Genomic DNA, 56142 nt, shown 5'->3' with positions numbered 1-56142 from the left:
AGGCGCAGGAGCCCGCGCCGCGCCGCCGTACCCGCAAGGCCACGGCCGCCGCGGAGACCGCGGTGGCCACCGCCGAGGCGACCGACACCGCCGAGGCCAGGCCGCGTCGCACCCGCAAGGCCGCCGCGACCGCCGAAACCGCGGTCGACGCCGCCGAAGCGACCGAGGCCAAGCCGCGCCGTCGGACCCGCAAGGCCGCCGAGACGGCCGAGACGGCCGAGATCCCGGCGCAGGTCACCGAGGAGTCGGCGGTCGCGCCGCGTCGTACGCGGAAGGCGACTGCCGCGGTCGACACGGCGGAGGGTACGGAGAGCAAGCCGCGCCGCACCCGCAAGGCGGCAGCCGCCCCGGAAACCACCGAGGCCGCCGAAACCGCCACCACCGAGGCCAAGCAAGCCGCGCCGCACCCGCAAGGCGGCAGCCGCCCCGGAAACCACCGAGGCCGCCGAAACCGCCACCACCGAGGCCAAGCCCCGCCGCACCCGCAAGACCGCGGCCACCGCCGAAACCGCGGTCGACACGGCCGAAGCCGCCGAGGCCAAGCCGCGCCGCACTCGGAAGGCCGCCGAGCCCGCCGCGGTCGACACCGCGGAGGGCACGGAGACCAAGCCGCGCCGCACCCGCAAGGCGGCAGCCGCCCCGGAAACCACCGAGGCCGCCGAAACCGCCACCACCGAGGCCAAGCCCCGCCGCACCCGCAAGACCGCGGCCACCGCCGAAACCGCGGTCGACACGGCCGAAACCGCCGAGGCCAAGCCGCGCCGCACTCGGAAGGCCGCCGAGCCCGCCGCGACCGTGGCAGGCATCCCGGCGCAGGCCGCCGGGGAGGCTGAGGCCAAGCCGGCGGCCCGCCGGACCCGCAAGGCCACGGCGACCGCCGAGGCGGCGGGTGTGGACGTGGCCGAGGCCAAGCCGAGGGTGCGTCGCACGCGCAAGGCCGCGGCCACCCCGGAGGCCGCGGAGAGCTGACCGCTCACGAGCACGACGGCCCGGCCCCACGTCAGGTGGGACCGGGCCGTCGGCCGTTTCTCCGCCCCGCCGTCGGCTCCCCGCACCCGCGGCCTTCCGGCCTCGGACTCACACGGACCCGCCTGTCCGTCCCCGCGGGCCAGCCTGTCCGTCCCCGCGGGCCAGCCTGTCCGTCCCCGCGGACGGCGCCCCGGCCTCGCGGAACCGGCCCCTCCGTCTCGGCGGACCGCCCCGCCGCCTCCCGGCTCGCGCGCCCGGTAGCCTCAGCGCATGAGCAGGCCACCGACCTTCGCCCCGCCCCCCGGCGCCCGCGCGTACTCGCTGCGTACCGCCCGCGGGGAGTTCGCCGTCGTGGACGCGCCCGCGGCGGACGGTGTCCCGCACAGGGGCACCGCGCTGCTGCTGCCCGGCTTCACCGGCAGCAAGGAGGACTTCAACCCGCTGCACGTGCCCCTGGCGGCCCGCGGCTACCGGACCGTCGCCGTGGACGGGCGGGGCCAGTTCGAGTCCGCCGGCCCCGAGCTGGACGAATCCGCCTACGCACAGGAGGAGCTGGCGCGGGACGTGCTCGCGCAGGCGGCAGCCGTCGGCAGCCCGCTGCACCTCGTCGGGCACTCCCTGGGCGGGCAGATCGCCCGGGCGGCGGTGCTGCTGGACCGCTCCCCGTTCCTCTCGCTCACCCTCATGTCCTCCGGTCCGGCCCACATCTCACCCTCCCAGCAGCAGCGCGTGAAGCTGCTCCGGGACGCCCTCTCGGTGATGACCATGGCCGAGGTGTGGGAGGCGATGCAGGCCATGGAGCCGCCCGAGGAGACCGACACCGGCGAACCGGACTCCGGGCCGGACGACCAGGAGGACCTGCGCCGCCGCTGGCTGGGCACCAGGCCCGCGCAGTTGCTGTGCACCGGACGCCAGCTGTGCGTCGAGCCGGACCGCGTGGCGGAACTGGCCGCCGTGCCGTTGCCGTTCCACGTGGTGTCGGGCGCCCGCGACGACACCTGGCCGGTGCCGCTGCTCGACGAGATGGCGCTGCGACTGCGGGCCCGCCGGACCGTGATCCAGGGCGCCGAGCACTCCCCCAACACCGACAGGCCTCTGGAGACGGCCCGCGCCTTCGCGGACTTCTGGGACGATCCGACGACGGGCGGCCCACAGGGCGTCCGGGGCGACGGGACCACGGAAGGCTCCTAGTACGGCGTCCGCCAGAGTCTCCTGACACGGCGCCCGAACGGGGTGCACCGGGCGCACCGGGTGCGCCGGGTTCTCCCAGTGCTCCTAGTACAGCGCCCGCAGGTGCTCCCAGAAGCCGTCGCGCAGTGCGCGGCGCAGGTCCGCCTGGCCGCGCAGGGAGTACTGCAGCAGCCCCTCCGCCTCCACCAGCAGGTCCTGGTCCACGAAGCCGGGAAGGTAGGGGTGGCCGGGCAGGAGTTCCACGAGCGACTCGCGGCCGCGTGCCGCGAGCCACTTCGCCGCGATCTGCGCGCCCACGAAGCGCACGTCCTCGCGGGTCGGCCGGGCCGCCGTGCCCTCGTAGGCGGGCGCGGTGCGCCGGGAGACGTAGGGCTTGAAGAAGTCGAGGTCGAAGGTGCGCTGGCTGTCGACCTCCCAGAGCAGGGGCTCCGCCTGGTTGCGGCCCTCGGGCGCCTCGATGCCCCAGAGGTGGACGCGGGCGCCGTAGCCCTGGGCCGCCTCGACCGCGGACACCAGGTCCTCGTCGCCGCCGAGGAGCGCCGCGTCGCTGATGGCGCGGTGCCGGGCGAGGGACTCCAGGTCGGAGCGGATGAGTGAGTCGACGCCCTTCTGCTGGTTGTTGGCGTTGAGGTTGCCGAGGCGGACCTTCACGTCCGGCAGCTCGGCGATGCACTGCTGCTCGGAGGTGTGAATGCGGCGTCTGGCGCCGTCGTACCAGTAGACCCGCAGCAGCCGGCTGTCCGCGAAGATCGTGCGGGCGCGGTCGATGAACGCTTCGATGAGGCCCTCGGCGTCGAGGTCGAAGGCCCGGCGGTCCTCCGTGCCGGCGACCAGCCGCCCAGCGGCCGCGTACAGGTAGCCCGCGTCGACGAAGATCGCGTGAGTGGAGGGCGTCTTCGCCACCTCGGCGAGCATGCGCTGCAGCAGCTCGTTCGTGCGGTCGATGCGTGCGCTCAGCGCAGCGAGGTCGTCGTTCATCGCTTCCATTGTCCCGGCGGTCACGCTGCGAACACAACTGGTCCCGGTCAGTCTTCCGAACGAGCGACAACTGACTCTTACCGGTCAGTAATTAGCCGTTCGAAAAATTTCTTTAGCCAAGGGAATGTTTGTAACACGCAGCCCGTTGAATACGTGTGGAACAGGGGGCACCGACGCCTCGTGCGCCACCCACCCAGTAGTTCTCCTTCAGGAGGATGACCAGACGAAGGGAGAAGCCATGCGCTTCGAAATCATGCGACTCGACGAGGTCGACGGTACCCCCGTGGACAGCACCGTCGTGGACGCCGCCTCCGTCAACCGGATCGTTCAGCAGGCCGCCGCGATCGGACAGCGCCTGTGGATCCGCCCGGCCGAGACCACGGCCTCATAACAGCCGCGGATCACCGCGAGAGCTTCATTGCCCCCGGACGGCACCGTGCCGTGCGGGGGCTCTGTCGTTGCGGTGGGCCCGTCGCCCCGGGGGATCGGCCGAGGGGATCGGGCGGCGCCGAGGGGATCAGGCGGCTCCGACCACCTGGGTGACGCCGTTGATGATCTGCTGCACGGCGATCGCGGAGAGCATCATGCCCGCGAGCCGCGTCACCAGGACCACGCCGCCGTCCTTGATGACCCGGATGATCAGCAGCGAGTAGCGCATGACCAGCCACAGCACGACGTGGATGGCGAGGATCGCCGACCACACCGACACCTGCGAGGCCACACTGCCAGCCTTCTGCACGGCGAGGATGACGGAGACGATGGCGCCGGGGCCCGCCAGCAGCGGCATGCCCAGTGGCACGAGCGCCACGTTGACGTCCTTGGTCTGCTTCGGCTCGTCCGTCTTGCCGGTGAGCAGGTCGAGCGCGATCAGCAGGAGCAGCAGCCCGCCCGCGATCATCAGCGCGGGGACGGACACGTGCAGGTAGTCGAGGATCTGGTGGCCGAGGAGCCCGAAGACGACGATCACACCGCCCGCCACGCAGACGGCCTGGAAGGCCATCCGCTTCTGCACCTTGCCGGGGCGTCCGGCGGTCAGCGCGAGGAAGATCGGGGTGATCCCGGGGGGATCCATGATGACGAAAAGGGTGAGGAAGAGGGAGCCGAAGACGGCAGTGTCGAACATGGGGGCCTTGCAGGTGAGGGAGAAGCGGTGAATGGGGGTGACGTGCGACAGGCCGTCGGCGTGAGCGTGCGGCGGCCTTCGGCCTTCAGGCCCCGCCCGTCCCCGGCACCGGGAAGGCGCCCGTCGCCCGCCGCGTGATCTCCCCGTACACCTCGGGGTCCGTCAGGTACTCCCCGAGCACGCACGTCTTGCGGCTGCCGTGGTAGTCGCTGGACCCGGTCGTCAGCAGCCCCAGTTCCTTGGCTAGGCCGCGCAGCCGCGCCCGGGTGTCCTGGTCGTGGTCCATGTGGTCGACCTCGATGCCGTCGAGCCCGGCGGCGGCCATCTCGGCGATCGCCGGCTCGGGCACCGTGCGGCCCCGCTTGTCGGCGCCCGGGTGCGCGAAGACGGTGACCCCGCCCGCGGCCTTGACCAGCCGGATCGCCCGGAAGGGGTCGGTCTCGTGCTTCGGGACGTAGGCCCGGCCGCCGTCGGCCAGCCAGTCCCGGGTGAAGGCGTCGCCGACGGTCGGTACGACACCGAGTTCGACGAGCGCGGAGGCGACGTGCGGCCGTCCGACGGAGCCGTCGCCGGCGATGCGCTCGACCTGCTCCCAGGTGACCGGCACGCCCAGCTCGTTCAGCTTGGCGACCATGCCCTTGGCCCGCGGCACCCGGTCGTCGCGCACCAGCTCGCGCTCGGCCAGCAGCGCGGGCTCCTCGGGGTCGAAGAGGTAGGCCAGCATGTGCATGGAGACGCCGTCGATGCGGCAGGACAGCTCGGCGCCGGTGACGAGGGTGAGCCCCTCGGGCAGCGCGGCGATCGCCTCGGCGTGTCCGCGGGTGGTGTCGTGGTCGGTCAGCGCGACGACGTCCAGACCGGCCGCGGCGGCGTTGCGCACCAGCTGGGCCGGGGTGTCCGTGCCGTCGGAGGCGGTGGAGTGGGTGTGCAGGTCGATGCGCACGACGCGGACTCCAGGCGGTGACGGTACGGAAGGTGACGCTCAAGGGTAACCGCATTTCCGGACCGCCCCGTCACACCCGCAACCGCCGAGCGCCCCCTACAGGCAACGCCCAGCACAGCACAGCCCCGACCCGAACCGATCAGCCCGAGCCGATCACTCCGGACCGATCAGTCCAAGCCGTTCAGCCCGAGCCGATCACTCCGGGCCGATCAGCCCGAGCCGATCCGCCCGGACCAGCCGGACCGGACCACAGACCTCGCCCAGCCAGACGCCCCCGCACCGGCCCGGCGACGCTTCGGCCGCTACGGCTCCAGCAGGCGCGGCGAGAGTGCCCCGCACGGCACCAGTTCCAGCTCGGCGCCCGCCTCGCGCAGGTCCGTCAGCACCAGTTCGTCGTACAGCAGCAGCCCGGACTGCTCCGGCCACAGGACCGCCCACAGCCACATCCCGAGCGCCTCGCCCGCGAAGACCGCGCGGTCGTCGGGGGTGTCGGCGACGTGCCAGAGCGGGGTGGGACGACCACCGGCCAGGACCTTGGTCTCGGCCGGCTTCTCGACGTCCAGGTACGGCCCCGGATCCGGGGCGTCGATGCCCGCGTACCGCGCGCCGAGGCCGACGCCGAGCTCCTCGGCGACGAGGATCAGCTCCCCCATTCCGCCGAGCGGGCCGGGGCCCGAGCAGGCCACCGCGGTGGCACGGCCGCCGCTGCGGTCGTCGCCCGCGCACGCCACCCCGGTGAACAGCCAGCCGACCGGCAGCGGCCAGGGCATCCACACCGGCACCTGCGTGCGCTGCACCACGACGGTCAGGGCATCGACGCTGGGCGGGACCACGGGCTGCACCGGATGCACCGGCCCGTGCACCTCGCACTGCCAGGAATCGGCGAAGAGGCCGGGAGCCCTGACCCGGCCACCACACTTCGGGCAACTGGGTTCGCCCCTCATAGAGCCCCACGGTCCTACCCCCGCCCCGCCACGTCAAGGACGATCACCCGTCCGGACGGATCCCGTTCCGGACAAAATTAGATGCATCTTGCACTAATTAGACTCGCTAACCTACTGTGTGCAAATGCCAACTGATTCGACCCGGAGTGGGGGAAGCATGGACCCGTTCGACGCGGGAGCGGGCGGCATCCTGCGGCAGCCGAAGGCCGTGTGGGCGACCGCCGGGGCGTCCGTCGTGGCGTTCATGGGCATCGGGCTCGTCGACCCGATCCTGCCGTCCATCGCCGCGGGCCTGGACGCCACGCCCAGCCAGGTATCCCTCCTGTTCACCTCGTACTTCCTCATCACCGCCGTGGCGATGCTGCTCACCGGTTTCGTCTCCAGCCGCATCGGCGGCCGCCGGACGCTGCTGCTCGGCCTCGCGTTCGTGGTGGTCTTCGCCGGCCTGGCGGGCACCTCGGACTCGGTCGCCGAGCTGGTCGGCTTCCGCGCGGGCTGGGGCCTGGGCAACGCCCTGTTCGTCTCCACCGCCCTCGCGGTCATCGTCGGCGCGGCGGCCGGGGGCAGCGCCGCGGCGATCCTTCTCTACGAGTCGGCGCTCGGCCTCGGCATGGCGTGCGGCCCGCTGCTGGGCGCGCTGCTCGGCGACGCGAGCTGGCGCTACCCGTTCTTCGGCACGGCCTTCCTGATGGCGGTCGGCTTCCTGTGCATCACGGCGTTCCTGGGGGAACAGCCGAAGCCGGCCCGCAAGACCTCGCTGCTGGACCCGCTCGAGGCGCTCGGCCACGGCGGGCTCGCCTCCGCCGCGGTCTCGGCGTTCTTCCACAACTACACGTTCTTCACCGTGCTGGCCTTCACCCCGTTCGTGCTGCACATGACCCCCTACCGGTCGGGGGCGGTGTTCTTCGCCTGGGGTGTGCTGCTCGCCGTCTTCTCGGTGATCGTGGCGCCGCGCCTGCAGGAGCGGTTCGGCTCACTGAGGGTGCTCGGCGGTTCGCTGGCGCTGCTGGCGGCCGACGTGCTCGCGCTCGGATACGGCGACCACACCACGGCCGTCGTCTGCACGGTGCTGTCCGGCGCCTTCATCGGCGTGAACAACACGGTCTACACCGAACTGGCGCTCGGCGTGTCGGACGCTCCGCGCCCGGTGGCGAGCGCCGGCTACAACTTCGTGCGGTGGTTCGCGGCCGCGGCCGCGCCCTGCCTCGCGCCGAAGATCGAGGAGTGGACCGACCTCCACGTCCCGTTCGTGGTCGCGGCGGCCTCGGCGGTGCTGGGCGCGCTGGTGGTCCTCGTACGGCGCCGCGCGCTCACCGCCGAGGCGGAAGAACTCGGGGCGCGGCACGCCACGGAGGACGGCGTCGCCGTCTTCGCCGACTGACCGGCGCGCGGAACGCGGCGGTGAGCTTGCTCACTCCGGCCCGCTCCGGCCCGCTCCGGCTCACTCCAGCGGGACGGACCTCCGGGACGGATCCCTCAGGTCCGTCCCGTTCGCCAGCCAGCGCTCCTGGAGGGCCTGGGCGCCGTGCACCCGCTTCCAGGCGGCCTCGTTCGGCGTCATGGGCAGCAGGGGCAGGAACCGCACGGGGTCCAGGGGTTCGTCGAGTTCCAGGTCCTCGACCAGACCGCCGGGCTCGGCCACCAGGACCGAGGTGAACGGCGCGCCGGGCCACAGCGGTTCACCGACGTCGAGGGAGGCCCCCGGCGCCACGACCACGCCCTCCACCTGCGGGGACGCGGCGAGCACGGCGAGCGGGCGCAGCACCTTGTCGGTGTCGGCGGCACCGGCGCGGACGGAGAGGACCAACTCGGCGCGCGGCCCCCTGACGGGGTCGGCGACCACGGCCGTGGGGTCCGTCATCGGCCGCGCGGACATGCCGAGGGTGGCGTAGCGGACGACGTCCCCCTCGTGGAACCGGAGCACCTCGATGCGGTCCGTGCCGAGGAAGGTGACCGCGGCGCGCGCGTCCGGATCGCCCAGCGCGGTGCGCAACCGGGCCTCGACCAGAGGAAGAACATCAACCATGCGGCGAGCATAGATCTCGTCAGGGCAGGGCAAAGCGGCGCCTTGACACTTGGGGCGGCTGCTAGTCTGGCCCGGTGGTTCGGGGCAGCACGCCGAAGCGTGGCTATCGGGTCCCGACGCCGATGGGATTCCCTCACGGGGGACCGGCCGGAGGAGGTGGGGCTGCGATGGACCGAAGTCGACCGTGCAGTACCACCCGCTCTTCCTGTCGTTGATGTAGCTGCTGCGCCTCCCGCCGGCTGCCGCCTCTCGCATTCGCGTCTTCATCACGGAAGAGCACTTCGTTTCGTCTTGCCTGATCTGTCTGATCTGCATCAGTAGCTGAATCAGCAGCGAAGCGCGCCACCGCGACGGTGCGGTGCTCCCCGCTTTGTGGACGTGCCAAACATCCTTCCCCTTCCCAGCTTGGGGAGACGCGTTCAGGACGTCCCCATTCCGGGCAGTTCCACCCGTCGTCGCGGCCTCTCGCTGCTCGTGCGAAGGAGCCTGCCATGTCGATGATCCGCGACCTGCGTGCCGTGGTCCGCCCGTCCCGCCCCTCACTGCGCAAGGGGCCCGTGCGCATGGACAGCGGCCCGTACGACACCACCCGCGACCCCGCGACGCCCTCGGCCGTCGTCGACTGCGCCGTCTACCGCGACGGTGCCCGCGTCCAGACGCCGCAGCCGCTCACCCCGCACGAGGCGATGCGGCTGGTGCGCCGCGACGGCGGCTTCGTGTGGATCGGCCTGCACGAGCCGACCGAGGCGGAATTCGCCGGTATCGCCCGCGAGTTCGGGCTGCACCCGCTGGCCGTGGAGGACGCGGTCCAGGCCCACCAGCGGCCCAAGCTGGAGCGCTACGACGACTCCCTGTTCACGGTGTTCAAGACCATCCACTACCTCGACCACGACCAGCTCACCGCCACCAGCGAGGTCGTGGAGACCGGCGAGGTCATGTGCTTCACCGGCCGGGACTTCTTCATCACCGTCCGGCACGGCGGCCAGGGCTCGCTCCGGGCACTGCGCCACCGGCTCCAGGACGACCCCGAGCTGCTCGCCAAGGGGCCCTCGGCGGTGCTGCACGCGATCGCCGACCATGTCGTCGACGGCTACATCGCGGTCGCCGACGCCGTGCAGGACGACATCGACGAGGTCGAGACCGAGGTGTTCTCGCCGGGACGGCGGGGCGGGGTCTCGCGCGGTGTGGACTCGGCGCGGATCTACCAGCTCAAGCGCGAGGTGCTGGAGTTCAAGCGGGCCGTCTCGCCGCTGCTGCGGCCCATGCAGCTGCTCAGCGAGCGGCCGATGCGGCTGATCGACCCCGACATCCAGAAGTACTTCCGGGACGTCGCCGACCACCTCGCGCGCGTGCAGGAACAGGTCCTCGGCTTCGACGAACTGCTCAACTCCATCCTCCAGGCCAACCTCGCGCAGGCGTCGGTCGCGCAGAACGAGGACATGCGGAAGATCACCTCGTGGGCCGCGATCATCGCCGTGCCGACGATGGTGTGCGGGGTGTACGGCATGAACTTCGAGCACATGCCCGAGCTGCACTGGCGCTACGGCTACCCGGTGATCATGATGATCACCGGGGTGATCTGCCTGGGGATCCACCGCACCCTCAAGCGCAACGGCTGGCTGTGAGGCGCCTGGATAGGCTGGGCCCATGACAAGCGAGCTGCTCGAGCAGGCCCTCGTCGAGGAGGCCACCAAGAAGTCCGGCCTCATCTGGGTCCAGGGGCCCGGTGTCCCGGCCCGCGCGCTGTGGCACGTGTGGCACGAGGGCGCGGCGTGCGTGGTCGGCGACGGTCCGGGCGAACAGCCGCTGCCGGGACTGGCCGACCGGGGCACCGCCGAGGTCACCGTGCGCAGCAAGGACAAGGGCGGCCGGCTGCTGACCTGGACGGCGAACGTCGTGGAGCTCGCGTCCGGGTCCGAGGCGTGGACGGCCGCGGTGGCCGAGCTGAAGGGCAAGCGGCTCAACGCCCCCGACGGGGAGGCCGTGCCGGAGCGCTGGGCGCGGGAGTGCCGGGTGCTGCGGCTGGAACCGGCGGGCGGGACGCGGCCGCTGCCCGACGGGAGTCTCGCCGGGGCCCCGTTGCCGTCGCCGGCCACGACACGGCAGCCGGCCCCCGCGGCGCTGCCGCGGCTGCTGACGAAGCGGCGCAAGCGGAAGTAGCGTCGGCCGGCCGGCCGACGCGCGTCCGGCATCCGCCAGGACGTCCCGCGTCCCACGTCCGGCGCTCGGCATCCGTCAGGACGACCGGCCGTCAGGGCAACGACCGTCACAGCCGACCGGCCGTCAGGGCAACGGCCGTCACCGCGCTGACGGCCGTCAGCGCCGTCAGGACGACGGGAGCTGCCTGCCGTAGTCCACGGTCTCGCCCTTGTCCGGCTCGGTCAGGTCGAAGTCAGTGCCCCAGGCGGAGAAGGTCAGCGTCCCGGCGCCGCCCGCCCGGACCAGCCGGAGCGGGTAGGCCGTGCCCTGGAGGGAGACGTCCAGGGTGCCGCCGGAGCCGTCGTCCCCGGTGATCCGGATCGTGCGGACGCCCGCCTGCTCGTGGTGGCCGTCCTTGGCGAGCGTGCCGTGCAGCGTGAGCAGACCGTCGAGGAGGACGTCCTTGTCCGTGAAGCCGCTGAACTTCTTGTACGAGGGGTCGCCCTCGGGCACCTTCACGTACTTGCCCTCCAGCTTGTCGGCCGCGGCCACCTCCCCGTCGCCGTCCTGGTGGCTCCAGAAGTCCGCGTCGGCCTTGAGGTACAGGTGCTCGCCAACCCGCAGCAGCTTGAACGAGGCACCCTTGGAGGTGACCGCCCCGGTGGCGCCGTCGGACTTCAGACGCATGTCGATGCGGTAGGTGCGCCCGCTGGTGACCACGGTGCCGGAGAGGCGCACCGCGTCGGCGGACTCGGCGGCCTTCCTGGTCCGGGACTGGATCTGGTCGGCCGGCAGTCTGCCGACCCCGTTGGTGCCCGCGTCCGGGTCCTCGGAGCATCCCGCGAGGAGTCCCGCCCCTGTCACGACCAGCGCGCACACCCCGCTCACCAGCACGATCCGGCGGGTACGGCCCTGGGGAGTCGCAGTCACAGGTGGGGCTGCCTTTCTGACGGGTCCTGAGCGGCGTACGGCAGCGTACCGGGGCGGTGACCGGGCGGCGGAGCCGGTCCGACCGGCCCCCCTGCCAGGACGGCTCCGATCGGGACGGGCTAGCCTGAAGCCCACTCGAGCGGGCAATTCGGAAAAGAGACACCGTACGAAACACCCACGGGAGAAGGAGGCGCGGCCATGGCAGGGGGTGCCCCCCGGATCTTCGTCTCGCACCTCGCCGACGTCGCCGCGTTCGACCCGAACGGCGACCTGGTGGGCCGGGTACGGGACCTGGTCGTGATGCTGCGCGTCGGGCGGCGGCCCCCGCGGCTGCTCGGGATGGTCGTCGAACTGCCCACCCGGCGGCGGATCTTCCTGCCCATGACGCGGGTGACCGGCATCGAGTCCGGCCAGGTCATCACCACCGGCGTGCTCAACGTCCGCCGCTTCGAGCAGCGCCCCACCGAACGCCTGGTCTTCGGCGACCTCCTCGACCGGCGCGTGACGCTGACCGAGACCGGCGAGCAGGTCACCGTCCTCGACCTGTCGGTACGGCAGCTGCCGGCCCGCCGGGACTGGGAGATCGACCGCGTCTTCGTGCGCCGGGGCAGGACGGGCGGCGCCTTCCGGCGCGGCAAGGGCGAGACGCTGACCGTGGAGTGGTCCGCGGTCACCGGCTTCTCCCTGGAGGAGCACGGGCAGGGCGCCGAGAACCTCCTCGCCACCTTCGAGCAGCTGCGCCCCGCCGACCTCGCCAACGTGCTGCACCACCTCTCCGCCAAGCGCCGCGCCGAGGTCGCCGCCGCCCTCGACGACGACCGCCTGGCCGACGTGCTCGAAGAACTGCCGGAGGACGACCAGATCGAGATCCTCGGCAAGCTGAAGGAGGAGCGCGCCGCCGACGTGCTGGAGGCCATGGACCCGGACGACGCGGCCGACCTGCTCTCCGAACTGCCGGAGGAGGACAAGGAACGGCTGCTGAGCCTGATGCAGCCCGGCGACGCGGCCGACATGCGGCGCCTGATGTCGTACGAGGAGCACACCGCGGGGGGTCTGATGACGACCGAGCCGATCGTGCTGCGCCCCGACGCGACGGTCGCCGACGCGCTCGCCCGGGTCCGCAACCCCGACCTGTCCCCCGCGCTCGCCGCCCAGGTCTACGTCTGCCGCCCGCCCGACGACACCCCGACCGGCAAGTACCTCGGCACCGTCCACTTCCAGCGCATGCTCCGCGAGCCGCCCTACACCCTGGTCAGCTCCATCGTCGACGCGGACCTGCAGCCCCTCGTCCCCGAGGCGGCGCTGCCGGTGGTCGCCGGGTTCTTCGCGACGTACGACATGGTCGCGGCGCCCGTGGTGGACGAGGCCGGGTCGCTGCTGGGCGCGGTGACCGTCGACGACGTCCTGGACCACATGCTGCCGGAGGACTGGCGGGAGACCGAGTTCCACCTCAGCGGGGACGAGGGCGCGCAGGGGGTGGCCGGTGACTCCTGAGCGCGACGGCACCCGCGAGCGCACCGTGGCGGGAGCGACGGCGGCCGGCCGCGCCCGCCCCCGTCTGGACCAGCCGCGGCCGCGGCGCCGCCGGTTCCTGCCCGAATGGGACCCGGAGGCCTTCGGCCGCCTCTCGGAGCGCATCGCGCGCTTCCTGGGCACCGGCCGGTTCATCGTCTGGATGACGTTCGTCATCGTGCTGTGGGTGCTGTGGAACGTGACCGCGCCGCGCGAGCTGCGCTTCGACGAGTACCCGTTCATCTTCCTGACCCTGATGCTGTCCCTGCAGGCCTCCTACGCCGCCCCGCTGATCCTGCTGGCGCAGAACCGGCAGGACGACCGCGACCGGGTCAACCTCGAACAGGACCGCAAGCAGAACGAGCGGTCGATCGCGGACACCGAGTACCTGACCCGCGAGATCGCCGCCCTGCGCATGGGCCTGGGCGAGGTCGCCACCCGTGACTGGATCCGTTCCGAACTGCAGGACCTGGTCAAGGAACTGGACGGCAGGCGGGACGGCCACCACGAACCCGCCGTATTCCCGGCAGAACGGTCGCACGGACGTGACGTAGACGACCGGTGACGGGCGTGCCGGGGCCCCCGCGCGGCGCCGTACCATCGTCCTTATGGCTAGCGAAGACGCGGTGCGCGAAGCACTGGCGACGGTGAACGACCCCGAGATCAACCGCCCCATCACCGAGCTCGGGATGGTCAAATCGGTGGAGATCGGCGCGGACGGAGCGGTCGCGGTCACCGTGTACCTGACGGTCTCCGGCTGCCCCATGCGCGAGACGATCACGCAGCGCGTGACGGAGGCGGTCTCCCGCGTCGAGGGCGTCACGCGCGTCGACGTCTCGCTCGACGTGATGAGCGACGAGCAGCGCAGGGAACTGGCGAGCGCGCTGCGCGGCGGCCAGGCCGAGCGCGAGGTCCCCTTCGCCAAGCCCGGCTCGCTCACCCGGGTGTACGCGGTGGCGTCCGGCAAGGGCGGCGTCGGCAAGTCGTCGGTCACGGTGAACCTGGCGGCGGCGATGGCGGCGGACGGCCTGAAGGTCGGTGTCGTCGACGCCGACATCTACGGCCACAGCGTGCCGCGCATGCTGGGCGCCGACGGCCGGCCGACCCAGGTCGAGAACATGATCATGCCGCCGTCCGCGAACGGCGTGAAGGTCATCTCCATCGGCATGTTCACCCCGGGCAACGCCCCGGTCGTGTGGCGCGGGCCGATGCTCCACCGCGCGCTCCAGCAGTTCCTGGCGGACGTGTACTGGGGCGACCTGGACGTACTGCTGCTCGACCTCCCGCCGGGCACCGGCGACATCGCGATCTCCGTGGCCCAGCTGGTGCCCAACGCCGAGATCCTGGTCGTCACCACCCCGCAGCAGGCCGCCGCCGAGGTGGCCGAGCGGGCCGGCGCCATCGCCGTGCAGACCCACCAGAAGATCGTCGGCGTGGTGGAGAACATGTCCGGCCTGCCCTGCCCGCACTGCGGCGAGATGGTCGACGTCTTCGGCACGGGCGGCGGTCAGGCGGTCGCCGACGGCCTCACCCGCACGACGGGCGCGAACGTCCCGGTCCTCGGCAGCATCCCCATCGACGTCCGCCTGCGCGAGGGCGGCGACGAGGGCAAGCCGGTCGTGCTGACCGACCCGGACTCCCCGGCGGGCGCGGCCCTGCGGGGCATCGCCGGGAAGCTGGGCGGACGGCAGCGGGGCCTGGCCGGGCTGTCGCTCGGGCTCACGCCGAAGAACAAGTTCTGAGAGCGCGGCCGGTGCCGGGACCGCCGCGACAGCGCGGGCCCGGTTCCGGTACCGCCACGGCCTCGGGGCCGGTCTCACGACCGCCGTGGCTTCGGGGCCGGTCTCACGACCGCCGCGGCTTCGGGGGCGCCGTCCGGTGCGGTGGCGCCCCTTTTCGCCGTCCCCGGCCGGGCGTGGGCTCTCGCGCCGTCCCGGCCGGGCTCGGGCTCTCGCGCCGTCCCGGCTAGGCGTAGGCGGCGATGTCCTTGATCATGGCGAAGCCCAGTCCGTAGGCGCTCATGCCCCTGCCGTACGCGCCCAGGTGCACGCCTTCCTGCGTGGACCCGGCGAGCACCCAGCCGAACTCCGACTCGCGGTAGTGGAACGGCGTGGGAACCCCGTCGACGGGCAGGGAGAGCATCGACCACTCGGGGTCGGCCAGGTCGTCGGCCAGCGCCCACGCCGTCTCCGTCTGCTGCTCCAGCCAGTCGTCGCGCAGGCTGTGGTCCATCTGACCGGGCCAGGTGAAGGACAGCAGCCCGACCCCGGCCAGCCACGCCGCCGAGGACACCGAGGTGGCCTCCAGCAGCCCCGTGCCGTCGGCGCTGCGCCGGGACGGGTTCGCCGCGACGGTCACCACGACCGCGAACCGCTCCTTGGGCTCGTCGGACGCCCCGGCCGCGTACTCGTTCTTCACGGAGGGCTCGTCGCCGTGCCCGATCGAACCGTGCTCGACGGCCCCGTCGGCCGCCGTACCGACCTGCATCAGCCAGCGCGGCCCCGTGAACGCCTCGTCGAGGCCGTACCACGGGAAGGGCGCCTGCAGGTAGCCGTCGACCGTACGCCGGGCGGAGGGGACCTGTTGTCCGCCCTCCGCGGCCGGCGCCTGCGCGACTGCCCGACTCGTCGTCTCCATGTGCCCGGACGCCTCCTCGCTCTCGTCGGACCGGAGCGGCCCGCCCCCCTTCGGGCGGCGTTGCTCTTTCGTATCCGGCCCGCGCAACAACTCGGCAGCATATCCACCCCGCTGGGAGCAACCGGGAAAGCGCCCGGCGCGTGAGCCGCCGAGAAGTCGTGATCAAGCCGTCCGGGCGCCCGCGCGAGGTATGAAACGCGTCACGTGCGGCGGGTGTGACCAGCGGCGACGCGAGCCAGGGGTCAGGTGGCGTCGGCGTCGAAGGGCGGGCGGTCGTCGGCTTCGGGCTTCTTGACCATGTCGACGCGTCCGGCGGCCGGCGAGGGGTCGCTGTCGCGGCTGTGGACGGCGTCCGTGACCTCGGCCATCTCCTTCTTCAGGTCGAAGCCGTTGCGGATCTCCTTCAGCCCCAGGTCGTCGTTGTCCAGGTGCTTGCGGATGAACGTCTTGGGGTTGAGGTCCTCGAACTCGAAGTCCTTGAACTCCGGTCCCAGCTCCTGCCGGATGTCGTGCTTGGCGCTCTCCGAGAACTCACGGATCTTGCGGATGGTCCGCATGACGTCCTGGATGACCTTGGGGAGCTTGTCCGGACCGAAGACGAGCACGGCGAGGACAACGAGCGTGACCAGCTCGAGCGGCCCTATGTCATTGAACACCTGAAGCTCCTCGCCATCTCCTCGGTCCTCGGCCCTCGGTGGTCTCTGTGCGGGTCTTCCGTGGTCCGGGCCGGGTCCACGGTACCCGGCGATTCGGTACGACCGGTACCGTCCCGTGGGCAGCGAGTTGTCCACATGGCGGTTTTTCGGGGTCGTGTGGCCGGGGAGCAGGCGCGGGGCCCTCGTCCGTGGGGTCGCTGTCAATTCCCGTCCGAGGACCCGAGCACGAGCGGGATCTTCTTGATGATGCCGTCCCGCCGCACCGTCAGCTCCAGCCGGTCCCCGGGGCGGTGGGCCCGTATCTTGACGATCAGTTCCTCGCCGGAGTGGACGCGCTGGCCGTCGACCTCGGTGATGACGTCGCCCGGCTCGATACCGGCCTTGTCGCCGGGGCCGCCCGCGTTGACGGCGGGCTGGCCGCCGCTGCCCTTGGTGCCGACGCGCGCGCCGTCGCCCGTGTAGTCCATGTCGAGGGTGACGCCGATGACCGGGTGGGTCGCCCTGCCGGTGTTGATCAGCTCCTCGGCGACGCGCTTGGCCTGGTTGACGGGGATGGCGAACCCGAGCCCGATCGAGCCGGCCTGGCCGCCGTCCGGTTGCGAGCCGCTGTCGGCGGAGCGGATGGCGGAGTTGATGCCGATGACGCGGGCCTGGGAGTCGAGCAGGGGCCCGCCGGAGTTGCCCGGGTTGATGGGTGCGTCGGTCTGCAGCGCGTCGACGTACGACACGTCGCTGCCGTCCCCGCTCTCCCCGCCGGCCGTGATGGGCCGTTCCTTGGCGCTGATGATGCCGGAGGTGACCGTGCCTTCCAGGTCGAAGGGCGCGCCGATGGCGACGACGGGGTCGCCGACCTGGACGTTGTCGGAGTTGCCGAGGGGCATCGGCTTGAGGCCGCTCACGCCTTCCACCTGCACGACGGCGAGGTCGTAGCCGCTGTCCCGGCCGACGACGGTGGCCTTGGCGGTGTCGCCGCTGCTGAAGGTCACGGATATCCGGCCGCCGGAGCCGGCCGGCTCGACGACGTGGTTGTTGGTGAGGATGTGGCCCTGCGCGTCGAGCACGAAGCCCGTACCGGTGCCGGACTCCTCCTGGCCGGTCACGTGCAGGGTCACCACGCTGGGCAGGGCCCGTGCGGCGATCCCGGCCACGCTGTCCGGGGCGCGCCCGGTGGGCTCCTTGCCGGCCTGCGGCAGCTCCACGTCGCCCACGCCGCCGTGACGCTCGAGATACGAGCCGAGGGCGCCGCCCACGCCGCCCGACACGAGCGCGAGCAGCACGGCCCCGGCCACCAGCCCCTTCCTGGCCCGCCGGGGCCGGGGGGCGCCGGTGTGCTGAAGCGGGGCGGCGGCCCAAGGGTCGTAGTTCCGCCAGGGAGCGGCGGGCGGAACGTCGCCACCGGCGCTCGCCACCGGCTGCGGGATCGGGGCGGCACCGACCGGGAGGGGCGCCGCGGGGGCGGGCACGCCGGGCGCGGGGACAGCCGGGCCGGGGGCCGCGGCTACGGGCGCACCGGGCGTCGCGGGCTGCGCGGGCTGTACGGGCGCGGGCTGTACGGGCTGCATGGGCTGTACGGGCGCGGGCTGTACGTGCTGCGCGGGCTGTACAGGCTGCGTGGGCTGTACGAGCGCGGGCTGTACGGGCTGTACGGGAGTCGGCTGTACGGGCGTGGGTGGCGGGGGGACGGTCGCGCCGGGCACCGGCAGGGGCGTCTGCGGGGGCGTGGCCGCCGTGCCGGGCGCCGGTGCGGGGGTTCCGTGCGTGGGGGTGGCCGCGGGGTGCTGGACCGGTGGAGCGGGCGCCCAGGGGCCGGGTTCGCCGTAGGGCGGGGTGCTGTAGGGGTCGGGATCGTGCAGGGGCCTGGGGCGTTCGGCCGAGGGTGCGGCCGCGGGGGCGACCGGATCGGATGCGGTCGCTGGGGCGACCGGGCCGGGGTCCGACGCCGGTACGGCGGCGGCCGGGCGCTCCAGCTCGGAGTCACCGTCGGTGCCGGGGCGGTCGACGGGGACGCCGGTCCCGGCGCGGTCGGCCGACGGGTCTGCCGGCTCGACGGGGGCCGCCGCGGCCGGCCTGGCCAGTTCGAAGTCGCCGTCGGTGCCGGGGCGGTCGACGGGGACGCCGGTCCCGGCGCGGTCGGCCGACGGGACTGCCGACTCGACGGGGGCCGCCGCGGCCGGCCTGGCCAGCTCGAAGTCGCCGTCGGCGGAGCCACCGTCGGGTGCGGGCGTCGCCGACGCGGCCGGCGCCGGGTCCGTGCCCTCCGCCCGGACCGGCGGGTTCCACGATTCCGACGGGTCCGACGGGTCCGCCGGGTGCGACGGGCCCTGCGGTCGCGGGCGGCTCCACCACTTCGCCTTCGTGGGCTTCCCCTCGTTCATGTTCTCCCCACAGCTGGCCGCGGCACGGCTCGTCACCGCCGGCCCCGGTTGTCCGACTCCGCGCCCGGGCCAGGTCACGTCCTGGCCACGGGCATGGCTCACCCCGGATTCAACCAGGTTCCCGGGCGGCCGGTCAGCGGTCAGCGTGCGGTGCGCGACGGGGAGGGGGATGCGGAGGACGGGTCGGGGGCGGGCGCGGCGAGCATGCCGGGGGACCTGACCTCGGGCGCGGTGGACCAGGAGGTCAGGGTGAACGGCGGGGCGACGCTGGTGAGCGGCCGTATCAACGGTGACATGACGGCCGCACCGGCCATCACGGGCCCGGTCAGCGGGGGTGTGGCCTGCTGCGTCTGCCCGGAGCCCGCGGGGCTCGGTATGCCCGGCAGCAGCGGCGCGGAGACCTGCGTGGGGGCCGTCGTGGTGTCGCCGAGCATGCGCTGGCCCTGGGCGAACACCGGGCCGGTGCCGCGGCGCCGCTGGCTCTCGGGAGCCGTCGCGTTCCCGGTGCCCGGCGACCGCATCGGCGTGACGTTGCTGCCGGTGCCGTTGCCGCCGCGGGCGTCCGCGGTGTCGGCCGGTGAGCCGCCCGTGACACCGCCCAGCGCGATCGCGGCGAGCGACACCGCACCGGCGGCGGCGAACGCGATCCGCAGTCCGCGGGAGGACGGACGCTCCGGCTCGCGGTGGCCGACGTCGTGGACGGGGAAGCCGTGGTCGGCGTCGGGTGCGGCGGTGTGCGCGCGGGCGGGGACGTAGCCGAACTCGAAGCGCTCGCCTCGTCTCAGCCCGAACACTCCGCCGCCGAACCGTCCGGAGGCCGCTGCGGGGAGTCCTCCCCCGCCGAAGGGCGAGCCGCCGTCCGTGTCGTCACCTCCCGCCGGGAGTCCCTGGAGACGGGCCAGGAAGCTCTCGGAGGGGGACGGCGGGGCCGCCTCCGCGAAGACGTTCTTCAACTGCCGCTGGGCGTCGGCCTCCGCCTTGCACCTGGCGCAGGTGGCCAGGTGGGCGAGGACACGCTCGCGCGACTCGTGACCGAGCTCTCCGTCCACCAGGGCGGAGAGTCGGTCTCCCAGATGCTGCTCGGACAGGCGCCTCTCGGCGGGGCTTGATCCACTCACGCGGTCGCGCCCCCTCCCCCCAGCGCGGGGACACGGGCCATGAAGGAGCGGCGCTCGGCCGCCCGGGCCTGCGGGGAGCGGTGGGCGAGGGCCTTGCGCAGCTGCGAGCGGCCGCGGTGGATGCGCGAGCGGACCGTGCCGAGCTTGACGCCGAGGGTGGCGGCGATCTCCTCGTACGACAGCCCCTCGATGTCGCACAGGACGACCGCGGCGCGGAACTCGGGCGCGAGCGTGTCGAGGGCCTGCTGGACGTCCGCGTCGAAGTGCGCGTCGTTGAAGACCTGCTGCGGGTTGGGCTCGCGGCTGGGCAGGCGCTCGGCCGCGTCCTCGCCGAGGGCGTCGAAGCGGATGCGCTGCTTGCGGCGGACCATGTCGAGGAACAGGTTGGTGGTGATGCGGTGCAGCCAGCCCTCGAAGGTCCCCGGCGTGTACGTCGACAGGGAGCGGAAGACGCGGACGAAGACCTCCTGGGTGAGGTCCTCGGCGTCGTGCTGGTTGCCCGTGAGGCGGTAGGCCAGCCGGTAGACGCGTCCGCTGTGGGTGCTGACGATCTCCTCCCAGGTGGGCGGAGTCCACGCCTGCCCGTCCGCGTCGGTGGAGAAGGTCGCGGTCCGGTCGTTCTCAGCGGCGTGGCTGTGGTCAGCAGCGGTGTCGTTCACGGATTTCGGCCTGCCCGCCGATCCGAGAAAGCGCCACAGCACTCCTCCCCGATCCACAGGTACGGCCGCACCTCCCCTGTCGGCTCTGGTGGTGTCCAGTGGAGCCCCTACCATAGCCACCTCGCCCGTTAGCTCCGGATAAGCGGTTTTACGAGAATTTGATGTGGGCTGGCACCGCTCGGGCCGCTGCGCCCGCAGTTGCTCCGGTGTCCGCCCGGCGTCGTGATCCAACTGTGTCCCCCCGCTGTCGTCTCCACCCCTCTAAACGCCTGGTCCCATCTGCGGGTTCCCGGCGCCAACGGATACAGTCACGCCCAGGCAACCATGGGACAGGAGAGGGTCATTACCGGCAACCGGCAGACGAGCTGGGCGTTCGCCGACGCCTATGTCGCCGAGGACGAAGCGCTGCGCTGGGCCCGGGACCGGGCCCGCGAGGCGGGGCTGCGCTCGGTGTCGCCCGGCACGGGCGCCGCGCTGCGGTTGCTGGCCGCCTCGGTGGACGCGAAGGCGGTGGCGGAGATCGGCACCGGCACCGGCGTCTCCGGGATCCATCTGCTGCACGGCATGCGCCCCGACGGGGTCCTGACGACCGTGGACCCCGAGCCGGAGCACCAGCAGTTCGCCCGCCAGGCCTTTCGCGCGTCCGGATTCGCCAGCAACCGCGCCCGCTTCATCCCGGGGCGCGCGCTGGACGTGCTGCCCCGGCTCGCGGACGCCGGCTACGACCTCGTCTTCTGCGACGGCGACCGGCAGGAGGTCATGGACTACCTCGCTGAATCGTTGCGCCTGCTGCGTACGGGCGGCCTGGTGGTTTTCGAGGGCGTCTTCGCAGCCGGCCGCACGGTGGACTCGGGACCGCAGCCCACGGAGGTGCTGCGGCTGCGGGAACTGCTGCGCGGGGTGCGGGAGAGCCCTGAGCTGTTGCCGTCGCTGCTGCCGGTGGGCGACGGGCTGCTGTGCGCGGTCAAGCGCTAGCCGCACCGCCGGTGTCGGCGCCGTCCTCGACGTCGGCGTCGGCGTCGGCGTTGAGGACGGACGAGGGCGAGGCGGGCGGGGCCCCGGACAGCACCGGAAGGCAGCGGTGCCGAAACAGCGGCCCCGGCACCGCTTGGGTGCCGGGGCCGCCGAAGGGGTATGGTCGCTTCCGCGTCAGCCGACGACCTTCTTGAGGGCGTCGCCCAGCGCGTCGGCCTCGTCAGGGGTCAGCTCGACGACGAGCCGACCGCCGCCTTCGAGCGGAACGCGCATGACGATGCCCCGCCCCTCCTTGGTCACCTCGAGCGGGCCATCACCCGTTCGCGGCTTCATGGCCGCCATGCTCGTTCCCCTTCCTGAAACCAGCTCATCGTCAAAGCCGACGGCCCCGGAGGGCACGCGCGGTCCTGGCGGGACACGCAACACCGGCATCGAACACATTGCTTCCCAGCCATTATCCCGCATCTCAGGACCCGATGACCAACATCGGTAGGCATCGCTTGGGCAACGCGCGCGAGCAAAACCACTCAATTCGGCGATGTGGCTGCGATACTTCGCCGCCGTGCGGACTCTCGCCTCCCCGAAACCGGGCCGGATTCTTTGACGCAGGTCACACGTCCGCTGCGGTGCGCGGACGGTGATCTCCGTCATGCTGTCCTTCGGACAGGGCGTACCGGCCGGTACGCCGCGACCGCGACATGCGGAGGGGACACACATGGCCGACACCGTGCTCTACGAGGTGGGCGACGGGCTCGCGACGATCACGCTGAACCGCCCCGAGGCGATGAACGCGCTGAACATCGCGACCAAGGTCGCCCTGCGGGACGCGGTCCGGGCCGCGGCGGAGGACGACGCCGTGCGGGCGGTGCTGCTGACCGCCGCCGGGGACCGGGCGTTCTGCGTGGGGCAGGACCTCAAGGAGCACATCGGGCTGCTGGCGCAGGACCGGGAGACCGGCACCTCGCACACCATGAGCACGGTGCGCGAGCACTACAACCCCATCGTGCGGGCGCTGACGGAGATGCCGAAGCCGGTGGTGGCGGGGGTGAACGGGGTCGCGGCCGGGGCCGGCTTCGGTTTCGCGCTCGCCGCGGACTTCCGGGTGGTGGCCGACACGGCCGCCTTCAACACCTCGTTCGCCGGGGTGGCGCTGACCGCCGACTCCGGGATCTCCTGGACGCTGCCGCGCGTCGTCGGGCCCGCTCGCGCCGCCGACCTGCTGCTCTTCCCGCGCAGCGTCAAGGCGCAGGAGGCGTACGAACTGGGGATCGCCAACCGCCTGGTGCCGGCCGGCGAGCTGCGCGCGGAGGCCGAGAAGGTGGCGCGGGCGCTGGCCGAGGGGCCGACGGTGGCGTACGCGGCGATCAAGGAGGCGGTGGCGTACGGGTTCTCCCACTCGTTCGCGGAGACGCTGGAGAAGGAGGACGAGCTGCAGACCCGCGCGGGACGGTCGGCGGACCACATGATCGCGGTGGAGGCGTTCGTCAACAAGGAGAAGCCGAAGTACCTGGGACGCTGAGCGCGTCGCGGGACGCATCGCGCGCGACGCATCCTTCCAGGTGGTCGTCGACCAGACCGCAGGCCTGCATCAGCGCGTAGGCGGTCGTCGGGCCGACGAAGCGCAGGCCCCGCTTCTTCAGGGCCTTGGACAGGGCCGTCGACTCCGGGGTGACCGCGGGGACGTCGGACAGCGTCTTCGGCGCCGGCCCGGGGGCCGGGGCGTGGGACCAGATCAGGGCGTCCAGCTCGCCCGGCGACCAGTCGGCGAGCACGCGCGCGTTGGCGCAGGTGGCGTCGATCTTGGCGCGGTTGCGGATGATGCCCGGGTCGGCGAGGAGGCGCTCGCGGTCCTCGTCCGTGAAGGCCGCGACCGCCGTGATCTCGAAGCCGGCGAAGGCGGCGCGGAAGCCGGGGCGGCGGCGCAGGATGGTGATCCAGGACAGGCCGGACTGGAACGCCTCCAGGCTGAGCCGCTCGAAGAGGGCGTCGTCGCCGTGGACCGGGCGGCCCCACTCCTCGTCGTGGTACGTCACGTAGTCGGGGGTGGACAGGGCCCAGGGGCAGCGCGGGGCGCCGTCGGGGCCGACGAGTGCGGCCGTGTCGTTCACTGCTGGTCCTCCGGGCCGTGCGCGGGCTTGTCGAGGGGGGTGGGGGCGTCGTGGGCGGTGTGGGCGGCGGCCCGCGCGCCCGCCAGCGCGGTCTCCAGGTCGGTGATGCGGGCGTCGCGCTCGGCGAGCTCGGCGGCCAGGCGGTTCAGGGCGTCGTCGACGTCCGTCATGCGGTAGCCGCGGGCGGCGAGGGGGAAGCGGAGGTCGTCGACGTCGGCGCGGCTGAGCGGGCGGTCCGGCGGCAGGGGGTCGTGCAGCCGCTCCGGGACGGCCTCCGGGAGCGGACCTTCTCCTCCGCCGCCGCCCACCACGGCCAGTGTCACCGCCGCCACCACGACGGCCAGAGCGACGACCAGGAACAGGAACATAACCATCGCCGGGGTCCCCAAGCTCGATGTTCGTACAGCCTCGATGTGTCAGGGTCCGATCGTGCCATGCGACGCTGGCGGTTAGGGTCGCAGGCGGCCGAACGGCCGGGACACCCAGGACGTACTAGGAGAGGTCACAGGGGATGCTCAGGCTGGGCAGGCGCACGTTCGAGGCGCACGAGCCGGTGATCATGGCGATCGTGAACCGGACCCCGGATTCCTTCTACGACCAGGGGGCGACCTTCCGGGACGAGCCGGCCCTCGCGCGCGTGGAGCAGGCCGTGACCGAGGGCGCGGCCATCATCGACATCGGCGGGGTGAAGGCCGGGCCCGGCGAGGAGGTGACCGCCGAGGAGGAGGCGCGGCGGACGGTCGGGTTCGTGGCGGAGGTCAGGCGCCGTTTCCCCGACGTCGTCATCAGCGTCGACACCTGGCGGCACGAGGTCGGCGAGGCCGTGTGCGAGGCGGGCGCGGACCTGCTCAACGACGCGTGGGGCGGGGTCGATCCCCGGCTGGCGGAGGTCGCGGCGCGCCACGGGGCGGGGCTGGTGTGCACGCACGCGGGCGGCGCCCGGCCGCGGACGCGTCCGCACCGGGTGGCGTACGACGACGTCATGGCCGACATCCTGCGGGTGACGCTGGGGCTGGCGGAGCGGGCGGTGGCGCTGGGGGTGCCGCGGGAGTCGGTGCTGATCGACCCCGGGCACGACTTCGGCAAGAACACGCGGCACAGCCTGGAGGCGACGCGGCGGCTGGACGAGATGGTGGCCACCGGGTGGCCGGTGCTGGTGTCGCTGTCCAACAAGGATTTCGTGGGCGAGACGCTGGACCGCCCGGTGAAGGAGCGGCTCCTGGGGACCCTGGCGACGACCGCGGTCTCGGCGTGGCTCGGTGCCCAGGTCTACCGCGTCCACGAGGTGGCGGAGACCCGCCAGGTACTCGACATGGTCGCCGCGATCGCCGGCCACCGCCCCCCGACGGTGGCTCGCCGGGGTCTGGCGTAGGGCGGGTTCGGTGCCGGGCCCGGCACCGGGCCGACGCCCGGGAACCCGGGGCTGAGGCCCCCGCGCCTCCCCCGGCGGTGGCCGCCGGGATACGGCGGCCGGCAGGGCCCGGGGCAGACGTCCCCAAGGGCCGAGGGACCGCGTCCGCGGGGTCAGAGGCCGGGGTGCAGGCTGACGCCGGGCCGCGAGCCGCCGTAAAGCCGGGCCGAGGCCCGGACGCCGGGGCAGCCCGAGGCTCCGGACACGGGGGCCGACACCCGGAGGCCAGGGCCCGGAGGGACGAGGGACCCGTCCGTGGCGCGGGAGCCGACCCTCACGCCACGGCGGTGGCCCGCCGACACCCGAAAGCCGGGGCCGACACCCGAAGGCCGGGTCGCGGGGGAAACGGGGGCCAGGGTCGCGGGCCGAGGGCCGGTGTCGGGGCGAGGGGCAGGGGGTTCAGGGTCGGTGACCGGAGGGGAGGGGCCGGTGGGGGTCAGCGGCCCGCTTCCTTGGAGACCAGGGCCACTGCCTCGTCCACATCGTCAGTGACGTGGAACAGCATCAGGTCGTCCGGGGACATCTTGCCCTGGGCCGCCATCGTGTTGCGCAGCCAGTCCACCAGGCCGCCCCAGTAGTCGGTGCCGAACAGGACGATCGGGAAGCGGGTGACCTTCTGGGTCTGCACCAGGGTCAGCGCCTCGAAGAACTCGTCCAGGGTGCCGAGTCCGCCGGGCAGGACCACGAACCCCTGCGCGTACTTCACGAACATCATCTTGCGGACGAAGAAGTACCGGAAGTTCAGGCCGATGTCGACGTAAGGGTTGAGGCCCTGCTCGAAGGGGAGCTCGATGCCGAGGCCGACCGAGGCGCCGCCGGCCTCGCAGGCGCCCCTGTTCGCGGCCTCCATGGCGCCGGGGCCGCCGCCCGTGATCACCGCCCAGCCCGCCTCCGCCAGACCGCGGCCGAGGCGCACTCCCGCCTCGTACTCCGGCGAGTCCACCGGTGTCCGGGCCGAGCCGAACACGCTGATGGCGGGCGGGAGTTCGGCCAGCGTGCCGAAGCCCTCGACGAATTCCGACTGGATGCGCAGCACCCGCCAGGGATCGGTGTGGACCCAGTCCGCGGGGGCGCGCTCGTCCAGCAGCCGCTGGTCGGTCGTGCTCGCCGTCACCTGTCCGCGCCTGCGCAGGACCGGTCCCAGGCGCTGTTCCTGCGGCGGTGGCGTCTTCCCCCTCGGGTTGCCTGTTGCCATGTGCGCTCCCTCCGCGGTCGATGCCTCCCCGTCCCGAGCGAAGTCGAGAGGTGGGGAAAGGTGTTTCCGCCTCAGCGTAGATCCACACCCGTTACGGCCGGGGGACTTGGACGTGTCCGCCGCGCGGCACCACCCCGCACGGGGCCCTACGCCGGTGCCGTCAGCCAGGCCCGCAGGCGCTCCTCACCCGCGAGGATTTTCGCCGTTTCGACCCGTTCGTCCCGCTTGTGTGCCAAGTGCGGATTGCCCGGACCGTAGTTGACGGCCGGGATGCCGAGGGAGGAGAAGCGCGAGACGTCCGTCCAGCCGTACTTGGGCCGCGGGACGCCGCCCACCGCCTCGATGAAGGCCGCGGCGGCGGGGTGGGACAGGCCGGGCAGCGCGCCGCCGCTGTGGTCGTCGATCACGAACTCCTCCACCCCGCAGTCCGCGAACACCTCGCGGACGTGCGCGACGGCCTCCTCCTCGGTGCGGTCGGGCGCGTAGCGGAAGTTGACCGTGACGACGCACTCGTCGGGGATGACGTTGCCCGCGACCCCGCCCGAGATGCCGACCGCGTTCAGGCCCTCCCGGTACTCCAGGCCGTCGATCACCGGGTGGCGCGGCGTGTAGGAGGCGAGGCGGGCCAGGACGGGCGCCGCCGCGTGGATGGCGTTGGAGCCCATCCAGCCGCGCGCCGAGTGGGCCCGCTCGCCCTTCGTCTTCAGCAGCACCCGGAGCGTGCCCTGGCAGCCGCCCTCGACCTCCCCGTCCGACGGCTCGAGGAGCACCGCGAAGTCGCCCTCCAGCCAGTCCGGGTGGGCCTCCGCCACGTGCTTGAGGCCGTTCAGCTCGGCGGCGACCTCCTCGTTGTCGTAGAAGACGAAGGTCAGGTCGCGGTTCGGGGCGGGGACGGTGGCCGCGATGCGCAGCTGGACCGCTACGCCCGCCTTCATGTCGCACGTGCCGCAGCCCCACAGGACGCCGTCCGCGTCCAGCCGGGAGGGGACGTTGTCCGCGATCGGGACCGTGTCGATGTGGCCGGCCAGGATCACCCGCTGCGCGCGGCCCAGGTTCGTGCGGGCCACGACGTTGTTGCCGTACCGGTCGACCGTCAGGTGCGGCAGGGCGCGCAGGGCGTCCTCGATCGCGTCGGCGAGGGGCTGCTCGGTGCCGCTCTCGGAGGGGAAGTCGACCAGCCGCGCGGTCAGCTCGGCGGCGTCCAACGTGAGGTCAAGCGGGGTGTCGGCCATGCCGTCGACCCTAACGCGTCTGCCTCGTCACACCGTCCGCTCCGACCTCGCCGCCCTCTCGTGCCTCCGCTACCTTGTACGGCGTGTCAGAGCCGTCCCTCCACCCCGTCAAGCGCCGTGGCCGCGTCTTCCGTTTCGGTGCGGCCCTCGTGACCCTGCTCGCCGTCGCCGGTTACCTCGTGGTGCAGTACGTCACCGGGGGCAGGAGCGGCCCGGGCTGCACGGTGGTGTCGGGCGGGGACGACGGCGTGCGCTACCGGTTCACGCCGGAGCAGGCGGTGAACGCGGCGACGATCGCCGCCGTCGGCACCGGGCGCGGGATGCCCGAACGGGCCGTGACGATCGCGCTCGCGACCGCGCTGCAGGAGTCGGGGCTGCGCAACATCGAGCACGGCGACCGGGATTCGCTGGGCCTGTTCCAGCAGCGGCCCTCGCAGGGCTGGGGCACGCCGCGGCAGATCATGGAGCCGGCGTACGCGGCGGGCGTCTTCTACGAGCACCTCGACAAGGTGCCCGGCTACACCCGGCTGCCGCTCACGGTCGCCGCGCAGCGCGTGCAGCGCAGCGGCTATCCGGAGGCGTACGCCAAGCACGAGCCGGACGCGAAGCTGCTCGCCGCCGCCCTCACCGGGCACGCCGCCGCGACGCTCACCTGCCGGGGCAACCCGGACGCGGCCGGCGTCCAGGCGGGCCCCGACGCGGTCCGCTCCGCGCTGGTACGGGACTTCGGGCGGGACGTCCTGCAGGACGCGGGCGCGGAGGTGGGCGGCCGGGCCACGCCGACGCCCTCCCCCTCGCCGAGCGCGCGGGGCGGCACGCGGACCGTCACGCTGCCCGTGGCGGCCGGCGCGAGCCCCGCGAAGGGCGGCACCGCGCGGCAGCGCGGCTGGCAGCTGGCGCACTGGGCGGTCGCCAACGCCTCCGCGCTGCACATCGAGCGCGTCTCGTTCGCCGGGCGGGAGTGGACGGCCGGGACCAGTGACCCCCGGTGGCGGGCGACCGGCACGGAGGGCTCCGGGGCGGCCGGGCGGACGGCGGACGCGGTCCGGATCGTCACCGGGCAGTAGTACGGATCCTCACCCGCACGGGTCACCCGGGCCGGTTGTCCGGCCCGGTGCACGGCCGTTTCCGCCCGATGCCCGGCGGATTCGCGAAAAGCCTTGGGAACACGGCGCCGTAAGGATTCGGCAGCCGCACCCGCCGCGTCCTTTTCACCCGCATTCGTCCGCAGCCGATAATGCGACGCATTGCCAACTCTTTACGGTTCCGCTCCGCAACCTCGGAGGGGCTTCGAGCGGTAGTCACGGCGTCCGAGCAAGACCCTCTCCCGTCGAAGGAGCATCATGTCCCTCCCCCTGACCCGTCGGATCGCCCGTGCCGCGCTGCTTGTCGCAGCGGGAGCGGCAGCCGGGGTCGGTGCGGCCGGCTCCGCGAGCGCGGCCCCCGAACTGCCCGCCACCCCGAACGTCGGGGGTCTGACCGCCCTGGACGGGGCGCACGTCACCCACACCGTCGACGGCGCGGCGCAGAACGTCACCCGGGTCGCGGGCGGCGCCGGCGGCAAGGCGGTCAAGAAGGCGGTGCCGACCGCGACCAGGACCGGCGGCAAGGTGGCGAAGCAGGCGGCGCCGGTGGCGCGGAAGGCGGTGGGGGACGCGACGGGCTCCGCCGAGGACGTCGTCGGCGACACCGCGAGGACGGCGACCAAGGGCGGCCTGCCGACGGACGCGCTGACCAAGGGCGGCATCCCCTCCGCGAAGACGCTCCCGGCGAAGGGCCTCCCGCTGGGCGGCTGAGCCACCCCCGCATGGCTGTGGGCCCGGGCGCTGCCGCCCGGGCCCACAGCCATGTGCGCGGGGCCGGGCGCGCGCCGGGCCGCAGCCCGCACCGGGCCCGGCCGTCACGGCGCTGCCGCCCAGAGCGCGCAGCCGTGCGCGGCCGGGTCGGGGGCGCGTGCCGGCCCGCAGCCGTGCGCGACCGCACCAGGCCGCGCCGCTCCCCCGCGACAGACCGCAGCCACGGGCAGCGGGCCGCGCCGACCGTCCGCACCAGGCCGCAGCCGCCACGGCAATGCCGCCCGGACCCCACCGTCGAATACGCCGGACCGGGAGCGCGTACCGGGCCGCAGTCGGACGGCCGTACCGAACCGGGCACCGTCCGCCACGGCGATGCCGCCCGGGGCCGTGGTCGTGCGGGCCCGGGCCGCGCAGCCGGTCGCGGACGGCCCTGGAGGTGGGTTACAGGCGTTCCACGGCTGCCCGGACCCGTTCGTCCGTCGCGGTCAGGGCCACCCGGACGAAGCGGTCGCCCGCCGGGCCGTAGAAGTCTCCGGGGGCCACCAGGATGCCGCGTCCGGCGAGGTGGGCCACCGTGTCCCAGCAGGACTCGTCGCGCGTGGCCCACAGGTAGAGGCTGGCCTCGCTGTGCTCGATGCGGAAGCCGTGCCCGGTCAGCGCCTCGCGCAGGGCGGCACGGCGGGCCGCGTACCGCTCCCGCTGCTCGCGGACGTGGCTGTCGTCGCCGAGGGCCGCCACCACCGCCGCCTGGGTCGGCGCGGGCGTCATCATGCCGCCGTGCTTGCGGATCTCCAGCAGGGGGCCGAGGACGGCCGGGTCACCGGCCAGGAAGGCCGCGCGGTATCCGGCCAGGTTCGACCGCTTGGACAGCGAGTGGACGGACACGATGCCGTCGCAGGAGCCGCCGTTGACGTCCGGGTGCAGCACGGAGACCGGGTCGGCCTCCCAGCCCAGCTCGATGTAGCACTCGTCGGAGAAGACCAGCACGCCGTGCTCGCGGGCCCAGGCCACGATCCGGGTCAGCTCGTCCTTGCCGAGCACCTTGCCCGTCGGGTTGGACGGGGAGTTCAGCCACAGGAGCTTCAGGCCCTCGGGGTCCAGCTCGGTCGGGTCGTCGTAGGCGACGTGTTCGGCGCGGGCCAGGCGGGCGCCCACCTCGTAGGTCGGGTAGGCCAGCCGCGGGAAGGCGACCTTGTCGCCGGGGCCGAGGCCCAGCTGGGTGGGCAACCAGGCGACCAGTTCCTTGGAGCCGACGACCGGCAGGACGTGCCGGTGGGTGACCTCGCGGGCCCCCAGACGGCGCTCGAGCCAGCCCGTGATCGCGTCGCGCAGCGCCGGGGTGCCCCAGACCGTCGGGTAGCCCGGGGAGTCCGCCGCGTCGATCAGTGCCTTCCGGATCAGTTCGGGGACCGGGTCGACGGGGGTGCCGACGGACAGGTCGACGATGCCGCCCGGGTGCGCGGCGGCCGTCTTCTTGTACGGCTCCAGCTTGTCCCAGGGGAAGGCCGGGAGGCGGTCGGTGACTGCGGACACGGGTGGTGGCTCACTTTCTCAGGGAACGGCTCGGCCCCCGCACGGCAAACGCCTCGGCCCCGCACGGTGATCGTCGACGATCAGGCCGTACGGGACCGAGGCGGCGCATGTCGCGGGGCCGCTTACGGAATCACTCGGCCTGCGGCGGCAGCGCGGCGATGATCGGGTGGTCACGCTCGATCAGGCCCAGCTTGCTGGCCCCGCCCGGCGAGCCCAGCTCGTCGAAGAACTCGACGTTCGCCTTGTAGTAGTCCTTCCACTCCTCCGGCACGTCGTCCTCGTAGAAGATCGCCTCGACCGGGCAGACCGGCTCACAGGCACCACAGTCGACGCATTCGTCCGGATGGATGTACAAGGACCTGGAGCCCTCGTAGATGCAGTCGACCGGGCACTCCTCGATGCACGCCTTGTCCTTCACGTCGACACAAGGCTGCGCGATGACGTAGGTCACGCTGTCGTTCCTCCTCGATTGGGCGCTGGCGGGCCTCCTCAGGCTCCGCCGCCTGGCGCGCGGGAGCGCGGCGTCGTCGATGCCCGCCCCTAGTATCTCCGTTCCTGGGCATGATCCGAACAGGAGGGGTGAACCGACCCGTGGAAATCTCGGCCGCTGGACGCCTCGAGGTCCGAATCATCGCTGCTGACGTGGGGAAACGTGTCTCCGTGCGGTGCCTGAGCGAACCTGGAGTCACGCAGGAGAAGTTCACCGACACGGTGGGTGTTCTCACATCATGGGACGAAGGTGTGCTGCTCATCACACGGAAGACCGGTGAGAGCGTCCGGATACCGGAGTCCGCGCTGGTCGCGGGGAAGGTGGTGCCCGCCGCGCCGGCCCGCCGCCGGGGCCCGGCCACCTCCTACGAGGAGCTCGCGCGTGTCTCCTCGCGCGCCTGGCGGCCGGTGGAGAGCGAACCGCTGGGCGGATGGGAGCTGAGGGCGGCGGCCGGATTCACCCGGCGGGCCAACTCGGTGCTCCCGCTCGGCGACCCGGGCGTGCCGCTCGACGACGCGCTGAGCACCGTACGGCGGTGGTACGGCGACCGCGGCCTGCCCGCGTACGTCCAGACCTCGACCGGGGCCGAGGGCACGCAGGAGCTGCTGTGCGCGGAGCTGGAGCGGCGCGGCTGGGTGCGCGAGGTGACCGCCGAGCTGTGGGTCGGCGGGCTCGCGCCGGTCGCCGACCGGGCGGAGGGGACGGGTGTCGTGCTGTCCCGCACCGCCGACGCGGCGTGGCTGGCGCGGTACCGGCGCAAGGGCGTGGGCGAGGCCGCCCTGAAGGTGCTGGGATCGGGCCCGTCGGTGTGGTTCGCGACCGTGCCGGGCGCCTCGGAGGGGGCCGTGGCGGGGGCCGCGCCCGCCGCGATCGGGCGGTGCGTCGTGGACGGCCGGTGGGCGGGCTTCGCCGCCGTCGAGGTCGACCCCGCGCAGCGGCGGCGGGGGCTGGCGACCGCGGTGATGGCCGCGCTGGCCCGGCGGGCCCTGGACGAGGGCGCCTCGGCCGCGTGGCTCCAGGTCGAGGCGGACAACGCGGCGGCGCGGACGCTGTACGCCGGAATGGGGTTCGCCGCGCACCACGCGTACCACCACTACCGTCAGCCGGCCGGTGACCGAGCCGGGCGGTGACGGAACGCCGCGAAACCGCCGTGAAGCCGCCGTGGAAGGGCACGAGCCTGATATGAGTCCCCCCTGTCCCCCGTCCCCCTGTCCCCCGCCGCCCGAGCGGTCCGCGCGGCTGCGGCGGCTGTTCGCCGAGGAGGCCCGCTCCGAGCGGCCCGACCTGGCCACGCTGTGCCTGCTGGTGGGCACGCAGGCGGACGGAACGCTGGACGAGGCGGGCGTGGACGCCGCGCAGCTGGAGCTCGACCGGCTGGCGGGACGGCTGCCGTTCCGGCCGGGCGGGCCGGCGGCGTGGGCGAACGCGCTGCGACGGCTGCTGGGCGAGGACGAGGGCTTCCACGGCTCCCCCGCCGACTACCGGCGCCTGGAGTCGTCGCTGCTGCACGAGGTGCTGCGACGGCGGCGCGGGCTGCCGATCATGCTGTCGGTGGTGTGGATGGAGGTGGCCAGGAGAGCGGGCGCGCCGGTGTACGGGGTCGCGCTGCCCGGACACTTCGTCGTCGGGTTCGGGCCGCAGGACGAGCAGGTGCTGGCCGATCCCTTCGACGGCGGGCGGGTGCTCGGCGGGGTCGACGTGGAGCTGCTGGTCGCGGGGGCCACCGGGGCGCCGCTGGAGCCGTCGATGCTGACGCCGGCCGGTCCGCTGGAGGTGGTCTCGCGGATCCTGAACAACGTCCGCGCGTGGGCGGCGGCCCGGCCGGAGCGGTCGGACGTGGCGCTGTGGGCGGTGGAGCTGTCGCTGCTGCTGCCCTCGCATCCGGCGCGGCTGCGCTACGAGCGGGCGCAACTGCTGGTGCAGCGGGGCGACTTCCTCGCCGGAGCGGCGGAGCTGGAGGCGTACGCCGAGGTGGTGGCCGCGGTCGACGATCAGACGGCGCGGCAGGTGCGCCGCCAGGCCCACTCGGCGCGGGCGATGCTCAACTGAGGCATCACAGCCGCCACCGAGGCGCACAGCCACCACTGAGGCGCACAGCCACCGCTGAGGCGTACAGCTACCACTGAGGCGTTCAGCTACCACTGAGGCGCATATAGCCACCACCGAGGCGTCACACCACCGCTGAGGCGTCACAGCCAGCCCTTGTCGCGGGCGATCCGCACCGCCTCCGCCCGGTTGCGCACCGCGAGTTTCTGGATCGCGGTGGAGAGGTAGTTGCGGACGGTGCCCTGCGACAGGTGCAGCGCGGCGAGTTCGGCGTTCGTGGAACCGTCGGCCGCGGCGCGCAGCACCTCGCGCTCGCGGTCCGTGAGCGGGTTCGCGCCCCCGGCCAGGGCCGCCGCCGCGAGGGTGGGGTCGATGACCCGTTCGCCCGCCAGTACCTTCCGTACCGCCGCGGCCAGTTGGGCGGCCGGGGCGTCCTTGACCAGGAAGGCGTCGGCGCCGGCCTCCATCGCGCTGCGCAGGTGGCCGGGGCGGCCGAAGGTGGTCAGGACGACCAGCTTCACGTCCGGCAGCGCCGCGTGCACCCGGGCCGCGGCCTCGATGCCGGTGCAGCCGGGCATCTCGATGTCCAGCAGGGCCACGTCCACGTCGTGCTCGCGCGCCGCGGCCAGCACCTCGTCGCCGCGGGCGACCTGGGCGACGACCTCGATGTCGTCCTCGAGGCCGAGCAGGGCGGCCAGTGCCTCGCGGACCATCGACTGGTCCTCGGCGAGCAGGACCTTGATCGTGGAGCTCATGCCCCGGATCCTACGTCCGCCCCACCGGCCACGGGGACGCGGGCGACCAGCCGGAACCCGCGCCTGCCGGCGCCCGCCTCCAGGGTGCCGCCGGCCTTCTCCAGGCGCTCGGCCAGGCCCGCGAGGCCGTTGCCGGCGCCCTTGCCGGGGCCGCCCCGGCCGTCGTCCTCGACGGAGAGTTCCAGCACCCGCCCGTCGAGGGTCTGGCGGGTGAGCAGTCCGACCGCGCAGCGCCGGGCGCCGCTGTGCCGTACGACGTTGGTGACCGCCTCGCGCAGCGCCCAGGCCAGGGCCGACTCGCTCTCCTCGGGGACGCCGGTGAGGTCGGGTTCGGCGGGCAGGTCGGCGGTGACGTCGGCCGCCGCCAGGGCCACCTGGGCGCCGGCGAGTTCGGCGGCCAGCCGGGGGCGCCGGTAGCCGGTGACGGCCTCCCGGACGTCGACCAGGGCCTGGCGGCTGACCTGTTCGATGTCGGCGACCTGGCGGGCGGCCTGGTCGGGGTGGTCGGGGAGCATGCGGCCGGCCAGCTCGCTCTTCAGCGTGATCAGCGACAGCGAGTGGCCGAGGAGGTCGTGCAGGTCCCGGGCGAGACGCAGCCGCTCCTCGTTGGCGGCGAGCTGGGCGACCTGGGCGCGGGCCCGGCGCAGTTCGACCGTCGTGCGCACCAGTTGCCGTACTCCGGTCATCGCGAAGCCGATGAGCAGGACCAGCAGGACGAGGGTCCACAGGTCCCGCTCGCCGTCGGCGAGGGCGAGCGCCGTCATCACGGCCGTGGTCAGGGCGATCGTCCAGTAGGCGGTCCGCAGCGGGAAGGTGGCGCCGCAGGCGACGGAGACGTAGACGAACAGGCCGAGCCAGTGCGGGCCGAGCGCCAGGGAGAGGACGACGGCGAGCACGCCGAGACCGGCGACCGGGCCGGCCACGAGCGGGCCGGGGAACGGCCGGCCCATGGTGCGGAAGACCAGCGTCAGGTAGGTGGCCACGAAGACCGCCAGGCCGGTCCAGCCGGCCACCGTGGCGGCGGTGGTGTGGTGGCCGGAGAGCAGGTCGTTCACGGGCGAGCTGAGGAAGACCAGCCAGATGACGATCCACAGCGCCTTGCGCGCCGCCTCGCGCAGGGTGCGGGGCGGCTGCCCGAGGGGCGTCGTGCCGGTCTCCGACGCCGACCGGCCGTCCGTCGTCGTGCTCACGCCTGCAACGTGTCCTTCCGGTAGAGCCAGGCAGCGCCGCCCGCGAACACGACGAAGAAGACGGCGAGGAGGGCGACGTCCCGGGCGTGCGGGGCCCGGCTCTGCTCGATCGCCCGCCCGAGGGCAGCGTACGCGTGCGTGGGCAGCCACTTCGCGACGGACTGGAGCCACTGCGGGAAGGTCGTCGTCGGCATCCACAGGCCGCCCAGCAGCGACAGGCCGAAGTAGACGATCATGGTGACCGGACGGACGGTGTCGCCGTTCGCCAGGTAGCCGAGGGCGACGCCGAGCGCGGCGAAGACCAGGCTGCCGGCCCAGATGGAGCCGGTGAGGGCGAGCCACTGCCAGGCGTCCAGGCGGACGTCCTTCACGGCGGCCGCGACGACGAAGACGATCACGATGGACGGCAGGCTGACCACGGCCGCGCCGGCCGTCTTGGCGAGCACGTAGCCGCGTCCGGGCAGGGCGGTCAGCCGCAGCTGCCGTACCCAGCCGCTCTCGCGTTCCTTGGCGATGCGTTCGCTGTTGCCCATCAGGACGGCGGTCAGGGCGCCGAAGGACGCCATGGAGACCATCATGTAGGCGGGCAGGGTCAGGCCCGTGTCGTCGATCTTCGTGGTGCTGTCGGCGTTGCCCGCGATGAGCAGGAACAGCAGCGAGGGGTACAGGACCGAGAAGAACAGGAACTTGCGGTTGCGCAGGGCGCGGGTGAGTTCCAGCTTGATCAGGCTGTTCACGGCTGCTTCGCCTCCTCGGCGGCGGTGATGGCGACGAACGCCTGCTCCAGGCCGAGGCCGGCGACCTCGAGGTTGCGGGGGTAGAGGCCGAGGCCGTACAGGGCGTGGACGGTGGCGTCGGCGTCGGCGGACTGGATGCGGACGGTCCGGCCGCTGATGTCGAGGGACGTCAGGAACGGCAGGCCGCGCAGCCGCGCCGCGTCGACGGGGCCGTCCAGGTCGAAGGAGACGCGCTGGGCGCCCGCTTTGGCCTTGATCTCGGCCGCGGTGCCGTCCGCGAGCAGCCGTCCCCGGTGCAGGACGAGGACGCGGTCGGCGACGGCGTCCGCCTCCTCCAGGTAGTGCGTGGCGAACAGCACGGTGCGGCCCTGGCCGGCCTGCTCGCGGATGGTGGCCCAGAAGGCCTGGCGGGCGGAGACGTCCATGCCGGTGGTGGGCTCGTCCAGCACGATCAGATCGCTGTCGCCGGCTGTGGCGAGCGCGAAGCGGACGCGCTGCGCCTGGCCGCCGGAGAGCTTGTCGACCCTGCGGCCGGCGATCTGGGTGAGGCCGGCGCGGGCGAGCACGTCGGTCACCGGGCAGGGCCTGGGGTGCAGGTCGCAGGCGAGGCGGACCAGTTCGCCGACGGTGACCTCGTCCATCAGCCCGCCGCTCTGCAGCATGGCGCCCACCCGCCCGGCGACGATGGCCTCGCGCGGTGTGGTGCCGAAGACGCGGACGGTGCCGCTGTCGGCGCTCCTGAGCCCGAGCAGCAGGTCCAGGGTGGTCGACTTGCCGGCCCCGTTCGGCCCGAGCAGCGCCACGGTCTCCCCGGGACGCAGCGCCAGCGTCAGCCCGTCGACCGCCCGCACGCCGCCGTAGCTCTTGCTCACCCGCTCGAATCCGACCACCGGGGCGGCGGCCGTCTCTGTCGTTGTCATGACAGCCATGGTGGCCGCGGGGCCGCCGGGCCCGGCAGTGTCGGGGGTCCGGTGTCGGGGATGACAGATGTCATACGACGAGGGGCGCCCGACGGTCGTACGACGAGGGGCGCCCGACGGTCGTACGACGAGGCCCACCCGGCCGTCATACGGCGAGGGGCGCCCGGCGGTCGCTGGGCGCCCCTCTTCCGGTCGTGGGCGGTCAGCTGGGATCGGTGTCGATGACCGCGACCCGGTTGGTCTTGCTCAGCAGCGCCTGGCGCAGGGCGACGTAGACGTCCTGCGGGGTGACGGCCGTCTTCTGGCCGGTGCCCCGGGTGATCAGGACCTCGTCGAAGGTGTGGCCGTAGAGCTCCTTGAGCGCGTCCATGTCGGGGCTGTCGACGAGCTTGCCGTTGACGGCCTTCACCCGGAGGAACTTCCACAGGGAGTTCTGCGGGCTGAAGATGATGCTGTGCGCCGCGTCCGTCTGCACCGTGACGGGGGCCGACATCGCCGGCTGGGCGAACTCCTTCAGCTCGCGGTCGACCTCGGCGTCGGAGATCGTCGGCTGCTTGGTGGTGGTGGCCACGGCGGCCGGGGTAGTGGAGCCGGTCTCGACCTGGGCGCGGTAGGCGGTCACGATCGCGTCGGTCGACCTGTCGATGTCGATGCCCTTGCCCGGCTTGCCGTAGACGGCGACGGCCTTGCCGGAGGCGAACTTGATCGTGCCCTCGGTCATCGAGCCGGAGCCGCCCGCCACGTCCTGCAGGGCGGCGTTCAGCTTCTCCTCGTCGACGGGCATGACGGGCTCGACGACCCGCTGTTCGCCGAGGAGGGAGCCGATGACCGAGACCGGGTTGTAGTCGCTCTTCGCGGCCGCGGCGACCGTGGCCTGCTCGTCGAACTGCAGCCCCGCCTGGTCGGGCTTGAGCGTGACGGTGTCGCCGCCGACCGACAGCTTCAGCGGCTGGTCCACGCGCTCGCCGAAGGCCGCGTCGAGCTTCTTCACGGCGTCGTCGCGGGTGCCGCCGCCGATGTCCACGCCGAGCACGGTGGTGCCCTTGGGCACGTCGGTGTGGTTCATCAGCAGACCGGCGCCGTAGGCCCCGCCGGCGACCAGGAACAGGGCGACGCAGAGCAGCGCCGGCTTGCTGCGGCCCTTCTTCTTGGCGGGGGCGGCCGCCGGCACGTCCTGGGCGACCGGCTCGGGCAGCTTCGGGGGCGTGTGCGCCGACGGCCCGTCGGCGGGGGTGCCCGGCCCGAACGGGGATCCGGCGCCCGGCGGCACGACCGGGATGCCGCTGGTGACGGTGTGCCCGGAGACGTTGTCGGGGGCCGGGTAGCCGCTCTGCGGGCCCGGTTCGGGGGCGGGCTTCTGCGGGGTGAGGATCGCGGTGTCGTCGCTCAGTCCGCCGCCGGGCGCCGTGCCGGGACCGGAGCCGAAGGGCTCACCGCCGCGCATCGTGCCCGGAGCGCCGGGGGCGCCGGGGCCGCCGTAGCCGCCCGGACCACCCTGGCCGCCCGGACCGGTGGGCGGGGCCAGCGGGCCGTCGCCGGTGGCCGGGCCCGTGGTGGGGCCCGCGGGGCCACCGTGCGCGCCGCCGGGGCCGCCGAAGCCGTTCGGCCCGTCGAAACCGCTCGCGCCGTCGAACCCGTTCGGGCCGCCGAACCCGTTCGGGCCGCCGGGAGCGCCGGGAGCGCCGGAACTGCTGGGGCCGCCCGGACCGCCGGGACCGCCGTAGCCGCCCTGACCGGCCCCGCCGCCCTGGCCGTTGACGGCGCCCTGGCCGTTGACGGCGCCGCCGCGGTCGCCCTCCGAGAAGTACGGCAGGTCGTCGCGGCGCGCCTCGCCGCCGGCGCCCTGGCCGGGACGCGGGCCGGTGGGACGCGAGCCCGCGTTCAGCGCCTCGGTGACGTCGAAGGAACCGGTGCCGCCGCCGTGTCCGGGGGCCACCGGCCCGCCGGTCGCGCCGGGGAGCCCGGCGCCGTTGGTCGTGCCGGGCTGGGCGCCGTTCGCGCCGCCGGGCCGGGAGCCGCTCGTCACGCTCATGGCGCCGACCACGCCGCCGGGACGCGCGCCGCCGGAGGCACCCGCGGCGGGCGTGCCCGAGCCCGCGGGCGCGCCTGCCGACGTACCCGAACCGCCGGGGACACCGGCGCCGTTGGCGGCGGCGCCGCCCTGACCGCCCTTGGGCGCACCCGACTTGCGCGGCGCGAACCAGTCGCTCGTCTTCTCCCCCGCGGGCCGGACCGGCTCGGCCGGGGCGTCGACGGTGCCGGTGGGCGTGCCCGTGGGCGTGGCCGCCGCACCCGGCGCCGGAGCCGGAGCCGCGGTCTCCGCGGTGTCGTCCTTCTTGCCCTCGGCGTCCGCGACGGGCTTGCGCACGACGACCGGCGGAATGGGCCGCGACCCGGGGATGTTGATCCGGATCCGGGTCGTCAGCGTGGTCTCGGTCTTGCGGTCCTCCGGCTTGGCCGAACGGCCCGCGTCCGCAGAGCCGTCGGAAGCCGCCGGCGTCCCGTAGGGCGGGGTGCCCGACGGGTATGCGGCTCCACCGCGCCCGTTGGGGCCGGAGGACGGAGTGTCAGTTTCACGACTCAAGGCAGGTTCTCCCGGTTGGCTCCGCCGCCCGACACGACCTCACGATGGGGGGTCCCCCCGGGCGCGAGCTAAGTCGAGCGTCTGGGGGAGGCTCGGCGGCGCGCACCACCATACTGGCCACTTCTGGCCCGTATCCCACTACCGCCGGGGAAACCCACACGGCACTTGCACGCCCGTGGGACGGCGAAGTGGTACGTCACTTCCCAAGTCGGGCGTCGCCGCCGTTCGGTTGCCGCCCCCACCCGACCGTGGCGCAGATCACAGCCACGGCCATGCCACCGAGCAGGAACAGGTACGAACCTCCCCCCGCGGCGAAGAGGAAGTCGCCCTCGGGGCGGCTGGTGGTGAGGAACACCACGGCGATCATCCAGCCGACCGCGGACGCGACCGCCCCGGCCCGGCCGCCGGAGGCCAGCGCCCCGCCGAGCACGAGCCCGGCCTCGCCCGCGAGGGCGAGCAGCAGTCCGCCCGGGAACCAGCCGGCCTGCACCAGCGCCCCGGCCGCACCGACCACGGCGCCGCACACGAACAGGCCGAGGTACAGGGCCGCCCGGCCCGCGGACGGCGGTCGCAGGGGCTGGGCGAGCATCGGAGTCCGGTCGCCGCTCATGTCAGGAACCCTCCCCGAGGCCGGCGAACAGGTCGCTTCCGCCCGGCTCCGCGCCTTCCCCCCGCACCAGTTCGTAGTACTCGGTGGTGAACAGCGGTTGCGCGAGTTCGTTGGAGAGCGCGAAGTACGGCTCGGCGACCTCGATCTGGGTGGCGTGGGCGCGCATCGCGGCGGCCTTGGCGGCGGAGGCGTGGGCGGTGCCGTCGATCCGCGTGGTGATCAGCGCGTCGTCGACCACGCCCGGTACGTCCCGCACGGCGGCGCTCTTGGCGAAGGGCAGCCCGGGCAGGTCCGCCGCGAGCCGGGCGAAGGCGTCCTCGACGACGGTGCGCGGGGCGCGGTTGACGTAGACGCGGGGGATGTCCCAGCCCTCCGCGGCGGCCAGTTCGACGGCGCGCAGGGCGACGCGGTGGGCCTGGATGTGGTCGGGGTGGCCGTAGCCGCCGTTGTCGTCGTAGGTGACCAGGACCTGGGGGCGTACCTCCAGGATCACCTCGACCAGGTGCCGGGCCGCCTCGTCGACGTCGGCCTGCCAGAAGCAGCCGGGGTCGTCGTTGTCGGGCAGGCCCATCATCCCGGAGTCGCGGTAGCGGCCCGCGCCGCCGAGCAGCCGGAAGTCGGCGACGCCGAGTTCCCGCATGGCCGCGGTCAGCTCGCCGAGGCGGTACTCGCCGAGGGCCGCGCCGGTCAGGTGCCGCAGCTCGGGCGGGATGACCTCGCCCAGTTCACCGAGGGTGCAGGTGACCAGGGTCACGTGGGCGCCCTCGGCCGCGTACCCGGCCATGGTCGCGCCGTTGTTGATCGACTCGTCGTCCGGATGCGCGTGCACCAGGAGCAGACGCCGAGCAGGCAGTTCGGTCATGCCGCCCACCCTACGAGGCCCCCGCCACGAAACGGCACGGCGGCCTGCCCGGCTTTCCTGCCAGACACCGCGAGATCATTTGGGACTCGTCATCGAGGGTCCCGCTCACGGCGGTTCTGGACGGTCTCACGAACCTTGAGCAGCGCTTCTCACAAGCCCGGGTGACCCGATTCAGCTGAAGAGGGCAACGAGGCCATTCACCCAAATCGCGAGGAACCCAAGGGCCGCCACCAGGCAGCCGACGCCCGCCAGCACACCGCCGGCCGTCCACGGCTCGGAGGGCGCCTCTTACTCCCCTTCCAGGTCGTCCCGGTAGGAGGCGGGGTCGTCCCAGTCGACGGGGTGCCCCAGTTCCTCGGCGCAGGCGGTCCGCACCGCGACCAGCTGCTCCTCCGCGAAGACGGTGGCGGCCTTCGCCTCTGGGCCCGGCCAGGCGAGGGCTTTCATCCGCCACCCGGGAGACCCGTACCGCGTTTGGAAGGCATCGGTCTCGTCGGCGTTCCGGTCCTCTTCGAGGTACATCCAGCGTCCGGCCTCGGCGGCGTCGCCGTAGAGCCGGTACACCTCGGCCAGACGACGGCGGAGGGTCAGGTCGTGCGGGAAGGACGAGATGAGACCGCGCAGGCGCTGACGCGCGACGGGAACCCGGCCGGCTGCCAGGTCTGCATCGACTCGGGCAAGGGTCTCTCTCAGGGGCATGAACGCATGATCGAGTACCGCACTGACCTACGTCGACCTGGTTTCGCCGCTCAGCACTCGCTCGATCTTCCCGGCATCAGCCGAATTCGATGTGCACCACTCGATGGCGATCGAAAGCGGGCCACGATCTGGTGTGCGTATTGGTCGTCCAGGCCGAGGTCTTGGACCACTCGATGGGCTTCCGGGATCCGGCCCGTCTCGCACAGCAGCCGAACAAGGACGTACAGGGCACCACGATCACCGTCTTCGGCGCGATTGCGCAGCGCCGACCCCATTCCCCGCTCGCGAAGCGACGCGTTGAGTCTCCGACGTGCGTGGAAATCCGTGAGAGCGCGCTCCGTGAGTTCCGAGAGCCGTCCCGCACGGGCGAGCAGATCCATGTGCCAGAGATGGCTGTCGTGTCTGGAGGGATCGGTGGAATAGCATTCGGCGTGGGTACTTACCAGCTCGATCGCTACATCCCAATCCCGGCGCTGTTCCGCTGCCCGGGCTTGCTCGAACCACTCCACAGGATGAGTATCGCGTAGCGCTGCCTCGTACCGCATCGTGGGAATGATCGCCGACGAACGTCCCTCAGGATCAAGCCCCACCGCCGCCTGCGGAATACTCTTGACCGCCTTCTCAGAAGCTCAGGTAAGTAATCTGGACGATGTAGACGCGCTCGCTGCGCACCACGACCTGATAGGCGAACATGCCGCCGGGGACGGTGACGTCACCGCCTCTGGGATCGACGCCGTCGTGAGCTCGTCCGTGGACGTGTAGCGCTTCGGCAGCCCGGACCAGCTCATCCGCCTTTCTCTCCACCGCGGCGAGAAACCCGGCGGGAGCGGTACGAGCGGTTTCCTCCGCACCGAAGGCGTACTCCCATTTCCAGCTCACCCGCGTACTGCCTTCATGGCTTCGTCCAGCACTGCACTCAACTCACGCAGGGCTTCGCGGGCGACGACGGAGTCCTGGTGTTCCAGGTCGGCCTTGGCGCGAGCGTGGCGGGTGGACAGGTCGGGGCGACGGGCGATCTCGATGTCCCTGGCCCAGATCAGCACCCAGCTCTGCACGGGGCTCAACGACTGCCACTCCACCGCCTTGGCGAAAGCTTCGTCCTTCGTGGCCTGCATCTCCTCCAGGCGGGCAGGGTCGACCACGGCGAGTGCCGTGCGCAGGGCGTCGGGGGTCTGCTGGGGGCGGGGGATCAGCTCGTGCCCGTGATCGGCCTGAGTGCTCATGGTGTCCTCCAGTACATGCCCCGGCCAGAGTATCCGGCGGGGACCGCGCCGGAACGGGACACGGCTGACGTGGTTGCGCATCAGAGGGCTCCCCGAAGGTCGGAGCGGCACTGGCGGCAGCGGCCGGGGGTGGGGGCGCGGAAGGCCCGGTCGCAGCCGTCGCAGTTCTGGAGAGGGTGGCGGGTAGGTGGTGGCGAGTAGGGCGCGCGCAGCGGGGGCGGCGGCGGGAGCTGAGCAGCGAGGCGGTGGGCCAGGAGGGCCGCGGGGCGGCGTACGCCCTCGGGCGGCAGGTCGGCGGTCAGGGCGCGGCGTACGGCGGCGGGGGCGACATCCCGCTCCAGCCAGGCGGCGACACCAGGGGCCAGGTGAGCCGTGTCGAGGGCGGACAGCAGCACCCGGGAGTCGTGGCGGTGGAGGTCTGCGAGCAGGTCGGTCGCGGCTTGGAGGAGTGCTGGGGCGGCGTAAGCGGGGCTCGGTACGGCGGGGAGTGGCTTGCGGGGGTTTCGCTTCTCTCGTGCCGTCCCCGTGGGGTGCATCCCGTTGCCCTCGCCCGCCTCCCGCCGCTGCGGTGCCGCAGGGGTTCGAGCCTCCGGGCGAGCGTGCGCCTCGGCGTGGTGGTGGCGGGCCGCCGCCGGCTGGTTGCAGGAGACCGTGCGGGTGACGATGCGGCCGGTGGCGGTGCGGACGCGTTCGCGGCGCAGGTAGCCGTGGGCCTCCAGCTCGCGCAGGGCGGCGGCGATGCGGGTGGCCCCCTCGGGGAACCGCGCGGCAAGGGTCTTGATGTCGGCCGGAGCGCCTTTCGGCAACGACTGAAGATGCGTGCCGAGCCCGATGGCGAGGAGCGAGAGCTCCCTGTGCTGGGCCAAGTGGTTGCCGATCACTGTGAAGCGGGCGTTGTGGCGGGTGTTGTCGTGCTGGAGCCCACCGGCATTGCAGTGGACCCGGTTCGGGTTCTTGTTGCCCGCAACGCGAGCCTGGGTGCGCGGGGGCACGCTAGGGTTCTGGGTATCCATCGGGAAGCTCTACCTTCCTCGGTGGTCAGGCCCTCGCACTGGGATTGCAGTCCCGGCGGGGGCCGTCTCATGTCTGCGGTTGTGGTGGTGCGTTGCGCTGAGCGTCGGGCCTCGGAGGCCGCGAAATCCAGTCCATTCGGGGATGTTCACCCGCCCGAGTGAGCACGGGCCACGGGCGGGAGGGGTGGGGTTTGGCGAGGTGCTTTCCCCCTGAGTCTTTGGTCTTTCAGCCGCCGACGGCACCGGAGCGCGAAGATACGGGTTCCGGTGGCGTAAGGCTCAGTTCGGCCCAGACGGTCTTGCGCGGGAACCGCCCTTCGGTCACTCCCCAGCGGTCGGCCAGCGCCTCGACGAGCACCAGGCCCCGGCCCGACTCGGCCACGGCGTCGGGCACCTGGCGCGCGGGCAGCCGGTCGCCGCGCGTGTCGGTGACTTCGATGCGGAGCGTGGCACCGACCACGTAGAGCGTCAGGCGGAAGCTGCGCCCGGGGACGCGACCGTGGGTGGCCGCGTTGGCCGCCAGCTCCGCGACGACGTGGCTCGCCTTTTCGTGCGGAAGCCCCCAGCTCCGGAGCGCGTCCACCGCGAGCAGACGGGCGAGGCGGGCACCGCGCGGGGTGGACGACAGCAGCACGGTGGAGTTGCGGATGGAGCGGTCGAGCTGGGGCCCGGAGGCGGCGGTTTCGTGGATCACAACAACTCAGCGTTGCCGCACGAGTGCGCTGTGAACAGGGGTAAAGCCGATAGGTATGGTGACTGTCTGTCGCCTGGCCAGCGCTGTCCGGGGCTGTCATGGCCGGCCGAAAGGGCGTCAAGCGAATCCTGGCTGGGAGACAGGGGGCAGTAGGGCGGTGCGGCCTTCGCGGGCATGATGTACGGCATGCCGAAGACCACGCAGTTGCGCACGTACACCGTCCGGGACGGCCTGCTCGACGAATGGGTCGAGCGGTGGCGGGGGGAAATCGTCCCGTTGCGGCTGGAGTTGGGGTTCACCATCGGCGGCGCCTGGGTGGACCGGGAGCGCAACCAGTTCGTCTGGCTGATCTCGTACGAGGGCCCTGAGACCTTCGCCGAGCGCAACGCGCAGTACTGGTCGTCGCCCGAGCGCAAGGCCATGGGCCTGGACCCGGACGACTACCTCCTCCACACCGAAGACCGCACGGTCGACGGCGTCTACTGATCACTCAGTCAGGGGGCGAGCGGCAGCAGGTGCTGCCGCCGTTCCTCCTGGGTGAGAGTGCGAAAGACCCGTCCTCGGGCAGTCGCCTCCAGCCGGTCGTAGTCCGGATCCGCCTGCCACAGACGCGCCGTCCCGTCGGCCGATGCCGTGAGAAGCCGTGCACCGTCCGGGGACCAGGCCACGGACATCACCTTGTCCTGGTGCACCCCCACGACTGCGATCTCCTCCAGCGTGGTGGCGGACCATACCCGTACGGTGCGGTCGTCGGCGCAGGTGGCGATGCGCCAGCCGTCGGGTGACCAGGCCACGGAGCGGACCCGCCCCTGGTGTCCCTTCAGCACCTCGACACGGCGACCTGTGACGGCGTCCCACACAGCGGCCGTCCAGTCACCGGAAGCGGTGGCGATCCTCGTCTCGTCCGGGGACCATGCCGCTTCCTCCACGTAGTTGTCGTGGCCGCGCAGCACTGTGAACTGCCGCCCCTCCCCGATGTCCCACAGTCGGCACGTGCGATCGTCGGAGCAGCTGGCGAGCAGCCGTCCGCTCGGTGACCAGGCCACGCGCCCCACCCAGTCCTGGTGTTCCGTCAGTTTGAGCAGCTCGGTGCCGTCCTGCGCGGACAGGACCCGCACAGCTCCGTCGTGGCCACCCGTGGCGATCCGGCCACCGTCCGGGGACCATGCGCATCCCTCGACGACCTCACCGTGTCGTTCGAGCAGCGTGCCGCCGCGCCCGTCGGTGATCCGGAACAGGCCGTCGTTGGCGCTGATCGCGAGCCGTTCCCCCTGGGGAGCCCAGGCGACGGCCCAGACCCGGTCCTCCAGCTCCACCACTGGCCCCGCCGGTACGCCGGTGACCGCGTCCCACACACGTACGGTCCCGTCGTCCGAGGCTGTGGCGAAACGGCTGCCGTCGCCGGACCACGCAGCCTGGTTCACCGGGCCACGGTGCCCATCGGCCAGTACGGCCTCCGCGCCGCGCGGGCGCAGGTCCCACAGCATGCAGGCGCCATCGGTGGAGCCGGTGGCCAGCTTGGTCCCGCAGGGCGACCAGGTAACACCCCACACGGTGTCTTCGTGGCCGCGCAGGACCGCCAGAACCTTGGCGTCCTCGGTAGCGACGATGCGCACGGTGCGGTCGGAGGAGGCACTGGCCAGCATCCGCCCGTCAGGCGACCAGGCCAAGTTCCACACGTAGTCGGTGTGCCCTCGCAGCAACAGACGCAGGTCGCCGGTCTCGGCGTCCCAGATGCGGGCAGTGTGGTCACCGGAGCCGGTAGCGATGCGCCGCCCGTCCGGTGACCAGGCGATGCCCTCCACGAAGTCCGAGTGTCCGACGAGTGTGGTGGCCGCCCTGCCGGTCGTCAGATCCCACACGATCGCGGTCTGGTCGTGCGCTGCGGAGGCGAGGCGGTTGCCGTCCGGCGACCATGCCACGCCCCACACGTCGTCGCCGTGTCCGTGCAGCTCGTGCACGAGCCGTCCTGTGTCGGCCTCCCAGATGCGTACCGTCCGGTCCTTGGAACTCGCCGCGACATGCCGGCCGTCAGGCGACCAGGCCACCTGCCTGTTGAGGTCTTCGGCACCGGCGAGCAATCGGACCGGCTCCCCCGAGGCGGCATCCCAGATCCGTACGACACGGTCCCGCCCGGCGGTCGCAACCCTCGCCGAGTCCGGTGACCAGGCGACGGACTCGACCATGACACCGTCGCAGGGCAGCACCAGCAGTGTCCGTCCGGACGGCGCGTCGTGAACGCGAGCCGTGCCGTCCCGGGACGCCGAGGCCAGCATGCGTCCGTCGGGTGACCAGGCGATGTGCCGGACGGTATCGGTGTGTCCGTCGATCCGTGCGCGGAGGTGACTCGCCGCCAGCGCCGCCATCAGCCCACGCCTGGCCGCAGGTGTGGGCGTGCACTCGCCGAGCGCGGCCAGCGAGAGCAGCAGGGAACGCTCCGGGTGGCTCTCCGCACTCAGGAGGACCTGGCGGCCGATGCTGTCGGAGATGCGGCTCAGGAAGGACAGGTCGCGGCGCTGCGAGGACTCGACGAGCGCGCGGGCGGGTGCGGAAGCCTGCCCGGACTCCTCCAGCGCTTCGAGCCACCGCCGGGCCGTCGTGAGGCGCTCCCCGGTGAGCAGATAGTCGTCGCTGCGTCCGGCCCTCTCCCAGTCGGCCGCCCACCGGTCCAGTTCGGCGCGCTCGCGCAGCCGTTCCGCCCATGCCTCGACCTCCTGCCGCAGCGGGGCCCACTGGCGGAACAGGGCCTCATGCGTCACCTGCGCGCAAGGTTCATCGCCGACTACGGTGCCACCACCCGCGACGTCTGTGCGCAGCAGCCGCGCCTCGATGAACGCATCGACGACATGCCGTTCCGTCTCGTCGAGTTCGGACAGCGGGACATGCCTGCGAGCCACGTCCTGACCTTCGACAGTGACGAACCTGAGCAGAACCCGGAGGACGAAGTCGATGCCCCCGCCCGCACCGAGGCCGGCCACGGTGTTGTCCGCCTGGCGCGCCAGCGCGCCAGGCACTCCCCCGAGCCGCCGGTAGAGCTCCTCGGTTACCGTCCCGCCGGGGCCGGAGGCGAAGTACAACTCCTGAAGGAGGTAGGCGAGCAACGGCAGGGCGTCGTCTGTCCCGGTCTCGCGCACGATGGTGTCGACGACTCCGGGTTCGAAATCAAGACCGACGAGGGCCCCGGGTCGCTCCACGACATCGGCGAGCTGCGCTCTGCCCAGTGTGCCGATGGCGACAGGGTGCTGGAGGAGCTCCGCGTGTCCGGTGCCGAGCAGCCGGCCGAGCAGGTCCACCCGAAGAGTGACCAGTACGCGGACCGCAGGATCCTGTTCCACGCAGACACGCAACGCCTCGAAGAACTGAGCGCGTTCACGCTCCCCTGCCAGGGTGACGACCTCCTCGAACTGGTCGACCACGAGGAGTATCCGCCGGAACCGGCCACCGCGCAGCCGCGACAGCTCACCGCGCAGCGCGTCCGGCCCCTGGCGCAGCCTGCGCAGTACGACGCTCGCCGATTCCTGCCCGTCGGCGGCGGCCGCCAGCGCACCCGCGAGGGCCCCCAGCGGATTGGGGCCGGGAGCGAAGGCCGGTACGACGGTCCAGCGGCGCTCCCGAAGCCGGGGCATCACCCCGGCTCTGACCAGCGAGGATTTTCCACTTCCTGAGGCCCCGACCAGCAGCAGGAACCGCTCGGCGGGGCGGGAAGCCGTGGCATGCAGTCTGCGTGTCAGCTCGGCAGCCTGCGCCTCCCTGCCGAAGTAGACGGGCGACTCGTCCTCGTCGAACGCGTCGAGACCCGGATAGGGAACTCGGTCACGCGGCCACTCGATCCGGGGCGGCGGCGGATTCTCCAGCCGGTAGACGACGACCTGCCCGACCACAAGGGCCACGATCAGTACGCCGATGGCCGGAACGGAGAACCTCTGAATCGCCTCCAGAGCCCAGGGAACCCTGTCGGTGCTGGTCGCATAGTTGGTGGCGATCCCGAGTAAGCAGGCGACCAGCGCCAGCATGATCTGGAGCGCGACCTGCATACGGTTCCTCATCGGACACCACACACGACCGGTTCGCCATCTGCCAGCACCGCTCAACCCCCGTTCCGCCGGTCCGGGAAGACCGGCACCACGTCATCGGTTCATGACCATCTTCTGGGGCCTGACGAGAGCGTTCAACGGGGCCTACGGGTTTCGGTCAGGCAGGGCAGAGCCGGGCCCACAGGATTCACGCGACTGTCGACAGCGCTGATTTAGTGACTGTCCGAGCTTTGTCCAGTTCTGTCCGGGCCGGCCGGAGTGCCGCGGACAGGGAGAGCGTCGTTACCAGGTTCGAACGGAGGGAGGGCGCGGAATGAGCGTGGACAGTAACGCGGGACGGCTCAGCACGGGCGAAGTCGGCGAGCCGGGCTGGGAGGTGGATCCGGAGGACGAGTGGGGACTCGCGGTGGTCGCCACGGTGGGGCGGCAGTTGAGACTGCGTCGAGAAGCCAAGGGGATGCGGGCCGTGCAGTTCGCTGAGGCCGTCGGCTATGGCGAGGACATGATCTACAAGATCGAGAGCGGAAAGCGGATCCCTCGACCGGAGTTCCTGGAGAGGGCGGACGAGTTGTTGGGAGCGGGCGGATTACTCTCGGCGATGAAGGAGGACGTGAAGAAGGTCCGCTACCCCAAGACAGTTCGCGACCTTGCGCGGATGGAGGCAAGGGCAGCCGAGCTGACCGCGTACGGCACCCACAACCTGCACGGCCTCCTGCAGACGGCGGACTACATGCGGGCGCTGTTCGAGATGCGGCGGCCGGCTCACCCGCAGGACGAGGTGGAGCGGCTGATCGGTGCGCGCATGGCCCGCAAGTCGATCTTCGAGCGTGAGCCTGCGCCGGACCTCTGTTTTGTCCAGGAAGAGGCGACACTCAGGCGCCCACTCGGGGGCAAGATGGTGCTGCGTCGCCAGCTGGAGCACCTTCTGGAGCTCGGCCACATGAGGAACGTGGAGATCCAGGTGATGCCGATCGAACGCGCGGTCCACGCCGGTATGGGAGGAGAGATCCAAGTGCTCAAGTTCGCCGACGGCACGGCAGTTGGCCGCGCCGAAGGGGACTGCGGAAGCCGGCCGGTCTCTGATTTGAAGCATCTGCGGATCATGGAACTGCGGTGTGGCATCATCCGGGCTCAGGCTCTCTCGCCAGAGGAGTCGCTGGCTTTCATCGAGCAAGTGATGGGGGAGACATGATCCGGAAGAGCCCAGAGGAGAACGCTGCGACGCTGCGGTGGTTCAAGAGCAGCCACAGCGACAGCAGCAACAGCAACGAGTGCGTTGAGGTTGCATCCGCCCTCGGGATCATCCACGTCCGCGACTCCAAGCACACCGTCGGCCCTCGCCTCCAGCTCTCACCGGAGGCTTGGGCCGACTTCGTGCCGTTCGTGTCCGAGGGCTGACGGCCTACTCGGCCTCCGGCACTTCGACATCTCCGCTCAGCGAACGGGCGATGACCGTGAACTCGCTCGCGGCGACTGCGGATTAAGGCATCTCCGGCGGATCACGCTGCGGCCGGAAGGTCAGGCGGGTCATCTCACGACGATCGTGGGATGTAGTACCACGGGTGGATCACGGTCAGGGAGACCGCGGCCGATGACGACGATGAGCTCCGGTTGCGACAGATCGTCGATGAGCTTCGCCTTCGCATCGTCCAGCTGGACAGCCCGTACTTGCTTGACCTCAGTTGGATGAACGGCGAGCCGTTCATCCAACTCGGCGGCTATTCCAATCACCGCTCGTCGCCTGACGCGGTCGAACTGTTCGAGCATGTGGCCGCGGTCGCCCTGGTTCCTACGGACTCCTCCACGTTCGCGACGACGAGGACCCAGGTCACGAGAACGATGTACGCGTGCTGAAGTTGGTTTGAGGTATGGTCACGCATCACACGGAGACGCTGCTGTCCCCGTACATGCCGACGGTGGAAGATCCCTGCACGGGCTGAGGCGTCGTCGGCGCATCACGCTCGCAGCCAAAGCCGGATCGCGGCCACCGTGACAGGACGACGGCGGCACGTCCGCCGACTGCCATACGCCGAGCGGGGATTGACTCCTGCGTCGAGGTCGCCACCGACCCCCGTGCCCTTCACGTCCGTGACTCCAAGCACGCCGACGGGCCCCGGCTGGTCTTCACGCCCGTCGCGTGGGCCGGCTTCGTGCCGTACGCGGTCGGGGGCTGATCCAGGGGGCAGGCCGTGCCTGCCGGGCCCCGTGGGGCCCGGTGGGCCGCGGTCAGAACTTGATGCTGCCGATCATGCCCGCGATGTTCGTCGTCAGATCGCTGATCGTGGGCGCGATGGTCGACGACGCGAGGTAGAACCCGAGCAACATGCAGACGACCGCGTGTCCGGCTTTCAGCCCTGACTTCTTGATCAGCAGGAAGACGATGATCGCCAGCAGCACCACCGCCGAAATCGAGAGTGCCACGGCGGCTCACCTCCAAAGATCCCAAGTGCACGGGGGGTCGGACCAAGGGGCAGAAAAATCCATACAGTAGCCAGCGGGTTCATACCCACTGTGCGCCAGTGATCATAACTATCAAGACGCGCGCATCGGTCGGCGCACGGCCGCACAAGGGGGCGCATGGCCAATATGGTCATGGCATGACGATGAGGTCTGATTCCTTCCCCCGCCGGCACGCCCGCACCCAGCGCTTCACCCTCGGCGCGCCGCGTTCGTTCACGGTCTCGCCTGATGGCAGCCGTGTCGTGTTCCTGCGCTCCAGTTCCGGTACGGACCGGACGAACTCCCTGTGGGTTCTCGACGTGGAAAACGGCCGAGAACGGTTGGCGGCCGACCCGGGCGCGCTGCTGGGCGGGGCCACCGAGAACCTCCCGCCCGAGGAGCGCGCGCGGCGCGAGCGCAGCCGCGAGGGTGGCGCCGGCATCGTAGGCTACGCCACCGACACGGCCGTGGAGTTGGCCTCTTTTGCCTTGTCAGGGCGGCTTTTCACGGCCGAGCTGCGGGCCGGTACGGCACGTGAACTCACCGTCCCCGGACCGGTGGTGGACCCCCGCCCCTCCCCCGACGGCCGGCACGTGGCGTACGTCGCACAGGGCGCCCTGCGGGTGGTCAGCGCCGAGGACGAGGGCGAACGGGCGCTGGCCGAGCCGGAGTCGGCCAACGTCACCTACGGGCTCGCGGAGTTCGTCGCGGCCGAGGAGATGGACCGCTCGCGGGGCTTCTGGTGGTCGCCGGACTCGACCCGGCTGCTGGTCGCGCGGGTGGACGACACGCCGGTGCAGCGCTGGTGGATCTCCGACCCGGCTCGCCCGGAACGTGACCCACTGCACGTCCCGTACCCGGCGGCGGGTACCGACAACGCGGACGTGCGGCTGTTCGTGATCGGTCTGGACGGGGTCCGCACGGAGGTGTCCTGGGACCGTCGCCGCTATCCGTATCTGGCCCGTGTGCACTGGTCAGACGCGGGTGCGCCGCTGCTGCTGGTACAGGCGCGCGACCAGCGGAGTCAGCTGTTCCTGGCGGTGGATCCGGAGTCGGGAACGACCCGGCTGGTGCACGCGGATGAAGATCCGATTTGGCTGGATCTTTTCCCTGGAATGCCGTGCTGGAGCCCCTCCGGACAGCTCGTGCGCATCGCCGACGAGGGCGGCGCGCGGGTGCTGACGGTCGGTGAACGCCCGTTGACCGGACCCCAGTTGCACATCCGGGCGGTGCTGGACGTCACCGCCGACGACGTGCTGGTCTCCGCGTCGGCGGGTGAGGCGGCCCTGTCCGGCGACGGGTCCCCCGAGATCGGCGAAGTACACGTCTACCGCGTCAACGAACTTGGCTTGGAACGTGTGTCCCGGGAACCCGGCGTGCACTCGGCGGTGCGCGCCGGGGGCGTGACCGTGCTGGTGTCCGCCGTGCCGGACCGACCGGGGCCCCTGGTGCAGGTGTTGCGGGACGGGAAGCAGGTGGCGGTGATCCCGTCGTACGCCGAAGATCCCGGTTTGTCCCCGCGCGTGACACTCGCACTGGGGGGCGCACGGAAAATCCCGTGCGCCGTGCTTATGCCAACGGACTACCACGGTGACACTCCCCTCCCGGTCCTCCTCGACCCCTACGGCGGTCCGCACGCCGCCCGCGTGCTGGCCGCGCACAACGCGCACCTCACCTCGCAGTGGTTCGCCGACCAAGGGTTCGCGGTCGTGGTCGCCGACGGGCGGGGCACACCGGGCCGCTCCCCCGCCTGGGAGAAGGCCGTGCGGGACGACATCGCCGCGGTCGTCCTCCAGGACCAGGTCGACGCGCTCCAGGCGCTCGCCGCCGACTTCCCGCTCGACCTCGGCCGGGTCGCCATCCGCGGCTGGTCCTTCGGCGGCTACCTCGCGGCGCTCGCGGTGCTGCGCCGCCCGGACGTCTTCCACGCGGCCGTGGTGGGCGCCCCGGTCACCGACCTGCGCCTGTACGACACCCATTACCAGGAGCGCTACCTCGGCGATCCCGGCGAACGGCCGGAGGTCTACCGGCGCAACTCGCTGATCGACGACGCCGGTCTGGTGGACGCCGCCGAGCCGCACCGGCCGATGATGATCATCCATGGCCTGGCCGACGACAACGTGGTGGTCGCCCACTCGCTGCGCCTGTCCTCCGCCCTGCTCACGGCCGGCCGCCCGCACGAGGTGCTGCCGCTGTCCGGCGTCACGCACATGACCCCGCAGGAGACGGTCGCGGAGAACCTGCTCTGGTTCCAGCTCGACTTCCTGCGGCGTTCGCTGGGACTGGAAGCGGGACCGGAAAACCCCGCAAAAGCACGCGAATCGCGTTAACACGCAAGCAACTTCACGGAAGCGGTACCGATATACGGACGCGCGACGCTGAACAGCGTACGGCCGTGCGGGTGCCGTGAACGGGCCGGGATGCGCCATGTCATCCCGGCCCGTTGCCGTGCTCCCCGGCCGACCCGGCCGACCCGCCCCCGGCCGGTCCAGCCTGCGCCGCCCAACCCGCCTGCGCCGCCTGTCCGGCCCGCCTGCGCCGCCTGCCCGCCGGCCCCGCCTGGCCCGCCTGCACCGCTGCCCGCTGGCCCCGCCTGCCCCGCCTGCCCCGCCTGCCCCGCCTGCGCGGCCTGCCTGCCGGCCCCGCCGGCCCCGCCGGCCCCGCCGGCCCCGCCTGCGCCGCCTGCGCGGCCCGCCCCGCCCGCCCCGGAGCGGGCCGCACGGGGGACGCCGTCGCCGCCTCCGCGATGTGGCAGGCCGAGGCGTGCGCCGCCGGGCCGCCGGACAGGCGGTACGCGGCCGGTACCGCCAGCAGCGGCACCTCCCGGGCGCAGCGCTCCCCCGCCTTCCAGCAGCGGGTGCGGAACCGGCAGCCGGAGGGGACGTTCACCGGGGACGGAACATCGCCGGTGAGGATGATCCGTTCCCGGCGCTCGCGGGTGTCCGGGGCGGGCACGGGACTGCGGACAGCAGGGCCCGTGCTGCTTCGTGTTCCAGCATGCTGACGAACCATGCCCACCCGGCCGTCGTGCACGGACTTGGCCGGCTTCGTGCGGGCCGGTCCCGCCACCGACGGGTATCGGCGCAAACGCCCCACGACGCACACGCACCCCACCGTTCGGGGTGACGGGCCATCCGGATGGCCGCCCGCGAAGAGGGAACCGCGCGCTCCGGTCCCGCGTCTCATCACAGACCCGGGGGCGGCGGTTCCGGCACTCCCCTTTCAGCCGGCCGCCCGCACGGAACCGGACCTTCGCGGCCCATCGACCCGAGCCCACGGACGTCCGGTCCCCGGGGACACGAAGGCCCGCGCCCTCCACCCGGGGCGCGGGCCCTCACCGCACGAGGCGATTCGCCTCGCGGCCGCTCTTCGCCGCGGTGACCGCCGCTCGCGGTGACCACTGCCGGCGGTCACCGCGTCTCGCGGTCACGTCTCCTCGCGGTTACTTCTCCTCGCGGCTACTTCTCCTCGTCGCCGGTCTCCTCCAGGGCGGCGAGCGCCGGGTCCAGCACGATGTCCTGCTCGCGGGCCTCGATCGTCGGCTCCTCCGGGAAGTGACAGGCCGTGAGGTGCCCGTCGCGGTTGCCGGAGAGCCGGACCAGCGGGGGCTCCTCCGTCGCGCACTTGTCCTGCGCCTTCCAGCAGCGGGTGCGGAACCGGCAGCCGGACGGCGGGGAGATGGGGGACGGCACGTCACCGGCCAGCCGGATGCGCTCCCGGCCGCCGCTGTCGTCCGCATCCTCGGAGAGGTTCACCTCGGGCACGGCGGACAGCAGGGCGTGGGTGTAGGGGTGGCGGGGGCGCGTGTAGATGGAGTCGCGGTCGCCGACCTCGATGATCTTGCCCAGGTACATCACCGCGACCCGCTGCGAGAAGTGCCGTACGACGGCCAGGTCGTGGGCGATGAACAGGAACGCGATGCCGAGTTCCCGCTGCACCTTCTGGAGCAGGTTGACGACCTGCGCCTGGATGGACACGTCGAGCGCGGAGACCGGCTCGTCCGCGACGATCAGCTTGGGCTCCAGGGCCAGGGCCCGTGCCACGCCGATGCGCTGACGCTGGCCGCCGGAGAACTCGTGCGGGAAGCGGTTGTAGTGCTCGGGGTTGAGGCCGACGATCTCCAGCAGCTCGCGCACGCGCTTCTCGCGGCCCCCGTCGGGCTCGATCCCGTTGATCTCCATCGGGCCGGAGATGATCTTTCCGACCGTCTGACGGGGATTGAGGGACGAGTACGGGTCCTGGAAGATCATCTGGATCTCGGACCGGATGGGCGCGAGCTGCTTGCGGCTGGCGTGGGTGATGTCCTGGCCGCGGTAGGAGATCTTCCCGGCCGTCGGCTCCATCAGGCGCGTGATCAGCCGGCCCGTGGTCGACTTGCCGCAGCCCGACTCACCCACCAGGCCGAAGCTCTCACCGACGCCCACGGTCAGGTCGATGCCGTCGACCGCCTGCACGGCGCCGACCGTGCGCCGGACGGGGAAGCCGCCCTTGATCGGGAAGTGCTTGGTCAGCCCCTCCACGACCAGGAGGGGGTCGCCGGCCGCGTCGGTGCCGGTCTCCCGCGGCGCGGGGAGGACGAGGTCCTCTGTCATGACGTGGTCCTCCTAGCCCAGACGGGGCTTGATCTCTTCGACGAAGATGGTGCGCTTCTGCTCCGCCGTGAGATGGCAGGCGGACGCCCTGTCGGGGCCCAGCAGCGGGAGTTCGGTGAGGCAGCGGTTGCCGCCCACCCGGTCCTTGAAGGTGCAGCGCGGGTGGAACCGGCAGCCCGAGGGCGGGGTGAGCAGCGAGGGCGGGGCGCCCGGAATCGGCGTGAGGGGCGCTTCGAGGTCCGAGTCCAGCCGCGGCATGGAGTTCAGCAGGCCCCAGGTGTAGGGGTGCCGCGGCGCCCGGAGCACCTCGTTGGTGGTGCCGCGCTCGACCGCGCCGCCCGCGTACATCACCATGATGTCGTCGGCCATGTCGGCGATGACGCCGAGGTCGTGCGTGATGAAGATGATCGCCGAGCCGAACTCCTGCTGGAGGTCCTTCAGCAGGTCCAGGATCTGCGCCTGGACCGTGACGTCCAGGGCGGTCGTCGGCTCGTCGGCGATCAGCAGGTCCGGGTCGCACACCAGGGACATGGCGATCATCGCGCGCTGGCGCATACCGCCGGAGAACTGGTGCGGGTAGTCCTTCGCCCGCTCCTTGGGGTTGGGGATGCCCACCTTGCCGAGCATCTCCACCGCACGGTCCCAGGCGTCCTTCTTCGAGGCCCCGGTGTGCTTGATGAACGGCTCGGCGATCTGCCGGCCCACCGTGTAGTACGGCGACAGCGCGGTGAGCGGGTCCTGGAAGATCATGGCGACCTTGTTGCCGCGCAGCTTCTCCAGCTCCGACTCCCGGGCGGTGGTCAG

54 protein-coding genes and 4 pseudogenes (2 of these 58 cut by a window edge) are annotated in these 56142 nt (G+C 72.5%); 22 read left to right on the top strand and 36 right to left on the bottom strand.

Annotated features, from left to right (window positions below; translation table 11 throughout):
- Window positions 1-969: pseudogene (locus VKA29_RS21660) on the top strand (DEAD/DEAH box helicase) (it extends 1810 nt beyond the left edge of the window).
- Between the two features lie 270 nt (window positions 970-1239).
- Entirely contained in the window at window positions 1240-2160 is a 921-nt protein-coding gene (locus tag VKA29_RS21655; protein WP_324787541.1) for an alpha/beta hydrolase, read from the top strand.
- Window positions 2161-2244: 84 nt separating this feature from the next.
- Here VKA29_RS21655 and VKA29_RS21650 read toward each other — a convergent pair whose 3' ends face one another.
- Window positions 2245-3138 (bottom strand): NYN domain-containing protein, encoded by an 894-nt coding sequence (locus tag VKA29_RS21650; RefSeq protein WP_324787540.1) that lies wholly within the window; start codon window positions 3136-3138, stop codon window positions 2245-2247.
- Window positions 3139-3376: 238 nt separating this feature from the next.
- Between VKA29_RS21650 and VKA29_RS21645 the strand changes: the two genes are divergently transcribed.
- On the top strand, window positions 3377-3529 hold the full coding sequence (locus VKA29_RS21645; RefSeq protein ID WP_093906763.1) for a hypothetical protein: 153 nt from the start codon (window positions 3377-3379) through the stop codon (window positions 3527-3529).
- A gap of 126 nt (window positions 3530-3655) precedes the next feature.
- Here VKA29_RS21645 and VKA29_RS21640 read toward each other — a convergent pair whose 3' ends face one another.
- The 3 genes from VKA29_RS21640 to VKA29_RS21630 all read right to left on the bottom strand — a co-directional run bounded on the left by VKA29_RS21640 (window position 3656) and on the right by VKA29_RS21630 (window position 6148).
- A complete protein-coding gene (locus tag VKA29_RS21640) occupies window positions 3656-4261 on the bottom strand; it encodes a MarC family protein (protein ID WP_324787539.1) in 606 nt (201 codons plus the stop codon).
- An 85-nt stretch (window positions 4262-4346) separates the two neighbouring features.
- Window positions 4347-5204, bottom strand: a complete 858-nt coding sequence (locus VKA29_RS21635) for a PHP domain-containing protein (protein ID WP_324787538.1) — start codon at window positions 5202-5204, stop codon at window positions 4347-4349.
- 302 nt (window positions 5205-5506) lie between these two features.
- Window positions 5507-6148 carry a DUF6758 family protein gene (locus VKA29_RS21630; protein ID WP_324787537.1) on the bottom strand — a complete coding sequence of 214 codons (642 nt, stop codon included), beginning with the start codon at window positions 6146-6148 and terminating at the stop codon, window positions 5507-5509.
- A 157-nt stretch (window positions 6149-6305) separates the two neighbouring features.
- Here VKA29_RS21630 and VKA29_RS21625 point away from each other — a divergent pair, with 157 nt between their 5' ends.
- Entirely contained in the window at window positions 6306-7529 is a 1224-nt protein-coding gene (locus VKA29_RS21625; RefSeq protein ID WP_324787536.1) for an MFS transporter, read from the top strand.
- A 60-nt stretch (window positions 7530-7589) separates the two neighbouring features.
- On the opposite strand, the gene VKA29_RS21620 is transcribed toward VKA29_RS21625, so the two are convergent.
- Entirely contained in the window at window positions 7590-8174 is a 585-nt protein-coding gene (locus tag VKA29_RS21620; protein ID WP_324787535.1) for a suppressor of fused domain protein, read from the bottom strand.
- Window positions 8175-8665: 491 nt separating this feature from the next.
- Here VKA29_RS21620 and VKA29_RS21615 point away from each other — a divergent pair, with 491 nt between their 5' ends.
- Entirely contained in the window at window positions 8666-9799 is a 1134-nt protein-coding gene (locus tag VKA29_RS21615; protein ID WP_324787534.1) for a magnesium and cobalt transport protein CorA, read from the top strand.
- A gap of 22 nt (window positions 9800-9821) precedes the next feature.
- Window positions 9822-10334: a hypothetical protein gene (locus tag VKA29_RS21610; RefSeq protein WP_324787533.1), complete on the top strand. Its 513-nt coding sequence runs from the start codon at window positions 9822-9824 to the stop codon at window positions 10332-10334.
- A 165-nt stretch (window positions 10335-10499) separates the two neighbouring features.
- Here the strand turns inward: VKA29_RS21610 and VKA29_RS21605 are convergent, their stop codons facing one another.
- Complete coding sequence (locus VKA29_RS21605; protein WP_324787532.1) at window positions 10500-11243, bottom strand: hypothetical protein; 744 nt, start codon at window positions 11241-11243, stop codon at window positions 10500-10502.
- Between the two features lie 198 nt (window positions 11244-11441).
- Here VKA29_RS21605 and VKA29_RS21600 point away from each other — a divergent pair, with 198 nt between their 5' ends.
- Genes VKA29_RS21600 through VKA29_RS21590 form a run of 3 tightly spaced genes read left to right on the top strand, consistent with a single transcriptional unit; the run spans window position 11442 to window position 14497 of the window.
- Complete coding sequence (locus tag VKA29_RS21600; protein WP_324787531.1) at window positions 11442-12737, top strand: magnesium transporter MgtE N-terminal domain-containing protein; 1296 nt, start codon at window positions 11442-11444, stop codon at window positions 12735-12737.
- Window positions 12727-13320 (top strand): DUF1003 domain-containing protein, encoded by a 594-nt coding sequence (locus tag VKA29_RS21595; RefSeq protein ID WP_324787530.1) that lies wholly within the window; start codon window positions 12727-12729, stop codon window positions 13318-13320. Before VKA29_RS21600 ends, VKA29_RS21595 begins: the two co-directional genes overlap by 11 nt.
- Window positions 13321-13363: 43 nt before the next feature.
- Entirely contained in the window at window positions 13364-14497 is a 1134-nt protein-coding gene (locus VKA29_RS21590) for an Mrp/NBP35 family ATP-binding protein (protein WP_324787529.1), read from the top strand.
- A 223-nt stretch (window positions 14498-14720) separates the two neighbouring features.
- Here VKA29_RS21590 and VKA29_RS21585 read toward each other — a convergent pair whose 3' ends face one another.
- From VKA29_RS21585 to sigE, 5 genes are all read right to left on the bottom strand, one after another.
- Complete coding sequence (locus tag VKA29_RS21585; protein ID WP_324787528.1) at window positions 14721-15392, bottom strand: hypothetical protein; 672 nt, start codon at window positions 15390-15392, stop codon at window positions 14721-14723.
- 242 nt (window positions 15393-15634) lie between these two features.
- Window positions 15635-16048 (bottom strand): sec-independent translocase, encoded by a 414-nt coding sequence (locus tag VKA29_RS21580; RefSeq protein ID WP_324787527.1) that lies wholly within the window; start codon window positions 16046-16048, stop codon window positions 15635-15637.
- A 200-nt stretch (window positions 16049-16248) separates the two neighbouring features.
- The gene (locus tag VKA29_RS21575; RefSeq protein WP_420718537.1) at window positions 16249-18015 is read right to left on the bottom strand and encodes a trypsin-like peptidase domain-containing protein; all 1767 of its coding nucleotides are present in this window, start codon (window positions 18013-18015) and stop codon (window positions 16249-16251) included.
- Between the two features lie 548 nt (window positions 18016-18563).
- Complete coding sequence (locus VKA29_RS21570; RefSeq protein WP_324787525.1) at window positions 18564-19541, bottom strand: anti-sigma factor family protein; 978 nt, start codon at window positions 19539-19541, stop codon at window positions 18564-18566.
- On the bottom strand, window positions 19538-20242 hold the full coding sequence (gene sigE, locus VKA29_RS21565) for an RNA polymerase sigma factor SigE (protein ID WP_324787564.1): 705 nt from the start codon (window positions 20240-20242) through the stop codon (window positions 19538-19540). Before sigE ends, VKA29_RS21570 begins: the two co-directional genes overlap by 4 nt.
- A gap of 282 nt (window positions 20243-20524) precedes the next feature.
- Between sigE and VKA29_RS21560 the strand changes: the two genes are divergently transcribed.
- Complete coding sequence (locus tag VKA29_RS21560; RefSeq protein ID WP_324787524.1) at window positions 20525-21175, top strand: O-methyltransferase; 651 nt, start codon at window positions 20525-20527, stop codon at window positions 21173-21175.
- Window positions 21176-21349: 174 nt separating this feature from the next.
- Here VKA29_RS21560 and VKA29_RS21555 read toward each other — a convergent pair whose 3' ends face one another.
- Complete coding sequence (locus VKA29_RS21555) at window positions 21350-21517, bottom strand: DUF3117 domain-containing protein (protein WP_003966491.1); 168 nt, start codon at window positions 21515-21517, stop codon at window positions 21350-21352.
- Window positions 21518-21890: 373 nt separating this feature from the next.
- On the opposite strand from VKA29_RS21555, the gene VKA29_RS21550 reads away from it, so the two are divergent.
- Window positions 21891-22694 (top strand): enoyl-CoA hydratase/isomerase family protein, encoded by an 804-nt coding sequence (locus VKA29_RS21550; protein ID WP_324787523.1) that lies wholly within the window; start codon window positions 21891-21893, stop codon window positions 22692-22694.
- Here VKA29_RS21550 and VKA29_RS21545 read toward each other — a convergent pair.
- Window positions 22660-23283 carry a DNA-3-methyladenine glycosylase I gene (locus VKA29_RS21545; RefSeq protein ID WP_324787522.1) on the bottom strand — a complete coding sequence of 208 codons (624 nt, stop codon included), beginning with the start codon at window positions 23281-23283 and terminating at the stop codon, window positions 22660-22662. The two genes, VKA29_RS21550 and VKA29_RS21545, sit on opposite strands and share 35 nt — an antisense overlap.
- Window positions 23280-23651: a DivIVA domain-containing protein gene (locus VKA29_RS21540; protein WP_324787563.1), complete on the bottom strand. Its 372-nt coding sequence runs from the start codon at window positions 23649-23651 to the stop codon at window positions 23280-23282. Before VKA29_RS21540 ends, VKA29_RS21545 begins: the two co-directional genes overlap by 4 nt.
- A 143-nt stretch (window positions 23652-23794) precedes the next feature.
- On the opposite strand from VKA29_RS21540, the gene folP reads away from it, so the two are divergent.
- Window positions 23795-24655, top strand: a complete 861-nt coding sequence (folP, locus tag VKA29_RS21535; RefSeq protein WP_324787521.1) for a dihydropteroate synthase — start codon at window positions 23795-23797, stop codon at window positions 24653-24655.
- 475 nt (window positions 24656-25130) lie between these two features.
- Here the strand turns inward: folP and VKA29_RS21530 are convergent, their stop codons facing one another.
- Window positions 25131-25889 carry a TIGR00730 family Rossman fold protein gene (locus VKA29_RS21530; RefSeq protein ID WP_324787520.1) on the bottom strand — a complete coding sequence of 253 codons (759 nt, stop codon included), beginning with the start codon at window positions 25887-25889 and terminating at the stop codon, window positions 25131-25133.
- Window positions 25890-26035: 146 nt separating this feature from the next.
- On the bottom strand, window positions 26036-27121 hold the full coding sequence (dapE, locus tag VKA29_RS21525; protein WP_324787519.1) for a succinyl-diaminopimelate desuccinylase: 1086 nt from the start codon (window positions 27119-27121) through the stop codon (window positions 26036-26038).
- Window positions 27122-27204: 83 nt separating this feature from the next.
- Here dapE and VKA29_RS21520 point away from each other — a divergent pair, with 83 nt between their 5' ends.
- Window positions 27205-28188, top strand: coding sequence for a heavy metal transporter (locus VKA29_RS21520; RefSeq protein ID WP_324787518.1), 984 nt, complete (start codon window positions 27205-27207; stop codon window positions 28186-28188).
- Window positions 28189-28464: 276 nt separating this feature from the next.
- Entirely contained in the window at window positions 28465-28917 is a 453-nt protein-coding gene (locus VKA29_RS21515) for an ATP-binding protein (RefSeq protein ID WP_324787517.1), read from the top strand.
- 441 nt (window positions 28918-29358) lie between these two features.
- Here VKA29_RS21515 and VKA29_RS21510 read toward each other — a convergent pair whose 3' ends face one another.
- Window positions 29359-30450: a bifunctional succinyldiaminopimelate transaminase/glutamate-prephenate aminotransferase gene (locus VKA29_RS21510; RefSeq protein ID WP_324787516.1), complete on the bottom strand. Its 1092-nt coding sequence runs from the start codon at window positions 30448-30450 to the stop codon at window positions 29359-29361.
- Between the two features lie 130 nt (window positions 30451-30580).
- Window positions 30581-30901: a ferredoxin gene (gene fdxA / locus VKA29_RS21505; protein ID WP_324787515.1), complete on the bottom strand. Its 321-nt coding sequence runs from the start codon at window positions 30899-30901 to the stop codon at window positions 30581-30583.
- A gap of 140 nt (window positions 30902-31041) precedes the next feature.
- Here fdxA and VKA29_RS21500 point away from each other — a divergent pair, with 140 nt between their 5' ends.
- Window positions 31042-32070, top strand: coding sequence for a GNAT family N-acetyltransferase (locus VKA29_RS21500; protein WP_324787562.1), 1029 nt, complete (start codon window positions 31042-31044; stop codon window positions 32068-32070).
- Between the two features lie 52 nt (window positions 32071-32122).
- Window positions 32123-32989, top strand: a complete 867-nt coding sequence (locus VKA29_RS21495; RefSeq protein WP_324787514.1) for a transglutaminase-like domain-containing protein — start codon at window positions 32123-32125, stop codon at window positions 32987-32989.
- Between the two features lie 140 nt (window positions 32990-33129).
- Here VKA29_RS21495 and VKA29_RS21490 read toward each other — a convergent pair whose 3' ends face one another.
- From VKA29_RS21490 to VKA29_RS21430, 13 genes and pseudogenes are all read right to left on the bottom strand, one after another.
- Window positions 33130-33741: a response regulator transcription factor gene (locus VKA29_RS21490; protein ID WP_324787513.1), complete on the bottom strand. Its 612-nt coding sequence runs from the start codon at window positions 33739-33741 to the stop codon at window positions 33130-33132.
- The gene (locus VKA29_RS21485; RefSeq protein WP_324787512.1) at window positions 33738-34931 is read right to left on the bottom strand and encodes a sensor histidine kinase; all 1194 of its coding nucleotides are present in this window, start codon (window positions 34929-34931) and stop codon (window positions 33738-33740) included. Before VKA29_RS21485 ends, VKA29_RS21490 begins: the two co-directional genes overlap by 4 nt.
- Window positions 34928-35668: an ABC transporter permease gene (locus VKA29_RS21480; protein WP_324787511.1), complete on the bottom strand. Its 741-nt coding sequence runs from the start codon at window positions 35666-35668 to the stop codon at window positions 34928-34930. The genes VKA29_RS21485 and VKA29_RS21480 overlap by 4 nt, the downstream gene beginning before the upstream one ends.
- The gene (locus VKA29_RS21475) at window positions 35665-36588 is read right to left on the bottom strand and encodes an ABC transporter ATP-binding protein (protein WP_324787510.1); all 924 of its coding nucleotides are present in this window, start codon (window positions 36586-36588) and stop codon (window positions 35665-35667) included. The genes VKA29_RS21480 and VKA29_RS21475 overlap by 4 nt, the downstream gene beginning before the upstream one ends.
- 202 nt (window positions 36589-36790) lie before the next feature.
- Entirely contained in the window at window positions 36791-39172 is a 2382-nt protein-coding gene (locus VKA29_RS21470; RefSeq protein ID WP_324787509.1) for a hypothetical protein, read from the bottom strand.
- A gap of 196 nt (window positions 39173-39368) precedes the next feature.
- Window positions 39369-39782 carry a DUF6113 family protein gene (locus VKA29_RS21465; RefSeq protein ID WP_324787508.1) on the bottom strand — a complete coding sequence of 138 codons (414 nt, stop codon included), beginning with the start codon at window positions 39780-39782 and terminating at the stop codon, window positions 39369-39371.
- A gap of 1 nt (window position 39783) precedes the next feature.
- Window positions 39784-40644, bottom strand: a complete 861-nt coding sequence (gene mshB / locus VKA29_RS21460; RefSeq protein ID WP_324787507.1) for an N-acetyl-1-D-myo-inositol-2-amino-2-deoxy-alpha-D-glucopyranoside deacetylase — start codon at window positions 40642-40644, stop codon at window positions 39784-39786.
- A gap of 171 nt (window positions 40645-40815) precedes the next feature.
- Window positions 40816-41343 (bottom strand): annotated as a pseudogene (locus VKA29_RS21455) (DUF6584 family protein).
- 50 nt (window positions 41344-41393) lie between these two features.
- The gene (locus VKA29_RS21450) at window positions 41394-41852 is read right to left on the bottom strand and encodes a hypothetical protein (RefSeq protein WP_324787506.1); all 459 of its coding nucleotides are present in this window, start codon (window positions 41850-41852) and stop codon (window positions 41394-41396) included.
- A 112-nt stretch (window positions 41853-41964) separates the two neighbouring features.
- Window positions 41965-42222, bottom strand: coding sequence for a hypothetical protein (locus tag VKA29_RS21445; RefSeq protein ID WP_324787505.1), 258 nt, complete (start codon window positions 42220-42222; stop codon window positions 41965-41967).
- Window positions 42219-42566, bottom strand: a complete 348-nt coding sequence (locus VKA29_RS21440; protein WP_324787504.1) for a hypothetical protein — start codon at window positions 42564-42566, stop codon at window positions 42219-42221. Before VKA29_RS21440 ends, VKA29_RS21445 begins: the two co-directional genes overlap by 4 nt.
- 80 nt (window positions 42567-42646) lie before the next feature.
- Window positions 42647-43579: a helix-turn-helix domain-containing protein gene (locus VKA29_RS21435; RefSeq protein ID WP_324787503.1), complete on the bottom strand. Its 933-nt coding sequence runs from the start codon at window positions 43577-43579 to the stop codon at window positions 42647-42649.
- Between the two features lie 226 nt (window positions 43580-43805).
- A complete protein-coding gene (locus VKA29_RS21430; RefSeq protein WP_324787502.1) occupies window positions 43806-44273 on the bottom strand; it encodes an ATP-binding protein in 468 nt (155 codons plus the stop codon).
- 186 nt (window positions 44274-44459) lie between these two features.
- Between VKA29_RS21430 and VKA29_RS21425 the strand changes: the two genes are divergently transcribed.
- On the top strand, window positions 44460-44759 hold the full coding sequence (locus VKA29_RS21425; protein WP_324787501.1) for an NIPSNAP family protein: 300 nt from the start codon (window positions 44460-44462) through the stop codon (window positions 44757-44759).
- A gap of 8 nt (window positions 44760-44767) precedes the next feature.
- Here the strand turns inward: VKA29_RS21425 and VKA29_RS21420 are convergent, their stop codons facing one another.
- Window positions 44768-48307 carry an AAA family ATPase gene (locus tag VKA29_RS21420; RefSeq protein ID WP_324787500.1) on the bottom strand — a complete coding sequence of 1180 codons (3540 nt, stop codon included), beginning with the start codon at window positions 48305-48307 and terminating at the stop codon, window positions 44768-44770.
- Window positions 48308-48620: 313 nt separating this feature from the next.
- Here VKA29_RS21420 and VKA29_RS21415 point away from each other — a divergent pair, with 313 nt between their 5' ends.
- From VKA29_RS21415 to VKA29_RS21400, 4 genes and pseudogenes are all read left to right on the top strand, one after another.
- The gene (locus tag VKA29_RS21415; protein ID WP_324787499.1) at window positions 48621-49499 is read left to right on the top strand and encodes a helix-turn-helix transcriptional regulator; all 879 of its coding nucleotides are present in this window, start codon (window positions 48621-48623) and stop codon (window positions 49497-49499) included.
- Window positions 49496-49705 carry a DUF397 domain-containing protein gene (locus tag VKA29_RS21410; RefSeq protein WP_324787498.1) on the top strand — a complete coding sequence of 70 codons (210 nt, stop codon included), beginning with the start codon at window positions 49496-49498 and terminating at the stop codon, window positions 49703-49705. Before VKA29_RS21415 ends, VKA29_RS21410 begins: the two co-directional genes overlap by 4 nt.
- 213 nt (window positions 49706-49918) lie before the next feature.
- Window positions 49919-50172, top strand: a pseudogene (locus tag VKA29_RS21405) (Imm7 family immunity protein).
- Between the two features lie 159 nt (window positions 50173-50331).
- Window positions 50332-50481: a DUF397 domain-containing protein gene (locus VKA29_RS21400; protein ID WP_324787561.1), complete on the top strand. Its 150-nt coding sequence runs from the start codon at window positions 50332-50334 to the stop codon at window positions 50479-50481.
- 52 nt (window positions 50482-50533) lie between these two features.
- Here the strand turns inward: VKA29_RS21400 and VKA29_RS21395 are convergent, their stop codons facing one another.
- Window positions 50534-50728, bottom strand: a complete 195-nt coding sequence (locus VKA29_RS21395; RefSeq protein ID WP_324787496.1) for a hypothetical protein — start codon at window positions 50726-50728, stop codon at window positions 50534-50536.
- A 176-nt stretch (window positions 50729-50904) separates the two neighbouring features.
- Between VKA29_RS21395 and VKA29_RS21390 the strand changes: the two genes are divergently transcribed.
- Complete coding sequence (locus VKA29_RS21390; protein WP_324787495.1) at window positions 50905-53076, top strand: S9 family peptidase; 2172 nt, start codon at window positions 50905-50907, stop codon at window positions 53074-53076.
- Window positions 53077-53455: 379 nt separating this feature from the next.
- On the opposite strand, the pseudogene VKA29_RS21385 reads toward VKA29_RS21390, so the two are convergent.
- The 3 genes and pseudogenes from VKA29_RS21385 to VKA29_RS21375 all read right to left on the bottom strand — a co-directional run.
- Window positions 53456-53736 (bottom strand): annotated as a pseudogene (locus VKA29_RS21385) (oligopeptide/dipeptide ABC transporter ATP-binding protein); the annotation flags it as partial.
- Window positions 53737-54204: 468 nt separating this feature from the next.
- Window positions 54205-55338: an oligopeptide/dipeptide ABC transporter ATP-binding protein gene (locus VKA29_RS21380; RefSeq protein ID WP_324787494.1), complete on the bottom strand. Its 1134-nt coding sequence runs from the start codon at window positions 55336-55338 to the stop codon at window positions 54205-54207.
- A 12-nt stretch (window positions 55339-55350) separates the two neighbouring features.
- Window positions 55351-56142, bottom strand: the 3' portion of a protein-coding gene (locus tag VKA29_RS21375; protein WP_324787493.1) for an ABC transporter ATP-binding protein. Its footprint extends 270 nt past the window's final position; 792 of the gene's 1062 nt are visible here — the last part of the coding sequence; its start codon lies off the right edge, out of view; the stop codon is at window positions 55351-55353.

Origin of the sequence: Streptomyces sp. H51 (assembly GCF_035656535.1) — a bacterium.
Taxonomy (GTDB): domain Bacteria; phylum Actinomycetota; class Actinomycetes; order Streptomycetales; family Streptomycetaceae; genus Streptomyces.
This window is presented reverse-complemented; position numbering and strand designations above follow the sequence as displayed.

Coding starts and splice junctions, on each gene's coding strand:
- VKA29_RS21490 (WP_324787513.1), bottom strand. CDS start 33,741: ATGAGCTCCACGATCAAGGTCCTGCTCGCCGAGGACCAGTCGATGGTC.
- VKA29_RS21440 (WP_324787504.1), bottom strand. CDS start 42,566: ATGAGCACTCAGGCCGATCACGGGCACGAGCTGATCCCCCGCCCCCAG.
- VKA29_RS21630 (WP_324787537.1), bottom strand. CDS start 6,148: ATGAGGGGCGAACCCAGTTGCCCGAAGTGTGGTGGCCGGGTCAGGGCT.
- VKA29_RS21425 (WP_324787501.1), top strand. CDS start 44,460: ATGCCGAAGACCACGCAGTTGCGCACGTACACCGTCCGGGACGGCCTG.
- VKA29_RS21420 (WP_324787500.1), bottom strand. CDS start 48,307: ATGCAGGTCGCGCTCCAGATCATGCTGGCGCTGGTCGCCTGCTTACTC.
- VKA29_RS21620 (WP_324787535.1), bottom strand. CDS start 8,174: ATGGTTGATGTTCTTCCTCTGGTCGAGGCCCGGTTGCGCACCGCGCTG.
- VKA29_RS21590 (WP_324787529.1), top strand. CDS start 13,364: ATGGCTAGCGAAGACGCGGTGCGCGAAGCACTGGCGACGGTGAACGAC.
- VKA29_RS21555 (WP_003966491.1), bottom strand. CDS start 21,517: ATGGCGGCCATGAAGCCGCGAACGGGTGATGGCCCGCTCGAGGTGACC.
- VKA29_RS21640 (WP_324787539.1), bottom strand. CDS start 4,261: ATGTTCGACACTGCCGTCTTCGGCTCCCTCTTCCTCACCCTTTTCGTC.
- VKA29_RS21515 (WP_324787517.1), top strand. CDS start 28,465: ATGTCCCTCCCCCTGACCCGTCGGATCGCCCGTGCCGCGCTGCTTGTC.
- VKA29_RS21625 (WP_324787536.1), top strand. CDS start 6,306: ATGGACCCGTTCGACGCGGGAGCGGGCGGCATCCTGCGGCAGCCGAAG.
- VKA29_RS21415 (WP_324787499.1), top strand. CDS start 48,621: ATGAGCGTGGACAGTAACGCGGGACGGCTCAGCACGGGCGAAGTCGGC.
- VKA29_RS21475 (WP_324787510.1), bottom strand. CDS start 36,588: ATGACAACGACAGAGACGGCCGCCGCCCCGGTGGTCGGATTCGAGCGG.
- VKA29_RS21495 (WP_324787514.1), top strand. CDS start 32,123: ATGAGTCCCCCCTGTCCCCCGTCCCCCTGTCCCCCGCCGCCCGAGCGG.
- VKA29_RS21655 (WP_324787541.1), top strand. CDS start 1,240: ATGAGCAGGCCACCGACCTTCGCCCCGCCCCCCGGCGCCCGCGCGTAC.
- VKA29_RS21540 (WP_324787563.1), bottom strand. CDS start 23,651: ATGTTCCTGTTCCTGGTCGTCGCTCTGGCCGTCGTGGTGGCGGCGGTG.
- VKA29_RS21530 (WP_324787520.1), bottom strand. CDS start 25,889: ATGGCAACAGGCAACCCGAGGGGGAAGACGCCACCGCCGCAGGAACAG.
- VKA29_RS21380 (WP_324787494.1), bottom strand. CDS start 55,338: ATGACAGAGGACCTCGTCCTCCCCGCGCCGCGGGAGACCGGCACCGAC.
- VKA29_RS21465 (WP_324787508.1), bottom strand. CDS start 39,782: ATGAGCGGCGACCGGACTCCGATGCTCGCCCAGCCCCTGCGACCGCCG.
- VKA29_RS21650 (WP_324787540.1), bottom strand. CDS start 3,138: ATGAACGACGACCTCGCTGCGCTGAGCGCACGCATCGACCGCACGAAC.
- mshB (WP_324787507.1), bottom strand. CDS start 40,644: ATGACCGAACTGCCTGCTCGGCGTCTGCTCCTGGTGCACGCGCATCCG.
- VKA29_RS21610 (WP_324787533.1), top strand. CDS start 9,822: ATGACAAGCGAGCTGCTCGAGCAGGCCCTCGTCGAGGAGGCCACCAAG.
- VKA29_RS21390 (WP_324787495.1), top strand. CDS start 50,905: ATGACGATGAGGTCTGATTCCTTCCCCCGCCGGCACGCCCGCACCCAG.
- VKA29_RS21410 (WP_324787498.1), top strand. CDS start 49,496: ATGATCCGGAAGAGCCCAGAGGAGAACGCTGCGACGCTGCGGTGGTTC.
- VKA29_RS21585 (WP_324787528.1), bottom strand. CDS start 15,392: ATGGAGACGACGAGTCGGGCAGTCGCGCAGGCGCCGGCCGCGGAGGGC.
- VKA29_RS21550 (WP_324787523.1), top strand. CDS start 21,891: ATGGCCGACACCGTGCTCTACGAGGTGGGCGACGGGCTCGCGACGATC.
- VKA29_RS21560 (WP_324787524.1), top strand. CDS start 20,525: ATGGGACAGGAGAGGGTCATTACCGGCAACCGGCAGACGAGCTGGGCG.
- VKA29_RS21645 (WP_093906763.1), top strand. CDS start 3,377: ATGCGCTTCGAAATCATGCGACTCGACGAGGTCGACGGTACCCCCGTG.
- VKA29_RS21600 (WP_324787531.1), top strand. CDS start 11,442: ATGGCAGGGGGTGCCCCCCGGATCTTCGTCTCGCACCTCGCCGACGTC.
- dapE (WP_324787519.1), bottom strand. CDS start 27,121: ATGGCCGACACCCCGCTTGACCTCACGTTGGACGCCGCCGAGCTGACC.
- folP (WP_324787521.1), top strand. CDS start 23,795: ATGCTCAGGCTGGGCAGGCGCACGTTCGAGGCGCACGAGCCGGTGATC.
- VKA29_RS21615 (WP_324787534.1), top strand. CDS start 8,666: ATGTCGATGATCCGCGACCTGCGTGCCGTGGTCCGCCCGTCCCGCCCC.
- VKA29_RS21435 (WP_324787503.1), bottom strand. CDS start 43,579: ATGGATACCCAGAACCCTAGCGTGCCCCCGCGCACCCAGGCTCGCGTT.